At 66.5% G+C, this 54,288-nt stretch carries 57 protein-coding genes and 2 tRNA genes (2 of these 59 only partly in view); 37 read left to right on the forward strand and 22 right to left on the reverse strand.

Annotation, left to right across the window (positions count from 1 at the left end; translation table 11 throughout):
- Both AC07YZ_RS02580 and xseA read right to left on the reverse strand, forming a co-directional pair.
- On the reverse strand, window positions 1–227 hold the start of the coding sequence (locus AC07YZ_RS02580) for a superoxide dismutase (RefSeq protein WP_226492873.1). It extends 355 nt beyond the left edge of the window; only the first 227 of its 582 coding nucleotides appear in the window; it begins with the start codon at window positions 225–227; its stop codon lies off the left edge, out of view.
- Window positions 228–361: 134 nt separating this feature from the next.
- Window positions 362–1,654 carry an exodeoxyribonuclease VII large subunit gene (xseA, locus tag AC07YZ_RS02585; RefSeq protein ID WP_494793591.1) on the reverse strand — a complete coding sequence of 431 codons (1,293 nt, stop codon included), beginning with the start codon at window positions 1,652–1,654 and terminating at the stop codon, window positions 362–364.
- Window positions 1,655–2,022: 368 nt separating this feature from the next.
- Here xseA and AC07YZ_RS02590 point away from each other — a divergent pair, with 368 nt between their 5' ends.
- From AC07YZ_RS02590 to AC07YZ_RS02630, 9 genes are all read left to right on the forward strand, one after another.
- A complete protein-coding gene (locus tag AC07YZ_RS02590; protein ID WP_226492871.1) occupies window positions 2,023–2,664 on the forward strand; it encodes a MotA/TolQ/ExbB proton channel family protein in 642 nt (213 codons plus the stop codon).
- Entirely contained in the window at window positions 2,661–3,101 is a 441-nt protein-coding gene (locus tag AC07YZ_RS02595; protein WP_226492870.1) for an ExbD/TolR family protein, read from the forward strand. Before AC07YZ_RS02590 ends, AC07YZ_RS02595 begins: the two co-directional genes overlap by 4 nt.
- 12 nt (window positions 3,102–3,113) lie before the next feature.
- Window positions 3,114–4,190 (forward strand): tetraacyldisaccharide 4'-kinase, encoded by a 1,077-nt coding sequence (gene lpxK / locus AC07YZ_RS02600; RefSeq protein ID WP_494793592.1) that lies wholly within the window; start codon window positions 3,114–3,116, stop codon window positions 4,188–4,190.
- A 38-nt stretch (window positions 4,191–4,228) separates the two neighbouring features.
- Window positions 4,229–4,435 (forward strand): Trm112 family protein, encoded by a 207-nt coding sequence (locus AC07YZ_RS02605; RefSeq protein WP_494793593.1) that lies wholly within the window; start codon window positions 4,229–4,231, stop codon window positions 4,433–4,435.
- Window positions 4,432–5,226 (forward strand): 3-deoxy-manno-octulosonate cytidylyltransferase, encoded by a 795-nt coding sequence (kdsB, locus tag AC07YZ_RS02610; protein WP_494793594.1) that lies wholly within the window; start codon window positions 4,432–4,434, stop codon window positions 5,224–5,226. The genes AC07YZ_RS02605 and kdsB overlap by 4 nt, the downstream gene beginning before the upstream one ends.
- Before the next feature lie 145 nt (window positions 5,227–5,371).
- Entirely contained in the window at window positions 5,372–6,028 is a 657-nt protein-coding gene (gene adk / locus AC07YZ_RS02615) for an adenylate kinase (protein ID WP_494793595.1), read from the forward strand.
- A 215-nt stretch (window positions 6,029–6,243) separates the two neighbouring features.
- Window positions 6,244–6,930 carry a transcriptional repressor LexA gene (gene lexA, locus AC07YZ_RS02620; RefSeq protein WP_494793596.1) on the forward strand — a complete coding sequence of 229 codons (687 nt, stop codon included), beginning with the start codon at window positions 6,244–6,246 and terminating at the stop codon, window positions 6,928–6,930.
- A gap of 135 nt (window positions 6,931–7,065) precedes the next feature.
- Window positions 7,066–7,446: a hypothetical protein gene (locus AC07YZ_RS02625; RefSeq protein ID WP_494793597.1), complete on the forward strand. Its 381-nt coding sequence runs from the start codon at window positions 7,066–7,068 to the stop codon at window positions 7,444–7,446.
- A gap of 117 nt (window positions 7,447–7,563) precedes the next feature.
- Window positions 7,564–8,571, forward strand: a complete 1,008-nt coding sequence (locus tag AC07YZ_RS02630) for a D-2-hydroxyacid dehydrogenase family protein (protein WP_226492863.1) — start codon at window positions 7,564–7,566, stop codon at window positions 8,569–8,571.
- 75 nt (window positions 8,572–8,646) lie between these two features.
- On the opposite strand, the gene AC07YZ_RS02635 is transcribed toward AC07YZ_RS02630, so the two are convergent.
- Complete coding sequence (locus AC07YZ_RS02635; RefSeq protein ID WP_494793598.1) at window positions 8,647–10,683, reverse strand: type IV pilus assembly protein FimV; 2,037 nt, start codon at window positions 10,681–10,683, stop codon at window positions 8,647–8,649.
- Between the two features lie 76 nt (window positions 10,684–10,759).
- Between AC07YZ_RS02635 and AC07YZ_RS02640 the strand changes: the two genes are divergently transcribed.
- From AC07YZ_RS02640 to AC07YZ_RS02660, 5 genes are all read left to right on the forward strand, one after another.
- Window positions 10,760–12,280, forward strand: a complete 1,521-nt coding sequence (locus tag AC07YZ_RS02640) for a 3-hydroxyacyl-CoA dehydrogenase (protein WP_494793599.1) — start codon at window positions 10,760–10,762, stop codon at window positions 12,278–12,280.
- Window positions 12,281–12,410: 130 nt separating this feature from the next.
- On the forward strand, window positions 12,411–13,190 hold the full coding sequence (locus AC07YZ_RS02645) for an oxepin-CoA hydrolase, alternative type (protein ID WP_226492860.1): 780 nt from the start codon (window positions 12,411–12,413) through the stop codon (window positions 13,188–13,190).
- A 124-nt stretch (window positions 13,191–13,314) separates the two neighbouring features.
- Window positions 13,315–14,034, forward strand: a complete 720-nt coding sequence (locus AC07YZ_RS02650; RefSeq protein ID WP_226492859.1) for a Crp/Fnr family transcriptional regulator — start codon at window positions 13,315–13,317, stop codon at window positions 14,032–14,034.
- A 79-nt stretch (window positions 14,035–14,113) separates the two neighbouring features.
- The gene (locus AC07YZ_RS02655; RefSeq protein ID WP_494793600.1) at window positions 14,114–15,199 is read left to right on the forward strand and encodes a phosphotransferase family protein; all 1,086 of its coding nucleotides are present in this window, start codon (window positions 14,114–14,116) and stop codon (window positions 15,197–15,199) included.
- Window positions 15,200–15,253: 54 nt separating this feature from the next.
- Window positions 15,254–16,513, forward strand: coding sequence for an acyl-CoA dehydrogenase family protein (locus AC07YZ_RS02660; RefSeq protein WP_226492857.1), 1,260 nt, complete (start codon window positions 15,254–15,256; stop codon window positions 16,511–16,513).
- A 32-nt stretch (window positions 16,514–16,545) separates the two neighbouring features.
- Here the strand turns inward: AC07YZ_RS02660 and AC07YZ_RS02665 are convergent, their stop codons facing one another.
- Window positions 16,546–17,205 (reverse strand): hypothetical protein, encoded by a 660-nt coding sequence (locus tag AC07YZ_RS02665; RefSeq protein ID WP_494793601.1) that lies wholly within the window; start codon window positions 17,203–17,205, stop codon window positions 16,546–16,548.
- 73 nt (window positions 17,206–17,278) lie between these two features.
- Here AC07YZ_RS02665 and AC07YZ_RS02670 point away from each other — a divergent pair, with 73 nt between their 5' ends.
- The 8 genes from AC07YZ_RS02670 to AC07YZ_RS02705 all read left to right on the forward strand — a co-directional run bounded on the left by AC07YZ_RS02670 (window position 17,279) and on the right by AC07YZ_RS02705 (window position 23,232).
- Complete coding sequence (locus AC07YZ_RS02670) at window positions 17,279–17,983, forward strand: glutathione binding-like protein (protein WP_226492855.1); 705 nt, start codon at window positions 17,279–17,281, stop codon at window positions 17,981–17,983.
- A gap of 60 nt (window positions 17,984–18,043) precedes the next feature.
- Window positions 18,044–18,120, forward strand: a tRNA-Pro gene (locus AC07YZ_RS02675).
- Window positions 18,121–18,180: 60 nt separating this feature from the next.
- Window positions 18,181–18,257, forward strand: a tRNA-Arg gene (locus AC07YZ_RS02680).
- A 380-nt stretch (window positions 18,258–18,637) separates the two neighbouring features.
- Complete coding sequence (locus tag AC07YZ_RS02685; RefSeq protein ID WP_494793602.1) at window positions 18,638–19,825, forward strand: ABC transporter substrate-binding protein; 1,188 nt, start codon at window positions 18,638–18,640, stop codon at window positions 19,823–19,825.
- A 75-nt stretch (window positions 19,826–19,900) separates the two neighbouring features.
- Window positions 19,901–20,764 (forward strand): branched-chain amino acid ABC transporter permease, encoded by an 864-nt coding sequence (locus AC07YZ_RS02690; protein ID WP_226492853.1) that lies wholly within the window; start codon window positions 19,901–19,903, stop codon window positions 20,762–20,764.
- Window positions 20,761–21,762, forward strand: coding sequence for a branched-chain amino acid ABC transporter permease (locus AC07YZ_RS02695; RefSeq protein ID WP_494793603.1), 1,002 nt, complete (start codon window positions 20,761–20,763; stop codon window positions 21,760–21,762). Before AC07YZ_RS02690 ends, AC07YZ_RS02695 begins: the two co-directional genes overlap by 4 nt.
- Window positions 21,755–22,519, forward strand: coding sequence for an ABC transporter ATP-binding protein (locus AC07YZ_RS02700; RefSeq protein WP_494793604.1), 765 nt, complete (start codon window positions 21,755–21,757; stop codon window positions 22,517–22,519). The genes AC07YZ_RS02695 and AC07YZ_RS02700 overlap by 8 nt, the downstream gene beginning before the upstream one ends.
- Complete coding sequence (locus AC07YZ_RS02705; protein ID WP_494793605.1) at window positions 22,516–23,232, forward strand: ABC transporter ATP-binding protein; 717 nt, start codon at window positions 22,516–22,518, stop codon at window positions 23,230–23,232. Before AC07YZ_RS02700 ends, AC07YZ_RS02705 begins: the two co-directional genes overlap by 4 nt.
- Window positions 23,233–23,266: 34 nt before the next feature.
- Here AC07YZ_RS02705 and AC07YZ_RS02710 read toward each other — a convergent pair whose 3' ends face one another.
- Window positions 23,267–24,049: an IclR family transcriptional regulator domain-containing protein gene (locus AC07YZ_RS02710; protein WP_494793606.1), complete on the reverse strand. Its 783-nt coding sequence runs from the start codon at window positions 24,047–24,049 to the stop codon at window positions 23,267–23,269.
- Between the two features lie 232 nt (window positions 24,050–24,281).
- Between AC07YZ_RS02710 and pobA the strand changes: the two genes are divergently transcribed.
- Window positions 24,282–25,466, forward strand: a complete 1,185-nt coding sequence (pobA, locus tag AC07YZ_RS02715; protein ID WP_494793607.1) for a 4-hydroxybenzoate 3-monooxygenase — start codon at window positions 24,282–24,284, stop codon at window positions 25,464–25,466.
- Window positions 25,467–25,675: 209 nt separating this feature from the next.
- Window positions 25,676–26,596: a CoA transferase gene (locus AC07YZ_RS02720; protein ID WP_494793608.1), complete on the forward strand. Its 921-nt coding sequence runs from the start codon at window positions 25,676–25,678 to the stop codon at window positions 26,594–26,596.
- Window positions 26,597–26,605: 9 nt separating this feature from the next.
- Here AC07YZ_RS02720 and AC07YZ_RS02725 read toward each other — a convergent pair whose 3' ends face one another.
- On the reverse strand, window positions 26,606–27,475 hold the full coding sequence (locus AC07YZ_RS02725; RefSeq protein ID WP_494793609.1) for a class II glutamine amidotransferase: 870 nt from the start codon (window positions 27,473–27,475) through the stop codon (window positions 26,606–26,608).
- 23 nt (window positions 27,476–27,498) lie between these two features.
- Window positions 27,499–28,191, reverse strand: a complete 693-nt coding sequence (locus AC07YZ_RS02730; RefSeq protein ID WP_494793610.1) for an aspartate/glutamate racemase family protein — start codon at window positions 28,189–28,191, stop codon at window positions 27,499–27,501.
- Between the two features lie 126 nt (window positions 28,192–28,317).
- Between AC07YZ_RS02730 and AC07YZ_RS02735 the strand changes: the two genes are divergently transcribed.
- Complete coding sequence (locus tag AC07YZ_RS02735) at window positions 28,318–28,779, forward strand: Lrp/AsnC family transcriptional regulator (protein ID WP_494794025.1); 462 nt, start codon at window positions 28,318–28,320, stop codon at window positions 28,777–28,779.
- A gap of 24 nt (window positions 28,780–28,803) precedes the next feature.
- Here the strand turns inward: AC07YZ_RS02735 and AC07YZ_RS02740 are convergent, their stop codons facing one another.
- The 4 genes from AC07YZ_RS02740 to AC07YZ_RS02755 form a co-directional block, all read right to left on the reverse strand.
- A complete protein-coding gene (locus AC07YZ_RS02740) occupies window positions 28,804–29,421 on the reverse strand; it encodes an ATPase (RefSeq protein ID WP_494793611.1) in 618 nt (205 codons plus the stop codon).
- A 12-nt stretch (window positions 29,422–29,433) separates the two neighbouring features.
- Complete coding sequence (locus AC07YZ_RS02745; RefSeq protein WP_494793612.1) at window positions 29,434–29,775, reverse strand: TA system antitoxin ParD family protein; 342 nt, start codon at window positions 29,773–29,775, stop codon at window positions 29,434–29,436.
- Window positions 29,776–29,850: 75 nt separating this feature from the next.
- Window positions 29,851–30,360, reverse strand: coding sequence for a bacteriohemerythrin (locus tag AC07YZ_RS02750; RefSeq protein ID WP_494793613.1), 510 nt, complete (start codon window positions 30,358–30,360; stop codon window positions 29,851–29,853).
- Window positions 30,361–30,498: 138 nt separating this feature from the next.
- Window positions 30,499–31,323: a TraB/GumN family protein gene (locus AC07YZ_RS02755; protein ID WP_494793614.1), complete on the reverse strand. Its 825-nt coding sequence runs from the start codon at window positions 31,321–31,323 to the stop codon at window positions 30,499–30,501.
- Window positions 31,324–31,539: 216 nt separating this feature from the next.
- On the opposite strand from AC07YZ_RS02755, the gene AC07YZ_RS02760 reads away from it, so the two are divergent.
- Window positions 31,540–32,103, forward strand: a complete 564-nt coding sequence (locus tag AC07YZ_RS02760) for a hypothetical protein (protein ID WP_494793615.1) — start codon at window positions 31,540–31,542, stop codon at window positions 32,101–32,103.
- 194 nt (window positions 32,104–32,297) lie between these two features.
- Here AC07YZ_RS02760 and AC07YZ_RS02765 read toward each other — a convergent pair whose 3' ends face one another.
- A complete protein-coding gene (locus AC07YZ_RS02765; RefSeq protein WP_494793616.1) occupies window positions 32,298–33,287 on the reverse strand; it encodes a choline sulfate utilization transcriptional regulator in 990 nt (329 codons plus the stop codon).
- Window positions 33,288–33,409: 122 nt separating this feature from the next.
- Between AC07YZ_RS02765 and betC the strand changes: the two genes are divergently transcribed.
- Together betC and choX are read left to right on the forward strand one after the other, a co-directional pair.
- Complete coding sequence (betC, locus tag AC07YZ_RS02770) at window positions 33,410–34,954, forward strand: choline-sulfatase (protein ID WP_494793617.1); 1,545 nt, start codon at window positions 33,410–33,412, stop codon at window positions 34,952–34,954.
- Between the two features lie 10 nt (window positions 34,955–34,964).
- Window positions 34,965–35,915, forward strand: a complete 951-nt coding sequence (choX, locus tag AC07YZ_RS02775) for a choline ABC transporter substrate-binding protein (RefSeq protein WP_494793618.1) — start codon at window positions 34,965–34,967, stop codon at window positions 35,913–35,915.
- A 22-nt stretch (window positions 35,916–35,937) separates the two neighbouring features.
- On the opposite strand, the gene AC07YZ_RS02780 is transcribed toward choX, so the two are convergent.
- Window positions 35,938–38,322 carry a YgiQ family radical SAM protein gene (locus AC07YZ_RS02780; RefSeq protein WP_494793619.1) on the reverse strand — a complete coding sequence of 795 codons (2,385 nt, stop codon included), beginning with the start codon at window positions 38,320–38,322 and terminating at the stop codon, window positions 35,938–35,940.
- Between the two features lie 160 nt (window positions 38,323–38,482).
- On the opposite strand from AC07YZ_RS02780, the gene AC07YZ_RS02785 reads away from it, so the two are divergent.
- Window positions 38,483–38,953, forward strand: a complete 471-nt coding sequence (locus tag AC07YZ_RS02785) for a GyrI-like domain-containing protein (RefSeq protein ID WP_494793620.1) — start codon at window positions 38,483–38,485, stop codon at window positions 38,951–38,953.
- Complete coding sequence (locus tag AC07YZ_RS02790) at window positions 38,950–39,828, forward strand: AraC family transcriptional regulator (protein WP_494793621.1); 879 nt, start codon at window positions 38,950–38,952, stop codon at window positions 39,826–39,828. Before AC07YZ_RS02785 ends, AC07YZ_RS02790 begins: the two co-directional genes overlap by 4 nt.
- 27 nt (window positions 39,829–39,855) lie before the next feature.
- Here the strand turns inward: AC07YZ_RS02790 and AC07YZ_RS02795 are convergent, their stop codons facing one another.
- The 3 genes from AC07YZ_RS02795 to AC07YZ_RS02805 all read right to left on the reverse strand — a co-directional run bounded on the left by AC07YZ_RS02795 (window position 39,856) and on the right by AC07YZ_RS02805 (window position 42,682).
- Window positions 39,856–40,044: a DUF2783 domain-containing protein gene (locus AC07YZ_RS02795; RefSeq protein ID WP_494793622.1), complete on the reverse strand. Its 189-nt coding sequence runs from the start codon at window positions 40,042–40,044 to the stop codon at window positions 39,856–39,858.
- Between the two features lie 2 nt (window positions 40,045–40,046).
- Window positions 40,047–41,750 carry an FAD-dependent monooxygenase gene (locus AC07YZ_RS02800; protein WP_494793623.1) on the reverse strand — a complete coding sequence of 568 codons (1,704 nt, stop codon included), beginning with the start codon at window positions 41,748–41,750 and terminating at the stop codon, window positions 40,047–40,049.
- A gap of 98 nt (window positions 41,751–41,848) precedes the next feature.
- Window positions 41,849–42,682 carry a helix-turn-helix transcriptional regulator gene (locus AC07YZ_RS02805; protein ID WP_494793624.1) on the reverse strand — a complete coding sequence of 278 codons (834 nt, stop codon included), beginning with the start codon at window positions 42,680–42,682 and terminating at the stop codon, window positions 41,849–41,851.
- Window positions 42,683–42,776: 94 nt separating this feature from the next.
- On the opposite strand from AC07YZ_RS02805, the gene AC07YZ_RS02810 reads away from it, so the two are divergent.
- The 5 genes from AC07YZ_RS02810 to AC07YZ_RS02830 all read left to right on the forward strand — a co-directional run bounded on the left by AC07YZ_RS02810 (window position 42,777) and on the right by AC07YZ_RS02830 (window position 47,500).
- On the forward strand, window positions 42,777–43,679 hold the full coding sequence (locus tag AC07YZ_RS02810; RefSeq protein ID WP_226492830.1) for a crotonase/enoyl-CoA hydratase family protein: 903 nt from the start codon (window positions 42,777–42,779) through the stop codon (window positions 43,677–43,679).
- A gap of 131 nt (window positions 43,680–43,810) precedes the next feature.
- On the forward strand, window positions 43,811–44,422 hold the full coding sequence (locus AC07YZ_RS02815) for a bactofilin family protein (RefSeq protein ID WP_226492829.1): 612 nt from the start codon (window positions 43,811–43,813) through the stop codon (window positions 44,420–44,422).
- Between the two features lie 93 nt (window positions 44,423–44,515).
- Window positions 44,516–46,201 carry an ExeA family protein gene (locus AC07YZ_RS02820; RefSeq protein ID WP_494793625.1) on the forward strand — a complete coding sequence of 562 codons (1,686 nt, stop codon included), beginning with the start codon at window positions 44,516–44,518 and terminating at the stop codon, window positions 46,199–46,201.
- A gap of 13 nt (window positions 46,202–46,214) precedes the next feature.
- Window positions 46,215–46,850 carry a general secretion pathway protein GspB gene (locus AC07YZ_RS02825; RefSeq protein WP_494793626.1) on the forward strand — a complete coding sequence of 212 codons (636 nt, stop codon included), beginning with the start codon at window positions 46,215–46,217 and terminating at the stop codon, window positions 46,848–46,850.
- 11 nt (window positions 46,851–46,861) lie between these two features.
- The gene (locus AC07YZ_RS02830; RefSeq protein WP_494793627.1) at window positions 46,862–47,500 is read left to right on the forward strand and encodes an ABC transporter ATP-binding protein; all 639 of its coding nucleotides are present in this window, start codon (window positions 46,862–46,864) and stop codon (window positions 47,498–47,500) included.
- Window positions 47,501–47,514: 14 nt separating this feature from the next.
- Here the strand turns inward: AC07YZ_RS02830 and AC07YZ_RS02835 are convergent, their stop codons facing one another.
- The 3 genes from AC07YZ_RS02835 to AC07YZ_RS02845 all read right to left on the reverse strand — a co-directional run bounded on the left by AC07YZ_RS02835 (window position 47,515) and on the right by AC07YZ_RS02845 (window position 49,948).
- The gene (locus tag AC07YZ_RS02835; protein WP_494793628.1) at window positions 47,515–48,192 is read right to left on the reverse strand and encodes a class I SAM-dependent methyltransferase; all 678 of its coding nucleotides are present in this window, start codon (window positions 48,190–48,192) and stop codon (window positions 47,515–47,517) included.
- Window positions 48,193–48,338: 146 nt separating this feature from the next.
- A complete protein-coding gene (locus AC07YZ_RS02840) occupies window positions 48,339–49,310 on the reverse strand; it encodes a pyridoxamine 5'-phosphate oxidase family protein (RefSeq protein WP_494793629.1) in 972 nt (323 codons plus the stop codon).
- 5 nt (window positions 49,311–49,315) lie between these two features.
- Window positions 49,316–49,948, reverse strand: coding sequence for a glutathione S-transferase family protein (locus AC07YZ_RS02845; RefSeq protein WP_226492823.1), 633 nt, complete (start codon window positions 49,946–49,948; stop codon window positions 49,316–49,318).
- A 110-nt stretch (window positions 49,949–50,058) separates the two neighbouring features.
- Between AC07YZ_RS02845 and AC07YZ_RS02850 the strand changes: the two genes are divergently transcribed.
- Entirely contained in the window at window positions 50,059–50,949 is an 891-nt protein-coding gene (locus AC07YZ_RS02850; protein ID WP_494793630.1) for a LysR family transcriptional regulator, read from the forward strand.
- Here the strand turns inward: AC07YZ_RS02850 and AC07YZ_RS02855 are convergent.
- Window positions 50,946–51,389 (reverse strand): hypothetical protein, encoded by a 444-nt coding sequence (locus tag AC07YZ_RS02855; protein ID WP_226492821.1) that lies wholly within the window; start codon window positions 51,387–51,389, stop codon window positions 50,946–50,948. The genes AC07YZ_RS02850 and AC07YZ_RS02855 overlap by 4 nt on opposite strands.
- Window positions 51,390–51,631: 242 nt before the next feature.
- On the opposite strand from AC07YZ_RS02855, the gene AC07YZ_RS02860 reads away from it, so the two are divergent.
- Window positions 51,632–52,492, forward strand: a complete 861-nt coding sequence (locus tag AC07YZ_RS02860) for a PA4780 family RIO1-like protein kinase (protein ID WP_494793631.1) — start codon at window positions 51,632–51,634, stop codon at window positions 52,490–52,492.
- A gap of 19 nt (window positions 52,493–52,511) precedes the next feature.
- Here the strand turns inward: AC07YZ_RS02860 and AC07YZ_RS02865 are convergent, their stop codons facing one another.
- The gene (locus tag AC07YZ_RS02865) at window positions 52,512–53,378 is read right to left on the reverse strand and encodes an alpha/beta fold hydrolase (protein ID WP_494793632.1); all 867 of its coding nucleotides are present in this window, start codon (window positions 53,376–53,378) and stop codon (window positions 52,512–52,514) included.
- A 22-nt stretch (window positions 53,379–53,400) separates the two neighbouring features.
- Window positions 53,401–54,288, reverse strand: partial view of an FAD-dependent oxidoreductase gene (locus tag AC07YZ_RS02870; RefSeq protein WP_494793633.1) — the 3' portion only. Its footprint extends 672 nt past the window's final position; 888 of the gene's 1,560 nt are visible here — the last part of the coding sequence; its start codon lies beyond the right edge, outside the window — the gene reads right to left on this strand; the stop codon is at window positions 53,401–53,403.

Genomic DNA, 54,288 nt, shown 5'->3' on the forward strand with positions numbered 1-54,288 from the left:
AAGGTGTGGTTCCAGATCTGGGCGGCGTTGTTGTACACGCCGCCGCTGGACTTCTTGATGATGGACTCCAGGTCCATGGCCTCGAATTCGGTGCCCTTTTGCAGGTTGTTCAGGTTCACCACATAGGCGTTGTGGTGCTTGCCATGGTGGAACTCCAGCGTTTCGCGGCTGTAGTGGGGCGCCAGATCGTCCAGGCCATAGGGCAGTGCGGGCAAGGTGTGTTCCATGGAGGTTCCTCGTAGGTGGGTTTGTTGTGGGGAAAGAAAGCTGGGCCGGACGCGAAGCCCTCCAGCAAGACGATCGCGAATTGTAGGCACGCACAAAGGGACAGCAGATATCAGGGTTTCTTGGGTTCACACCCTCAGGAATCCACCGTCAGGCCCAGTTCGCCGTCGGCGAGCGTGGCCCGCAGCGCCTGCCCCGCCCGGGCCTGCGCCGCGCGGGTCAAGGCCTGGCCCTGCGCGTCGGTCAGGAACGCGTAGCCCCGCTCCAGCACCAGACGTGGATCGAGCAGACCGAGGGCGGCTTCCAGACGCTGCAGACGCCCGCTGTGCTGATCCTGCGCGCGCCGCAAGGCCTGCGGCAAGGCGGTTTGCAAGGACTGCAGCCGGCTCTGCTGACGCTGTGCGGCCAGCAACAGCCCGCTCTGCAGCCGGTGCTGCAGACCCATGAGCCGCTGACGGCTCTCGTGCAGCCGACCCGAAGGCCTGCCCAGGCGCTGGCCGAGCCGATCCAGTCGCTGCGCGCGCTGGTCGATGGCGCCGTAGGCGGCCTCGGCCAGACGTTCGCTCAGATAGACCAGTTCGCCCAGGCGCGCCTCGCGTGCGGGGGCACACAGCTCGGCCGCGGCCGTGGGTGTGGGCGCGCGCAGGTCGGCCACGAAGTCGGCCAGGGTGAAGTCGGTTTCGTGGCCCACCCCACACACCACGGGCATGGGGGCCCGTGCCACGGTGCGCACCAGCGTTTCGTCATTGAACGACCACAGGTCTTCCAGCGAACCGCCACCCCGCACCAGCAGCAGCACGGCGCTTTCACCCGTTTCCTCGTGGCGACGGTAGGCGGTCTGCAGCGCCGCACACAGTTCGGCCGGTGCCTGTGCGCCCTGCACCGCTGCGGGGTACACCACCACGGGCAGGTGCGGAACCCGCCGACGCAGCGCGGTGATGACGTCGCGCAACGCCGCCGCCCCCAGCGATGTGACCACGCCGATGCTGCGCGGCTGGGGTGGCAGCACCCGTTTCCTGGCCGCATCAAACAGCCCCTCGGCTTCAAGCCGCGCCTTGAGGCGCAGGAATTCCTCGAACAGCGCCCCCTGGCCGGCCGGTTTGAGACTGTCCACGATCAGTTGCAGGTCGCCGCGCGGACCGTACACGTCAAGTTTTCCCTGGGCCTCCACCACCTGCCCGTCGCGCGGGGCAAAGCTCAGTTGTTCGGCCGAGCGGCGAAACAGGGCGCAGCGCACCTGCCCGGTGTCGTCCTTGAGCGAGAAGTAACAATGCCCGCTGGCCGCACGCGAGAAGCCCGAAATCTCGCCACGCACCGCCACCGGATTGAAGCGCGCGGACAAAGTGTCAGCAATGGCACGCATGAGCGGCCCAACCGCCCAGACACGGCGCGCCGACACTGCATCGGAATCAAAAAATGGCTCAGACACAGGGCTCTCCAGACCAAATGTGTCCACAATCCGCGTGATTTCTTGGGGTGCACCCCAAAAGACCGCACGCCACCGGGTCCGAGCGCCAAGCCCTTGAAATCAAAGCAGTTTCTGTTGCCTGTTTTGTCATCGAATTGTCTGGAACGAGGCCTGGTGCGGCTTGAGGGGTGGGATGGACCGGGTTCTTCACAAAGTTATCCACAGAATCTGTGCATCGCGGCGGGCCCCTCGGCGGTGCGATGGTGGGGATGGCATCTGCTGGGCTACGGCGCGCTGGTCTGCGCTGGAGCCGACCGCTTTGGAGGCTGAGCCATAATCGCCGGACCGCCCTTCGGCCGCAACGCGTCGGCCTTTCCTGGAGCCCTGATTTGCTTTCCATCATACAAGCCGCCGGCTGGCCGATCTGGCCATTGATCCTCTGTTCCGTGCTGGGCATGGCCCTCGTCATCGAGCGCTTCATCAGCCTGAAAACCGCCAAAATCGCCCCCCCCAAACTGCTCGATGAAGCGATCATGGTGTCGCGAAACGGCATACCCGGCCCGGACGTGGTCAAGCAGCTGGAACAGAACTCGGTGCTGGGCCATGTGCTCGCCAGCGGGTTCCGCACCTTCAACAGCAACCCGGTAGCCACCGAAGACGATCTGCGCGCCAACCTCGAGATCGCGGGCCGCCAGGCCGCCGCCAAGCTCCAGCGCTACCTGGGTGCGCTCGCTACCATCGCTTCGGCCGCGCCTTTGCTGGGGTTGCTGGGCACGGTCATCGGCATGATCGAGATCTTCGGTTCGCAAGGCGGTGAAGGCGGCATGGGCACCGTGCCTGGTGGTGGCAACCCCGCCCAGCTCGCCCACGGCATATCGATCGCCCTCTACAACACCGCTTTCGGTCTGATGATCGCCATTCCCGCGCTGATCTTCTGGCGCTATTTCCGGGCCCGCGTGGACGAATACCTGTTGGCCATGGAACTGGCGGCCGAGCGCTTCGTGCGGCATTTGTTGAGCCTGCGCAAATGAACTTTCGACCCGGTTCCCGTGACGAGCCCGAGATCAACCTGATCCCGTTCATCGACGTTCTGCTGGTGGTGCTCATTTTCCTGATGCTCACCACCACCTACAGCAAGTTCACCGAGCTGCAGGTCAACCTGCCGGTGGCCGACGCGCAGGCGCCGCGTGAGAATCCCAAGGAAGTGATCGTCTCGGTCAGCAACGATGGGCGCTACTCGATCAACAAACAGCTGCTCGAAGGCAACGGGGTCGAGATGCTCACGCGCGCGCTGTCGCTGTCGGCCCAGGACAACCGCGAGGCGGTGGTGGTCATCAGCGCCGATGCGGCGGCCACCCATCAGTCCGTCATCAACGTGATGGACGCTGCACGGCGCGCAGGCCTGGTTCAGATCACCTTTGCCACCCAGCAGTCCTCCGGCGCCAAGGCTGCCCGCGGCAAGTCCTGAGCCTCTCTCCCCATGAACCCAGGGCCAGCCGACCGGCAAGCGCGCTGGCTGGCTGCGGCGCAGGAGCGCGGCCCCCGGGCCAGGCTGTTGTGGCCGCTCTCGTTGCTGTACCGCGTGCTCACGGGCCTGCGGCGCTGGCTGTACGCCGTCGGCGTGTTCAGGCCCGGACGTCTGCCCGTCCCAGTGATCGTGGTGGGCAACGTGGTCGTGGGCGGCGCGGGAAAAACCCCCACGGTCATCGCGCTGGTGCAGCACCTGCGTGCACTCGGTTGGCATCCTGGTGTGATCTCACGCGGCTACGGCCGCCACAGTGAGCGGGTGATCGACGTCGGGCCAGACACCCCCGCAGCGGATAGCGGCGACGAGCCCGCGCTGATCCGCCGCGCCACCGGAGTGCCGGTTTTCGTGGCCAGGCGCCGGGTTGACGCCGCGCAAGCGCTGCTCGCGGCGCACCCGCAAGTGAACGTGCTGCTTTGTGACGACGGGCTGCAGCATCTGGCGCTGGCGCGCGATCTGAGCATCGCCGTGTTTGACGAGCGTGGCACCGGCAACGGCTGGCTGTTGCCCGCCGGGCTGTTGCGCGAGCCCTGGCCCCCCGCCCCAGGCACACCGTTCAGCCCCGATCTGGTGCTGATTCAGCGCCGAGAAGACCATCCCGCCACCGGGGTTCCATCGGCTGCGGGGGTGCCCGTGTTCCATGCGGTGCGCCGCCTGGCGGACCACGCCGTGGGTGTTGGCGATCAGCGAATCTCCCTTGAGGCGCTTCAAGGCCAGGCCCTGACCGCCGTGGCTGGCATTGCCCGCCCCGCGGTGTTTTTTGACATGCTGCGCGCGCGCGGACTCACGCTGGCCCGTGAGGTGGCGCTGCCCGACCATGCGGATCAGTCGGTCTACGAAGCCCTGCTGGCGCTCCCGGCCACCACGGTGGTTTGCACCGAAAAGGATGCGGTCAAGCTGTTTGCCCTGCGTCCCGACGGCGCAACTCAGGTCCTTGCCAATGTCTGGGCAATACCGCTGGAACTCGCGCCCGAACCGGCATTTTTCGCCGCCATCGGTGCGCATCTGGCTCGCCTGAAAACCCGGCATTGAGACGCATGGCCCGTGCTGGCCGCGACTATCATCTCGGCATGGACACCAAACTGCTTGAACTGCTGGTCTGCCCGGTCACCAAAGGCCCCCTGATCTACGACCGCGAGAAACAGGAACTGCTCTCACGCAGCGCGCGTCTGGCCTATCCGGTGCGCGATGGCATCCCGATCCTGCTCGAACACGTGGCCCGCACCCTGACCGAGGAAGAAGCGGCCCGCCCACCGGTTCCCACACCGCTTCCATGAGCCGCCCCGCCGAGAACACGGGCTTCACCGTCCTGATTCCGGCCCGGCTGTCGTCGAGCCGCCTGCCCGACAAGCCCCTGGCCGACATCGCGGGCTTGCCCATGGTGGTTCGCGTGGCCCAGCGCGCGCGGCTGAGCCACGCCACCCGCTGCGTGGTGGCCGCGGACGATGCCCGCATCGTGCAGGCCTGCGAGGCCCATGGCATCCCGGTCCTGCTGACCCGCACCGACCACCCTTCGGGCAGCGACCGCTTGGCCGAAGCCTGCGCCCTGCTCGGTCTGGCCGACGATGAAGCGGTGGTCAACGTGCAGGGCGACGAACCACTGATCGAGCCCGCGTTGATCAACGCGGTGGCGGCCGAGCTCCAGCGCCGCCCCGACTGTGTCATGAGCACCGCCGCGCACCCAGTGGACTCCATGGCCGACTTCCTCAATCCCAATGTGGTCAAAGTGGTGCTGGACCGGACCCAGACCGCACTGTATTTCAGCCGGGCACCCATCGCCTGGTGGCGCGACGGCATGGCGGCGCTCGATGGGGCGGCGCTGAACAACACCCTCCCCTCGCCGGCGCCGTTGCGCCACATCGGCATCTACGGTTACCGCGCCGGCTTTCTGCGCCGATTCCCCGGGCTGGAACCCGCACCACTGGAAATCACTGAGTCGCTGGAACAGCTGCGCGTGCTCTGGCATGGCGAGCGCATTGCGGTGCATCTGAGCCCGGTAGCACCCGGGCCCGGCGTGGACACCGAACAAGACCTGGAACGGGTCCGCGCCCTGCTCGGCGCACGCTGATTTCACGCTCAAAACCGGCCCGCTGGCTGTAAGCCGGGGCCCGGGATGCCCGTGCTATCCTCGACCGGTCGCCCCCGGCTCCCGGCCCAGGGGGCCGCCACGAGAGACACGTGGCCTCCGCATTGAAACTCTGAAAAGGAACGTGATGAGACTGATTCTGTTGGGCGCTCCGGGTGCCGGCAAAGGAACGCAAGCCACTTTCATCTGCCAGAAATACGGCATTCCCCAAATCTCCACGGGCGACATGCTGCGCGCCGCCGTCAAGGCTGGCACGCCGCTGGGCCAACAGGCCAAGGCCGTCATGGAATCGGGCGCTCTGGTGAGCGACGATCTCATCATCAATCTGGTCAAGGAACGCATCGCCCAGCCCGACTGCGCCAATGGGTTCCTGTTCGACGGGTTTCCCCGCACCATCCCGCAAGCCGACGCCATGAAGGCTGCCGGCGTGAAACTGGACTACGTGCTCGAAATCGACGTGCCGTTCGACGCCATCATCGAGCGCATGAGCGGCCGCCGTTCGCACCCCGCCTCGGGCCGTACCTACCACGTCAAATTCAATCCGCCCAAAGTGGCCGGCCTTGATGACGTGACCGGTGAGCCGCTGATCCAGCGCGAGGACGACAAGGAAGAAACCGTCCGCAAGCGCCTGGAGGTCTACAGCGCGCAAACCCGCCCGCTGGTGGACTATTACAGCAACTGGGCCAAAGCCGATGCCGCTGCCGCGCCCAAATACCGCGCCATCAGCGGCATGGGTTCGGTGGACGACATCACCACCCGCGCCTTTGCGGCCTTGTCGGCGTAAGTCCGACACCACCCCGCCTCAAGCCCGGCCCGACGCCGGGCTTTTTGTTGTCCGCTCTCTTTTCAATCCTCGCTTGCAAAGACTTTGAAACTGGTTAAAAATACAGCTACTGGATAAGAAGACAGCCCCATCCGGCACCATTCGCGCTGGAGCTGCTTTCCGCCCCTTTTGCTACACATTCCTGCCTGCGCCCGACGCCCTACAAGAGGTTTTCCATGATCGAGTCTGCGTTCTATCCGCCCAAGCTCACGGCCCGCCAGCAACAGATTCTGGAACTCATCCAGAGCGCCATTGCGCGCACCGGTGCGCCACCCACCCGGGCCGAGATCGCCACCGAACTGGGGTTCAAGTCGGCCAATGCGGCCGAAGAGCACCTGCAGGCGCTGGCGCGCAAAGGCGTGATCGAGCTGGTCAGCGGCACCTCGCGCGGCATCCGGCTGCGCAGCGAAGACCTCCAGTCCATCAACGAATCGCGTGGGCGCCAGATGACGCTGCCCCTACCCAGTCTGTCGCAGTTGATGCTGCCCCTGGTTGGCCGTGTTGCGGCGGGCTCGCCCATCCTGGCCCAGGAACATGTTGATCAAACCTACCATGTCGAACGCAGTCTGTTCCAGCACACGCCCGACTACCTGCTCAAGGTACGCGGCATGTCCATGCGAGACGTGGGCATCATCGACGGTGACCTGCTCGCCGTGCAAGCCACCAAAGAGGCCAAGAATGGCCAGATCGTGGTGGCCAGATTGGGCGACGATGTGACCGTCAAGCGCTTCATGCGACGCCAGCATTTGATCGAGCTGCACGCCGAAAACCCGGACTACAAGACCATCGTGGTCGAGCCGGGCGAACCCTTTGAAATCGAAGGCCTGGCTGTCGGCCTGATCCGCAACAGTTTCCAGATCTGACCCACCGGGTCCATGTCGCCTCAGCAGGTGGCGGGCGTTTGGCCGGACTCGTGAAATTTACGGGCCCGGCACATCCCTGCGCTGGCGGCCCCACTCGCAATCCTGCCTGTGTTCAACCCCTTTTTGGAGTTTCGCATGGGAATCCGCTTCACCACCAACACCTGGCGCGCACCGTTGCAGTTGATCGACTGCTGGTTGCCGGCCGCCCCACAACGCCCGTCCACACCGCGCACCATGTCGCAGGTGGTGCGGCATTTCACCCGCGCAGGCTGGCTGGGCCGTGCCATGGATGTTTCGGCCCCCGCCGCCAACAACCGCATGGCCACAGGCAACAGAGCCATTCAGCCGCCAGTTGTCCACCGGGCCTGTCACGTGAGAGTGCTCCGTTCGGACGGCGCATCCGCCAGCGACCGCAACAGTCCGCGCCTGGTGATTTCGGGCCGCATCAGCGATGTGTGCGCCGAACTCGACCGACTGGCCGCGCTGGAGCATCAAGCCGAGGCCCGCCCCACCTGAGCCGAGATCGGTTCCGCCGCCCCCGATCTTTGCCGCATCCTCGCTGTGTTGATCGGGGCCAGATCGCAGGGCATGTTCCGGTGCGGTAAGGCATGACCATGCGGGCACAATAGCCCCATGAATATTGTGATCCTCGATGACTACCAGGACGTGGTCCGCAAGCTGCGTTGCGCCGAAAAGCTCGAGGCCTATCCGGCCAAGGTCTTCACCAACACCGTCAAAGGCGTGGGGCAGCTATCCATCCGCTTGCGCGACGCCGACGTGCTGGTGTTGATCCGGGAGAGAACCCAGATCACCCGCCAACTGGTCGAAAAGCTACCAAAGCTCAAGCTCATCGCGCAGACCGGTCGGGTCGGTGGGCACATCGATGTCAATGCCTGCACCGAACGGGGCATTGCCGTTGCCGAGGGCGTGGGCGCGCCCTTTGCCACAGCCGAGTTGACCTGGGCCCTGATCATGGCCTCCATGCGGCGCATTCCCCAATACGTGGCCAACCTGAAGCATGGTGCCTGGCAACAGGCCGGCCTGAAGTCGTCGTCCATGCCTGTCAACTTTGGGGTGGGCATGGTGCTCAGAGGCAAAACCCTGGGGGTCTGGAGCTACGGCCGCATTGGCCAGCTGGTGGCCGGGTACGGCCGGGCCTTTGGCATGCGGGTGATCGTGTGGGGCAGCGAGGCCTCAAGGCAGCGGGCCTCGGCCGATGGCTACGAAACCGCGAAAGACAAGATCGATCTCTTCGAGTCTTCCGACGTGCTGACGCTGCATCTGCGGCTGGGCGAAACCAACGCCTGCAGCGTCACGCTGGAGGACCTGTCCCGCATGAAGCCAACCTCGTTGCTGGTGAACACCTCCCGCGCCGAGCTTCTTGAACCCGAAGCCCTGCTGGCGGCCCTGAACCGTGGCCGTCCTGGCATGGCCGCCGTGGACGTGTTCGAGTCCGAACCGATCCTGCAGGGCCACGCACTGCTGCGTCTGGAGAACTGCATCTGCACGCCACACATTGGTTATGTCGAGCAGGAGAGCTATGAAACCTATTTCGCGTCCGCGTTTGACAACGTGGTCAGCTACATCAAAGGCACGCCGACCAACATCGTCAACCCGGGTGCGCTGCAGGTGCGCCGCTGAAGCATCGACGAACGCCGGGGATTCCCCCGGACATAAAAAACGCCGAACTGACCCGGCGTTTTCTTTTTTCCGACGTCACTTCTTCTGGTCGGCCGGTTTGTTCTGCGACTCGCCGTCGGGGGGCATGAAGTCCAGAACCTCAAAATCGATCAGATTGCCCTCGGCGGCCTTGAACAAGGGATCACCGGGCGCAGGCACCGGTTGAGCGGACGGCTCCACCGGCGCTGCGATCTCGGGCAGTGAAGCCTCAAAGGCAGACACCTCGGCCAGTTCGTCCAGATCCACATCCAGCCCCAGGCGCGGTGAGATCGGTGGCGCCAGATCCAGTGGCTCGGTCTGGCGGTCAAACACAGACGCGGCCAGCGCCTTGCTGCCCGCTGCTTTGAGCGGTTGCATGGCCGTGTGATGAAAATCGTTGACGGGTTGAGGCGCATCCGGCTCGTGCTGGTTTATCTCCTTGGCAATCGCATGCAGCAACAGCAGCTCACGATAAGCCTCCAGATCGAAAACCTCGGCTTCCGTGTCGTTGTGCTCTTTGAAAATCGACTGTTCGATCACTTCCAGCACCTTGGGACCTGGCCACAGCGCCTGGATACGGCTGAACGCGGCCTCATACGCCTCCAGGCCACGGCTTTCATCGGTGTACTGATCAAACGGTGGTGCACCGGCGTTGAAAATGCGGTTGAACTCTTCGCGCAGCCCTTCGTAGTCCTTGCGACGGTTGAGCTTGTGGTACAGCTTGAACAGGTCCAGATAAGCCAGCGCGCTGGGCTCCTGGCTCTCAGTCAGGTGGTGGCGCAGCACCTGGATGGCCTGATCGTCCTCGCCCAGAGAGATGAAAAAATCGGCCTGCTGCTGCACATCGAACAGCTCTTCGGTCGCCACCGAACGGGAAACACCGATCAGACTCGGGGCGAACTCGCGTTTGTCCTTGGGCCTCAGTCCCGGCACGCTTTCAACACCCACCTCGGACAACGGGCTGTACTCATCGAACGAGGATTCCCGGTCAAGATTCAGATCGATGTCCAGGGACTCGTTCCTGGGAACGCCCGCGCGCACCACCGGACGCCTTTCGGCCTTGCTGGCGGCGCTGGGCGCCCACCAGGCTCTGGAAGCCTCGGAATCCGTGACCTGCCGGCCTTTGCGCCGCCACAGCATCAGCAACGCCAGCAGGGCCAGCAACAACAAGGCCCCGAGCAGGTACACCAGCCCGTTCAGATAACGCTGTGAACGGGCCTGTTCCAGGCGGGCATTGAGCTCGCTGATGACCGCTTTGCTCCGGGTTTCCTCCTCTCGCAGGCCCTTGGCCTCGGCCTCCAGCACCGCCATCTTCCGGGCATCGCGCAGGATCTCCTCCGGCGACGCATTGATGGCTTTCCACAGCAAGCCGGCCGCGGCGCGCTCTTCCTCAGAAGCGGTCGGCTCGCTGAGCAGGGAGGGTGAAAGTCGGAGCACCGGATCGCGCTCGATGTTCAGGCTCAGGTCCAAGGGATCGAGTTGCAGGCGCGGGCCGGTAGATTGCGCGGGTTCCACCGGTCGACGCACCACGCTGGGGAGGCGGGGTCGGGCCGGTCGTGCGCCAGATGCGCCAGGACCGGTCGCCCTCGCGGCGGCATCCGACCGCCTCGCAGGCGCCGCCGGTGCCGCTGCCCCCACGGGGACTCCGGCGACGGAAGAAGCCGACGGCAAGGCCATGGCGCCGGTCTCTGCCGCCGAGGGACTCGGTGCAGCCGATCTGGCCGGTTCGCTGAGCAGGTCGGCCAGCAAGACGTAGCGACGTGTGAATGGCGTACCGCAACCCGCCCGCACCTGGATCGTGACAATGGGTTCGGTGACCGGCTCGCTCGACTGGATACGCACCGAAGCTTCGGCGTCGGGAGCGGATCTCTGGGGCGTGCTGCGCACCGATCCCGCAGAAACCCGGGCGTCGCCGTACAGCACTTCGGCCTGTATGCACAGCGCGGCGATATCCTCCCCCGGGCTCAACAGGGCTTGTACTCGCACGTCCAGTGGACGCCCGATCACGGCCGCCCCACTGTGCCTTCCCAACGTTACCGCCGAACTGCTCAAAGCAGTTGATAGCAAAATACAGGCTGTCCAGATCTGGCGCACGTCAGAGACCCTTCATTTCTTTGTCGGAACATTCTGTCATAGCTTGCCGCGATTTCGACCCAAATAATACTTTCATATGCAATCTGTTTTCAGAACCGTCGGCGTCGTGGGCACCGGTGCCATGGGTCGTGGCATCGCTCAAATGAGTGCCCAGGCGGGCAGCGAGGTGCTGCTGTTTGATACCCAAGCCGGTGCCGCCGACGCCGCGTTGAACGCGTTGCGGGACACTTGGCAAAAGCTGCTGACCAAGGGAAAACTGGACCAGGCCGAGCACGATGCCTGCATTTCCCGCGTTCGCCTGGCCGATGCCTGGGAAGCCTTGGCCCCTTGCGATCTGGTGGTCGAGGCCATCGTTGAAAAGCTCGACATCAAGCGGCGCCTGTTCGCCGATCTGGAGAATCTGGTCGGGCCCAAAACGGTGCTTGCAAGCAACACCTCGTCGCTGTCGATCACGGCGATTGGCGCAGGGCTCAAGAGGCCCGGCCAACTGGCGGGTTTTCACTTTTTCAATCCTGTTCCCCTGATGCGGGTGGTGGAAGTCATTGCCGGCCTGAAGACGGACGCTGTCGTGTGCCAGCAACTCATGGATTACGCACGCCAGTTCGGACATACCCCTGTATCGGCACAAGACACCCCCGGCTTTATCGTGAACCACGCGGGTCGGGGCTATGGCACCGAGGCACTGCGTGTGGTTGGGGAAAAGGTGGCCGACTTCGCCACCATCGACCGCATCCTGAAAGACCAGGTGGGTTTCCGTCTCGGCCCGTTTGAGCTGATGGACCTGACCGCGCTGGACGTGTCGCACCCGGTGATGGAATCCATCTACCACCAGTACTTTGAAGAACCCCGCTACCGCCCCAGCGTGATCACGGCCCAGCGGCTGGCCGGTGGGGTGGTCGGGAAAAAAGTGGGTGAGGGCTTTTACAACTACGACAACGGTGCAGCGCAGATGCCTGCCGAGCCACCCGCGCCCGTGGTGTCGGCGCTGCCGCCGGTCTGGGTTTCACCCAAGGCGGCTCGGCGCGCCGAGCTCTACCAGTTGCTGAAAAATCTGGGTGCCAGCATCGAAACCGCAGCGACGCCCTCCGCCAGCGCGCTGATTCTGGTGGCCCCGCTGGGGCTGGACGTGACCACGCTGGCTGCGGTGGAGCGGCTGGACGCCACCCGCACGATCGGCATCGACATGATGCTGGACGATGCTTCCACGCGACGGCGGGTGCTGGCCACCAACCCGGCCACCCGCCCCGACATGCGCGATGCCGCCCACGCCCTGTTTGCCCGCGATGGCAAAGCGGTGAGCGTGATCCGTGACAGCGGTGGCTTCGTGACGCAGCGCGTGGTGGCCACCATCGTCAACATCGCCACCGACATGTGCCAACAGGGCATCTGCTCGCCGACCGACCTGGACGTGGCGGTCACACTGGGTCTGGGCTACCCCATGGGACCGCTGGCCTTGGGGGACCGCATCGGCCCCACCAACGTGCTGGAGATCCTGTTCAACCTGCAGACGGTGTATGGCGATCCCCGCTACCGCCCGTCTCCCTGGCTGCGCCGACGCGGCGCGCTGGGCCTGAGCCTGACGCACGAGGAGGTGTAACCCCACCCTGCGCCGCTTCGCGTCTTCCCGCCAGGGGAGCACACCGACGGCCTGGCAAAGCCCGCTCCGTGGTGTGCGCTGGATGCCGTCACGCAACATCCCAACGATTCCTGAAAACGCCATACGCCTCATGACCGCCAGCCTCAAAAGCCACAGCCATGGCCAGACCATGGTGCTGACCATCAGCAACCCCGAGCACCGCAACGCCCTGGGGCCGGACCTGTACGCCGCTGGCGTGGAGGCACTCAACGTGGCCGAGAACAACCCGGAGCTGCGCAGCGTCGTCATCACCGGCGAGGGCAACCACTTCTGCGCCGGAGGCAACCTGCAGCGGCTGATGGACAACCGCCAGCAGCCGCCCGAGGTCCAGGCGCAAAGCATCGAAGGTCTGCACAACTGGATCGAAACCATCCGCGCCTTTCCCAAGCCGGTGGTGGCGGCCGTCGAAGGCTCGTGCGCGGGCGCCGGTTTTTCGCTGGCGCTGGCCTGCGACCTCGTGGTCGCGGCGCACAACAGCGTGTTCGTGATGGCCTACAGCAACGTGGGCCTCTCGCCCGACGGCGGAGCCACCTGGAGCCTGATGCGCGCCCTGCCCCGCGCCACGGCGCTGCAGCTGCTGATGGGCGGCGAGCGCATCAGCGCCGAGCGGCTGCAGCAGCTCGGTGTGATCAACCAGGTGAGCGCCCTGGGTGAATCGCTGAGCGACGCGCTGGCGCTGTGCGAACGGCTCAATGCACGCGCGCCCAACGCGTTGGCCAGCATCAAGGAGCTCGCCAACGAGGCGATGACCGGTTCGCTGCACGCCCAGCTCGGCGCCGAGCGTGACCACTTCGTGCGCAACCTGCACCACGCGAACGCGGGTGAAGGCATCGCGGCCTTCCTCGACAAGCGCCGCGCCAACTACCTCTGAGCGAGGCACCGCCGTCCGGCGACCGCAAGGACACTTGCGGGACACGGCTCATGCAAACCCTGATGCCCACGCAGGTCGCAGTGGCGACAATCGGGCACACCCCCAGTCACTCATAAGACAGCCGATGGACGAACCGATTCTGACAATGGAAGAACGCGAGGCGATCAACAGTGGTCGCTGGTTCAGCAGCCTTTCACCTTCCCTGCGTCACGACATACTCCGATGCGCCTACGTCAAGCGATTCAAGGATGGCGACCTCATCGTCGCCCGCGGCGACCCGCCCACCGAATGGACGGCGGTCGCCAAGGGTGCGGTGCGCGTGAGTTCGACCTCGCTCTCGGGCAAGCAGATCACGCTGACCTACGTGGAGCCGGGCGTGTGGTTCGGCGACGTGGCCATGTTCGACGGCGACCAGCGCACGCACGATGCCTACGCGCATGGCGCGACCACCCTGCTCTGCGTGGCCCGCAACGACTTCCAGAAAATTCTCAGCATGCACGTGGAGCTGTACGAGGCCCTGATGCGGCTGCAGGCGCGGCGCATCCGCACGCTGTTCGGTCTGGTGGAGGACCTCAACACCCTGCCCCTGCGCGCGCGGCTGGCCAAGCAGTTGCTGCATCTGGTGCGCAGCTACGGTGTGCCCTGCCTGTCGGACGGCAACGAGATGCGCATCGGCTTGCAGCTGGCGCAGGAAGAGCTGGCGCAGTTGCTGGGCGCTTCGCGCCAACGCGTCAACCAGGAACTCAAGTCGATGGAGCGCGAGGGCGCCATCCGGATCGAACAGGGTGGCCTGGTGGTGCGCAACCGCGACATGCTGATGCGCATTGCCGAAGCCGAGTCCTGAACCACCGGGCCCGGCCAACGGCCGAGTCCCTCGTTTCCGCGCAGGGTTGCGCGTGCCCGAACCCCACCGAGACCCGCGCATGAGCGATACCCAGAGCTTCACCGGCACACGCGCCGTGTCCGGACAACACGCATTTGATGTCGCGGCGCTGCAGCACTGGCTCACGGCCCATCTGAACGGCTTTGCCGGGCCGCTGACGGTGGAGATGTTCAAGGGCGGGCAGTCCAATCCGACCTACAAGCTCATCACGCCGCAACGCGCCTACGTGATGCGCGCCAAGCCCGGCCCGGTGGCCAAGCTGCTGCCCTCGGCCCACGCGATCGAGCGCGAGTTCCGCGTCATGAGTGCGCTGCATGGCACGGGTGTGCCGGTGGCGCAGATGCACGTGCTGTGCGAAGACGAATCGGTGATCGGCCGCGCCTTCTATGTCATGGAGTGCGTGGACGGCCGCGTGATGTGGGAGCAGTCCCTGCCGGGCATGGGCCGCGAGCAGCGCGGTGCCATCTACAACGAGATGAACCGGGTCCTGGCCGCGCTGCACACGGTGGACCCGATGGCCATCGGTCTGGAAGGCTACGGCAAACCCGGCAACTACTTCGAGCGCCAGATCGGTCGCTGGAGCAAACAGTACGTGGCCTCGATCACCCAGCCGATCCTCGAGATGGACAAGCTCATGGAGTGGCTGCCGCAGAACGTGCCGGCCATGGCGCGCGACGAGTCCCTGGTATCGGTGGTGCACGGCGACTACCGGCTCGATAACCTGATGTTCCACCCGACCGAGCCGCGCGTGCTCGCGGTGCTGGACTGGGAGCTCTCCACCCTGGGCCATCCGCTGGCCGACTTCAGCTACCACTGCATGTCGTGGCACATCCCGCCCGGGGCGTTCCGCGGCATCGGCGGCCTGGACGTGCAGGCCCTGGGCATTCCCACCGAAGACGACTACATCGCGCTCTACTGCGAGCGCACGGGCTTTGCCACGCCGGAGCAGCTCAAGGCCGACTGGAACTTCTACCTCGCCTACAACCTGTTCCGCCTGGCCGCCATCCTGCAGGGCATCGCCAAGCGGGTCGAGATGGGCACCGCCTCCAGCGCGCAGGCCGTCTCATCTGCTGCGGGCGCGCGGCCCCTGGCCGAAATGGCCTGGCGATTTGCGCAACGCGCCTGAGCCGAGCCCGCGTCCATTCATTGCACCGAACAGATCACCCCACCAAGGAACCTCATGAACTTCGATTACACCGACAAGGTCAAGGACATGCGCGAACGCCTGCTGGCGTTCATGGACGAACACATCTACCCCAACGAGGGGCGCTTCTTTGCCGAGATCGCGGCCAATCGGGCGAACGGCAACGCATGGATTCCCACCACGATCATTGAAGAGCTCAAACCCAAGGCACGCGCCGCGGGTCTGTGGAACCTGTTTCTGCCGCGCAGCCCGCGCGCGCCCGAAGGCCTGTCCAACCTGGAATACGCGCCGCTGTGCGAGATCATGGGCCGCGTGCCGTTTGCCGCCGAGGTGTTCAACTGCTCCGCGCCCGACACCGGCAACATGGAAACGCTGGAGCGTTACGCCAGCGAGGACATCAAGGACGAGTGGCTGGAGCCACTGCTCAAGGGCGAGTTCCGCTCGGCCTTTCTCATGACCGAGCCCGAGGTGGCTTCGTCGGACGCGACCAACATCCAGTGCCGCATCGAGCGCGATGGCGACGACTACGTGATCAACGGCCGCAAGTGGTGGTCGTCGGGCGCGGGCGACCCGCGCTGCGCCGTCTACATCGTGATGGGCAAGACCAACCCCGACGCACCGCGGCATTCGCAGCAGTCCATGATCGTGGTGCCCTCCAACACCCCAGGCATCGAGGTGGTGCGACCGCTGTCGGTGTTCGGCTACGACGATGCGCCGCACGGCCACATGGAAGTGGTGCTGAAAAACGTGCGCGTGCCGGCGCGCAACTTGCTGCTGGGCGAGGGGCGCGGCTTCGAGATCGCCCAGGGCCGCCTGGGCCCGGGCCGCATCCACCACTGCATGCGCTCCATCGGCGCGGCCGAACGCGCGCTTGAACTCATGTGCAAGCGGCTCAACAGCCGCGTCGCCTTTGGCAAACCGATCTCGACCCAGTCGGTCTGGCACGAACGCATCGCCGACGCGCGCTGCCGCATCGAGATGGCGCGCCTGCTCACGCTCAAGGCGGCCTATATGATGGACACCGTGGGCAACAAGGTGGCCAAGGCCGAGATCGCGATGATCAAGGTGGTGGCACCCAACATGGCCTGCGACGTCATCGACATGGCCATCCAGGCGCATGGCGGCGGCGGCGTGAGCGACGATTTCCCGCTCGCCTACAGCTACGCCAGCCAGCGCACCCTGCGCCTGGCCGACGGCCCGGACGAGGTGCACCGCCAGTCGATCGCCAAGCTGGAGCTGGCCAAACACATCCTGATCAAGGCCGGGGTGGACATGCCGGTCACGCGCGGCTGCTGAACCCACCTCGCACCGTCCCAGCACCCGCGGTCCTACGGCAGCTCCATCGCGCGGGCGCTCGCGTGCTCGAACAGGTCGAGCGCGTACAGCACACTGGCGGTGGGGTTCTTGCTCGTCACCTGCATGCGCAGATAGGTCTTGCCGCGCATGAGCATCAGCAACACCGGCGTCTGCGCATCAACGCCGGCATCCGGCCACGCCATCAACCGGGCCACCATCGCATCATCGACCCAGTGTCTTGCGGTGTCGGCCGCGTCGGCCAGCACCGCGTAGCGTGCCCAGAACGCGGGGTCCGGGCCTTCCCAGCCCAGGTCCCGGTACATGGACACCCAGCGCATCTCCTCGGGCAGCGGCTCGGTCACGGTCTGCAGTTCGTCCGTGACCTGCTCGTACAAACGGTGTGCCTGCTCGGTCAACTGCTGCTTGAGATGGCGGTTCATCAGCACCACCGTGGCCGCCGTGTCCAGCGCCAGTTCGGCCCGCGCCGAAAGCTCGCGCCCACGGATGAACAGGCGCGCAGGCGCACCGCATTCAACCCGCAGCGGCCGGCCGTGCAGCAGGCCGCTGAGGACAAAGCCGCTCTCGGGCATGTGCGTGAAGTGCAGCGAACGCGCCTCGGACCAGCTGTGCACGGCATCGGTCGAAAGCCCATCGCTGCCTGCGCGCAGCAGATTCTGAAACCGCTCAAACATCGCCAATGGTTTTCCCGTAAAGTCGTTCGGGCGGAAAGACAACCACCCATCAAAAGAAAGAGGCACGCGACCCATGATCGACGTCTACTCCTGGCCCACGCCCAACGGGCACAAGGTCCACATCATGCTGGAAGAATGCGGCTTGCGCCTGGGGCGAGACTGGCGTGTCCATCCCGTCAACATCGGCCAGGGCGACCAGTTCAAGCCCGAGTTTCTCAAAATCAGTCCCAACAACAAGATCCCCGCGCTGGTCGACACGAATGGGCCCGATGGCAAGCCCATCAGCCTGTTTGAATCGGGCGCCATCCTGCTCTACCTGGCCGCCAAAACCGGCAAGTTCCTGCCCAAGTCGGACCGGGCCAAATTCAAGGTGCTGGAGTGGCTGATGTTCCAGATGGGCGGCGTCGGCCCCATGCTCGGCCAGGCGCACCACTTCCGCATCTACGCCCCGGAAAAGATCGACTACGCCATCAACCGCTACACCAACGAGGCCCGGCGCCTGTACGGCGTGATGGACAAGCAACTGGCCGAACACAAGTTCATCGCGGGCAACCAGTATTCCGTGGCCGACATCGCCATCTTCCCGTGGCTGCGGAGCTGGCGGAACCAGGGCATTGACTGGGCCGACCACCCCCGGCTGAAAGACTGGTTCGACCGCATCGCGGCCCGGCCGGCCGTGGTGCGTGGAGTGGCCGTCCTGGCCGATGCGCGCCAGCCACTCACCGACGACAAGGCGCGCGACGTGCTGTTCGGACAGACGCAGTACCAGAAACACTGAACAAAAATCCATCGCCCGCCCGGAAGCGGGTCTGCCAGCGGGTACAATTCGCCGCTTAGTCGGAGCGTAGCGCAGCCTGGTAGCGCATCTGCTTTGGGAGCAGAGGGTCGCGAGTTCGAATCCCGCCGCTCCGACCATTCATCGAAGAACAAAAAGGCCCACGACGTGGGCCTTTTTTGTATCGGCAGACCCATCGTCTACCCGTAGCTCAACTGGATAGAGCAGCTGCCTTCTAAGCAGCAGGTCGGGGGTTCGAGTCCCTCCGGGTAGGCCACCCCTGCGCGAGCAGCGTCCAAGCGAACGCTCCCGCCCCCTCTTCCCCAATTTCGCCATCCCCTTGCTGGAACGCCGCGTCGGCGGACTGGTCGCGTGCGCTCGTGCATGCTCCATCCCCGGGAACAGGCCAAGGGTTTTCACGGAGCATCAGACTTCATATCATGCAATATAGTGCATCAACCAACGCGCTTAGGGCGCCCCGAATGGGGCCAATTGAATGCAATATAAATCACCAAGCAGCGTGGCTCGCCAGCACGAAACCGGTGACATTCATGCATCAATAGTTTAGACATCAAGTACGGGTAATTCACTATCCCAAAGACCACGCCGCCCGCATACAGTGATCCGACCCTTGAAACCACCCACCAGGAGAACCCCATGACCACCCGCCGTCTCGTCCTTACCCGCAGTGCCGCCGTGATCGGCGCCGCTTCCAGCGGCTTGCTGCTGCCGCAGATTGTCCGGGCCCAGTCCGACAAGGTCCGTGTGGGCTTCATGCTGCCCTACACCGGCACGTTTGCGCAGCTCGGCGTGGCGATCGAAAACGGTTTCCGCATGGCGCTCAACGAACAGGGCGGCAAGCTCGGCGGCCGCGAGGTGGAGTTTTTCAAGGTGGACGATGAGTCCAACCCCGCGAAGGGCATCGAAAACGCCAACCGCCTGGTGCAGCGCGACAAGGTCGACGTGCTGGTGGGCACGGTGCACTCGGGCGTGCAGATGGGCATCCACAAGGTGGCGCGCGACAGTGGCGTGCTCAACCTGATCCCCAACGCCGGTGTGCACGTGGCCACCCGTGCCCAGTGCGCGCCCAACGTGTTCCGCACCTCGTTCAGCAACTCGCAACCCACGCTGGCGCTGGGCAAGGCCATGGTGGAACGCGGCCACAAGAAGGCGGTCTGGATCACCTGGAACTACGCCGCCGGCGAAGAAGCCTTTGAAGGCTTCGAGCAGAGCTACACCGCCGCGGGCGGCACCATCGTCAAGAAGCTCGGCCTGCCCTTCCCGAACGTGGAATTCCAGGCGCTGCTGACCGAAATCGCCTCGCTCAAGCCCGACGCCGTGGCCTGCTTCTTCGCGGGTGGCGGCGCCGCCAAGTTCCTGCGCGACTACGCCGCCGCCGGCCTGAACAAGAACATCCAGCTCTACGGCTCGGGCTTCCTGACCGAGGGTGTGCTCGAAGCCGCCGGCCCGGCCGCCGACGGCGTGTTGACCACCATGCACTACAGCGACTCGCTGGACACGCCGCGCAACAAGAAATTCCGCCTCGACTACGCCAAGACCTTCAAGGCCCAGCCCGACGTGTACGCCGTGCAGGGTTACGACACGGGTCTGCTGCTGGTCAAGGGCGCCAACGCGGTCAAGGGCGACCTGTCGAACAAGAAGGCGCTGTACGCGGCCATGGAAGGCGCGACCATTGACAGCCCGCGTGGCCAGTGGACCATGAGCAAGGCCCACAACCCGATCCAGGACATGTACCTGCGCAAGGTGGAAAACAAGGAAAACAAGGTCATCGGCATCGCGCAGAAGGCCGTGGCCGACCCGGCCACCGGTTGTCGCATGGGCTGAGCCCGGTTCTGAAACCTTGCCCGAGGTCTGCGCCTTTCGAGGTGCAGGCCCTGTCTGCGCCCAATCACCGATCCGATGGACTTCGCCAACTTCCTGATCCAGTTGCTCAACAGCCTGCAATACGGCCTGTTGCTGTTCATGCTGGCCGCTGGCCTCACCCTGATCTTCGGCATCATGGGTGTGGTCAACCTGGCCCATGGCAGCTTCTACATGCTGGGGGCCTACCTCGCCTGGTTTCTGGCTTCGCAGTTCGACAGCCTGGTGCTGGCCATCGTGGTGGGCACGCTGCTCGCCGTGGCGCTGGGCTGGGCGCTGGAATGGCTGCTGTTCCGCCACTTCTACCACCGCGACCACCTCGATCAGGTGCTGCTCACCTTCGGCTTGATCTACATCTTTGAAGAAGTTCGTTCCATCCTCTGGGGCGACGACGTGCACTCGGTCCCGGTGCCCGAACTGGTGAACTGGTCCATCCCGCTCACGGACAACCTGTCTTACCCGGTCTACCGGCTGGTGATCTCGGCGGTGTGCGTGGCACTGGCGCTGGGCCTGTATTTGCTGATTTCCAAAACCCGCCTCGGCATGAAGATCCGCGCCGGCGCCTTCAACCGCGAAATGACCGAGGCCCTGGGCATCAACATCCGCCTGATCCACGGCGTGGTGTTCGCGCTGGGCGTGGCGCTGGCCGCCATCGCCGGCATGATCGCCTCGCCGATCTCCAGCGTGTACCCCGGCATGGGCAGCTCGGTGCTGATCATGTGTTTCGTGGTGGTGGTCATCGGTGGCATCGGCTCGGTGCGCGGCGCGCTGGTGGCCGCGCTCATGGTCGGCCTGGTGGACACCTTCGGCAAAGTGCTGCTGCCGCAGATCGCCGGCATGGCCGTCTACATGCTGATGGCCGGCGTGCTGCTCTACAAACCTGAAGGCCTGTTCAAACAATGAGTTCGCCCAAAGCCCAACTCGAAAAACTGCCGCGCAGCGTGCAGGTGCTGCTGGCGCTGGGTGCGGTCGCGCTCGCGGCGTTTCCGCTGGTGCCCTCCGACAGCGCCGACTTCTACCTGCAGATGCTCTCGCAGATGATGATCCTGGCGATCTTCGCCATGAGCCTGGACCTGCTGCAGGGCGTGAGCGGTTTGGTGTCGCTCGGCCACGCCGCCTACTTCGGCCTGGCCGGCTACGCGCTGGCGTTCCTGACCCCGGCCGACACGCCCATCAGCCTGTGGTGGGCGCTGCCGGTGTCGGCTCTCGGTGCCGGGCTGGCGGCGCTGGTGATCGGCTTCTTCGTGGTGCGCACGCACGGCATCTACTTCATCATGGTCACCATGGCCTTCGCGCAGATGGTGTTCTTCCTGTTCTTCGACAACAAGGAGCTCGGGGGATCGGACGGCCTGTACGTCAACTTCCGGCCCGACGCGACCCTGTTCGGCTGGGCCGGCATCGACCTGGAAAACAAGACCACCTTCTATTACTTCACGCTGGCGATGCTGGTGGCTGTCTATGCCTTCCTGCGCCGCCTGCTGTTCTCGCCGTTTGGCCGCGTGCTCGCGGGCATCCGCGTCAACGAACACCGCATGCGCGCCGTGGGCTACGGCACCTTCGGCTACAAGCTCGCCGCCTTCACGCTGGCCGGCACCCTGGCCGGCGTGGCCGGGTTCCTGTGGGCCGCGCAGACCGGTTTCGTGAACCCCGATCTCATGGGTTTTCACATGAGCGCGCACGCCATCATGATGGTGATCCTGGGCGGCATGGGCAATTTCGCCGGGGCCATTGTGGGCGCCTTCGCGTTCGAATACGTGATGCACTTTTTCAAAGACCTCACCAAACACTGGCAACTGCTCATGGGCGGCTTCATCGTGCTGGTGGTGGTGTTCGCGCCGCGTGGCCTGCTCGGCCTGAGCGAAAAGTTCCAGCGCCGCCGCGGGGTGAACAGCGATGAGTGATCTCCTGCTGAGCGCCCGCAGCCTGACCAAGCGTTTCGGTGGCCTGGCCGCCGTGAACGACGTGTCGGTGGATCTGTTCCGCGACCACATCCATGCCGTGATCGGCCCCAACGGGGCGGGCAAGTCCACCCTGACCAACCTGCTCTCGGGCGACCTGCCACCCACCTCGGGGAGCATCACGCTCAACGGCACGGAAACCGCCGGCCATTCGCCCGAATCGATCTCTCGCCTGGGTCTGGGCCGCAGCTACCAGAAGACCAACATCTTCCTGCCCTTCACGGTGTGGGACAACGTGCGGCTGGCCGCGCAATCGCGCGAGCGCCACTGGCCCTGGAACCCGCTGCGCTGGATCGGTTCGGCCCAGGCCATGGCCGGTGTCAACCAGCGCTGCGAGCGCGCCATCGAACTCGCTGGCCTGACGCACCGCAGCCAGACCGTGGCCGGCACCACCAGCCACGGTGAGCAGCGCCAGCTCGAAATCGCCATGACCCTGGCCACCGAGCCCACCGTGCTGCTGCTCGACGAGCCCCTGGCCGGCATGGGACAGGCCGAGGCCGAAAGCATGATCGCCCTGCTGCAGAAGCTGAAGAAGAACCACGCCATGATGCTGGTGGAGCACGACATGGACGCCGTGTTCTCGCTGGCCGATCAACTCACCGTGATGGTCAATGGCCAGGTGATCGCCAGCGGCACGCCGGCCGAGGTGCGCAGCGACCCTCTGGTGCAAGCGGCGTATCTCGGAGAGGACCACGCATGAAAGCCACGCCGCTGATCCAGGCCTCCGGCCTGCACACCCACTACGGCGCCAGCCACATCCTGCGCGGTGTGGACTTCACGGTCGGCCAGGGCCAGACCATCGGTCTGATGGGCCGCAACGGCATGGGCAAGACGACCCTGCTCAAGTCGCTCATGGGCATCGTCAAGCCCAGCGGCGGCGGCGTGCTCATCAAGGGTCGGCCCATGACGGGCGCCTCCACCTACGAGATCGCGCGCGAAGGCATCGCCTACGTGCCCGAAGGCCGGGGTATCTTCGGCAACCTGAGCGTGAAGGAAAACCTGGTCATGTCGGCCCGCGCGGGCTGCAAGGGCCAGCGCGACTGGACCTACGAGCGCGTGCTGGAGACCTTTCCCCGCCTGGCCGAGCGCCTGAACCACGGCGGCCAGCAACTCAGTGGCGGCGAGCAGCAGATGCTGACCATCGGCCGCGCGCTCATGACCAACCCCGACGTGCTGATCCTCGACGAAGCCACCGAAGGCCTGGCGCCACTGATCGCGCGCGAGATCTGGCGCATCTGCGGCCTGATCCGCGAGAGCGGCATCAGCAGCGTGATCGTGGACAAGAACTGGAAACACGTGACCCAGATCACCGACCGCAACGTCATCCTCGTCAAGGGCGAGGTGGCGTTCGAAGGCAGTTCGGACGAACTGCTGTCGAAGCCGGAACTGCTGGAGCAGTACCTCGGGGTTTGAGCGGGCCCTCCCCGCGCCGCAGAGGGCGCCGTTTTCATAACAACGGTCTGAGCTCTCTTGCCGCGTCCAGCAGCAGCGGCAGCAGGTCCTGGCGCATCACATCGGGTGCGAGCCGGTCGGGCGAGGCCACCACGTTGAGCGCCGCCACCGTTTTTCCCTGCATGTTGCGCAGCGGCACGGCCAGCGCGTGCACGCCGAGCTCGTGTTCCTCGCTGGCCACGGCGTGGTCGTCGGCCTTCACCCGTGCCACGGCCGCGCGAAACGCCTTGTGGTCGATGGTGGTCTTCGGCGTCAGCCGCGCCAGTTCGCGGCCCTTGAGCCAGGCGTTGAATTCGGCGCGCGGCAAAGCCGCCAGCAGCACGCGTCCGGTGGACGTGGCGTGCACCGGCAGGCGCGCACCCAGGTGCAGGCCATAGGCCATGAGGCGCTGACCGCCAATGGACACGCTGCGCGCCACGATCACCACCTCGTCGCCGTCGAGCACCACGGCGGAAAACGACTCGCGCGTCTGCGCCGCCAGCCGGTTCAGCGTGGGCTGCAGCAAGCGCGGCAGGCGGGCCGAAGACAAATAGCTGCCCGAGAAACGCAGCACCTTGGCCGAGAGCCAGTAGTGTGTGCCGTCGGTGTCCAGATAGCCCAGGTAGGCCAGCGTGAGCAGATGGCGCCGGGCGGCCGCGCGGGTCAGGCCGGCACGCTCGGCGGCCTGCGTGGCATTGAGCCGCTGGCGTTCGGTGTCGAAACTCTCCAGCACGGCCATGCCCTTGGCCATGCCTTCGATGAAGTCGGCCTTGGCAATCAGTTTCGCTTCATTGTTCATGCTGCGCGATGATCGCACATAACCACTGATGATCGCGCAGGCAGCGACTTCATCTATTGAAAACCCGATGGCTTCTACCTATTCTGCAGATTCCTTCAACCACATTCTTTGCCCACCCGCCACGCCTGAGGCAGCCAATGCCAGGGAACCGCCGAACCGGCTTTGCCGGGCGGCAGGTTCCGCCCCCTTGAGGGGGTGACGCCGAAGGCGGCGCGGGGGTGAACCCACTCACATGCGTACCCAGGTTGCCATCATCGGTGCAGGCCCCTCCGGCCTGCTGCTCGGCCAGTTGCTGCACAAGGCCGGCATCGACGCCATCATTCTGGAGCGCCAGACGCCCGACTACGTGCTCGGCCGCATCCGCGCCGGCGTGCTGGAACAGGTGGCAGCCGACCTGATGGACGAAGCGGGCGTGGGCCAGCGCATGCATGCCGAAGGCCTGGTGCACAGCGGGTTCGACATGCTGTTCAACGGCGTGCGCCACCGCATCGACCTGGAAAAGCTCACCGGCGGCAAGAAGGTCATGGTCTACGGCCAGACCGAGGTCACCCGCGACCTGATGGACGCGCGCGCGGCCGCCGGCCTGCCCACGGTCTATGAAGCGGCCAACGTGCAGGTGCACGATTTCGACACCACCCAGCCGCGCGTCACCTACGAGAAAGACGGCCAGACCCACACCATTGACTGCGACTTCATCGCCGGCTGCGACGGCTTCCACGGCGTGTGCCGCGCCAGCGCGCCGCGCTCGGCCATCAAGGAGTTCGAGAAGGTCTACCCCTTCGGCTGGCTCGGCCTGCTCTCCGACACGCCGCCGGTGCACCACGAACTGATCTACGTGAACCACCCGCGGGGTTTTGCGCTGTGCTCGCAGCGCAGCCACACGCGCAGCCGCTACTACCTGCAGGTGCCGCTGACCGACAAGATCGAGCGGTGGAGCGACGACGCCTTCTGGGCCGAACTCAAGCTGCGCCTGGACCCCGAAGCCGCCGACCAGCTGGTCACCGGCCCGAGCCTGGAAAAGAGCATCGCGCCGCTGCGCAGCTTCGTCACCGAGCCGCTGCGCTTTGGCCGCATGTTCCTGGCGGGCGACGCGGGCCACATCGTGCCGCCCACCGGCGCCAAGGGCCTGAACCTGGCCGCCACCGACGTGAAGTACCTCTCGAACGCCCTCATCGAGTTCTACCAGGACAAGACCGAGGCCGGCATCGACAGCTACTCCGAGCGCTGCCTCAAACGCATCTGGCGCGCCGAGCGCTTCTCGTGGTGGTTCACGTCGATCATGCACAACTTCGATGGCGAAGGCGCCATCAACGGCAAGCTGCAGCAGGCCGAGTTGGACTACCTGATGCACTCGGAAGCGGGTCTGAAAACCATCGCCGAGAACTACGTCGGCCTGCCGCTGAATTTCGGGGAGTAGATGGCCCACCCCCGCGCCGCCTGCGGCGTCACCCCCTCAAAGGGGCGATGCGAGTGGCCCGGCAAAGCCGGTTCCACCGCATCCTGGGTGAAGTCACATCGGGCCGGAGGCGGCGTTTGCATCGGGATTTTGTCGCAAGGTTGTCGCACTCGCGCTTCGAAACCACCTGCCATGGCGATACATTGACGTGAACGTCAATCTGTAACGCCATGCCGCCCAACACCGCCTCCAACCCGATCAAACCCCTCAAGCCGCTGCGCGGCGTGCGCGTGCTCAGCCTGGCGCTCAACCTGCCCGGGCCGGCCGCGCTCATGCGCCTCAAGGCCATGGGCGCGACCTGCCTCAAGGCCGAACCGCCCGGACCCAAGGGCGCGCCCGCGGGCACCAGCGGCGATCCGATGGGCCAGTACAACCCGACCGCCTACGCCACGCTGCACGCGGGCATCCGGGTCCTGAGCATCGACCTGAAGACGGACAAGGGCCAGGCCCGGCTGCACAAAGAGCTGGCCCGCACCGACCTGCTGCTGACCTCGTTCCGCCCTTCGGCGCTGGCCAAGCTGGGCCTCTCCTGGAAGGCGCTGCACAAGGCCTACTCGGCGCTGTCTGTGGTGGCCATCGTGGGTGCGCCGGGCGCGCGCGCCGAAGAGCCGGGGCACGACCTGACGTATCTGGCCCACGCCGGCCTTGTGACCGGGCTGGACCTGCCGGCCACGCTGTTTGCCGACATGGGCGGCGCGCTCATGGCCAGCGAGGCGGCCCTGAAGGCCGTTCTGGCGCAAAAGACCCGTGGCCAGGGGTCGTTCCAGGAGGTCGCGCTGTCCGACGCCGCCGCCTGGCTCGCCCTGCCCCGCGACTGGGGCCTGACCCTGCCCAGCGGCTCGGTGGGCGGCGCCCATGCGGGCTACCGCGTCTATCCCTGCCAGGACGGCCGCGTGGCCCTGGCCGCGCTGGAGCCGCACTTCGCCGCGTCCCTCTGCGCTGCCACGGGCGTGGCAATGGCCGATGTGCGCACGATGTTCCGGCCCGAGGTGCACACCGCCATCGCCCGCTTCCTGGCCGGCCAGACGCGCCAGCAACTCGACCAGCTCGCCGCTGCCCGCGACATACCCCTGCACACCTTGCCGGCCTGAACGCGGATCTCAGGCAGGTGCCACGAGCCCGGCCTGCGGCAGCGGCCAGGCCCGGCCGGCAGTGCTGGTGGGCAGCGGAAAGCGGATGGTTTCGGGCTCGTGGTGCGACCAGACTTCCCGCCCCATCACAAACACCTTGCTCTCACCCGTGCGCAGCGCGCGCCAGGGCTCGTCCAGCGTCAGCGGTTCGGTGGCGACGATGACCATGCGGTCCGCCTCGCCATTGAGCGCGCTCAGGTCCATGCGGATGTCGCAGTCCACCAGCCGGGCCATGGGGAAGGGATGCGCGCGCTCCAGGCAGGCCAGCTGGCTGGAGCAGTGGGCATACAGCGCATCGCCGTTGGTCAGCAGGTAGTTGAAGTTGCCGTAGCGCGCCACCTCGCGGTTGAGCCGGGCCAGCACCGGCGCCAGCTCGGCCCACTCCGGCGGGCGCAGCCGGTCGGCAAAGGTCTGCCGCAGGCATTGCATCAGGTAGCAAAAGGCCTTCTCGCTGTCGGTGTTGCCCACCGGCAGAAAGCCGCCGTCGAGCGCCGGGTGGAAATTGCGCAGATCGCCGTTGTGGGCGAAGAACCAGTTCTGCCCCAGCCACTCGCGGGTGAACGGATGGGTGTTGGCCAGGCTCACCGTGCCCTGCGTGGCCTTGCGGATGTGCGAGATCACCGTGCGCGACTGGATCGGGTAGCTGCGCACGAATTCCGCCAGCCTCGACTCGCTCGCCGGCCGGTCGTCGAGAAACATGCGCGAGCCGGTGGGTTCGTAGAACGCGATGCCCCAGCCGTCCACGTGGTCGGCGGTGCAGCCCCCGCGCTGCGCAAAGCCGGTGAACGAAAACCGGATGGACGCGGTGGTGTTGCAGCTCATGCCCAGCAGTTGACACATGTCGGTGCGCTCCTCGAAGCCGCTCAGTCGGCCAGGGCGAAGTTCACGGCCGCCATGGCGTGCAGCGCGGTGGTGTCGAACGTGGGCAGGCAGCTGTCTTCCGGCCCCACGATCAGCGGCAGCTCGGTGCAACCCAGCACCACGCCCTGGGCCCCACGTGCCTTGAGCGACTCGATGCAGGCCGAGAGCCAGGCGCGCGATGCGGGCGGCAGCTGGCCCTGACACAGCTCTTCGAAAATGATGCGGTGGATCTCGATGCGCTCGGCCTCGTCGGGGATGACGCAGCGGATGCCGCGCGAGGCCAGCCGCTCCACGTAGAAGTCCTGTTCCATGGTGAAGCGCGTGCCCATGAGGCCCACCGCGTCCAGCCCCTGCGCCAGGATGGCGTCGGCGGTCACGTCGGCGATGTGCAGCAAGGGCACGTCGGACGCCGCCTGGACCTCTGGCGCCAGCTTGTGCATGGTGTTGGTGCCGATCAGCAGGCACTGGGCGCCGGTCTCCTGCAGACGCCGCGCCGCCTGGCGCAGGATGTCCGCCATGCCCGGCCAGTCGCCGGCGCGCTGCCGTTGGGCGATGTCCTGGAAGTCCAGGCTCACCAGGTTGAGGCGGGCACTGCTGAGGCCACCCAGGCGCCGGGCCACCTCGCGGTTGATCAACTGGTAATAGAGAGTGGTGGACTCCCAGCTCATGCCGCCGATCAGGCCAATGGTTTTCATGCGTGCTCCAAAGCGTGTTGCGAATGCAGGGAGTGTGCGTGGGCGGGCGCAGAACCGGCTTGCCTTTTCAGCTCAAAAAATGGCCTAATGTAGAAATCATTTCCATGAGTTGACATGAAAAAGAAACTGGATGCGATTGATCGGCAGCTTCTTGCGATCCTGCAACGCGATGCGGAAACACCGCTGGCCGATCTGGCGCAGGCGGTGAACCTCTCGTCCACGCCCTGCTGGCGGCGCATTCAGCGGCTGCGCGAGCACGGTTTCATCACCCGCCACGTGGCCCTGGTCGACCCGTGCAAGATCAACCTGGGCGTGACGGTGTTCGTGGGGGTGCGCACCAACCAGCACAGCCAGGCCTGGTTCGAGGGTTTTCGCGACACCGTGCGCGATATCCCCGAGATCGTCGAGTTCTACCGCATGAGCGGCGACGTGGACTACCTGCTGCGCGTGGTGGTGCCCGACATCGCGGCCTACGACGCGGTCTACAAGCGCTTGATCCGTTCCATCGAACTCTCGGACGTGAGCAGCAGTTTCGCCATGGAGGAACTGAAGTTCACCACCGCCCTGCCGCTGGACTACGCGGACTGACCCGCGAGCAGAAGCCTCGGCCGCTCATCGCATGGGCTCGGGCGACACCACGTGGCGGGCCCAGGCCGGCAACGGGTCGGCCTGCCACACCAGCTCGCCGCCGCGCAACCGCGCCACCAGCCGCGGCGGTTGAAACACCTGGTCGGGCGGTTGCGATGTGTCGTAGAGCAGCGCCAGATCGGCCCGCCGCACCGCCACGCTCAGGTGCCGCACGGTGCGCGGGTAACGCGCCAGGATGCGCTCGGGTGGCACCGGGTGGCCGCCCTCTTCCACGCGCTGGTTCACCCGGGCGAGCAGCTGCTGCGGGTCGTCCACACACACCACCAGCAGCACCACGCTGAACCCGGCGCGGCGGGCCGCCGCCATCAGATCGAGCTTGGAGGTGTGGGAAAACACGGTTTCGCTGGCGAACGAGCGGCCTTCGGCCAGACACTGCACCCGCCGCGCATCGGCCCACTGGCGCGCCTGGCGCGAGCGCTCGGCGGCGTCGGCCACATGTTGCAGATGGCCCACCTCGTGCAGGTCGGCGTTGACGAATTCGGCGTTGGCGGGAATCAGGCCCTGGACCACCGCGCTGCGGTACAGCGTGGACTTGCCCGCACCGTTGGGACCGGCCAGCAGGTAAAAGACCGGAGCGGCCAAGGGGCAGCGGCGTCAGGCGGCGCGGCGGGTGGGCGCGGTTTTCTGGCGGTTGGCCAGCACGGTGTCGCGCACCGCCTGGGCCAGGCGACCGGTGGATTCGGCGGCCACGAAGCGCGCCTCGATGGCGTCAAGGGACTCGTCTGCTGGGGCGCGGTGGCGGGCGTCGTAGAGCGCAATCGCCTCGCGTGCCTCCTGCACGGTGAGGCCGGTTTCGTCGGCAATGCGTCCCAGGGTGGCCCAGTATTCGATCTGACCCGCAATCGAGCGGCGCTGCGGCTGGGCAGCCTCTCGGGCCTGCTGCACCAGGGCAGTGGGCAGTTTCACGGACGCAAACGGGCTGGGGGTGGAGGACATGGCGAAAATTCCTGTTTGGCGCATTTTGCGCCATTTCAGGCCAGTTGACCACTCTGCGGCAGCCCGGTTCAGCGTTCAGTCCTGGCCGAACAGCCGCGCGAAGAAACCGCGCTTCTTTTTCAGCTGCAGCTCACGGATCAGCTCTTCCTTGATCTGGGCCTTCATATCGGACTCGCCGTGGCTGACGTTCTTCAGGTAGACCTTCACCGCGTCGGCGTAGCTGCGGTCGTCGTTGCGGATGTGGTTGAACAGCCAGCGCGAGAGCATGGCGTGCAGATCGGACGCCACGTCTTCACCCGCCTCGAAGCGCATGCGGTATTCGCCCACCCGGCGCGTGAACAGCTCGTGCACCTTCTTGTGCGGGCCGGCGAACATGTAGCCGGCGTCCGCCATCAGGGATTCTTCGAATGCGAAGTGCGACAGCGTGTAGTCCACCATTTCGTCGATCACAGCACCCACGGCCTCGCGGTCGTCGTGGTCACGGGCGTCGTAGAGCTGGTTGATGTAGTCGACGATGCGCTTGTGCTGCCCGTCGATTTCGCGGATGCCCGTTTCAAGATCGGGCGTCCAGTTCAGATGTGCCATGGAAAGTGTCCCCAAATGGACGACAGGTGTCGCCCGGAAGTAACGAATTGTGTTGGAAAGCCCGCTGCGCCGTGGGGAGAATCAGCACAGTTCATGACATATCTCAAGCCTTCGCTTCCTACCCGCAAGCCGTCCATCTCAGAACACGCGACGGACCTTGAATCCTCTGGCTTCCAAGAGGGCCGGCAGCCCCTGCGGCCCCACCATGTGCAACGAACCCACGGCCGCGAACACGCTCACCTCGGCGTGCAGCCGCTCGATCGCCTCGGCCATGCCGGGGTTGCGCCCGTCCACCAGGCGGGCAAACACCTCCCGGTCGGTCGGCGTGTTCAGGCAGTCGCACCAGTCGGCATAGGCCTCCAGGTCCTTCAGGTCACGGCTCGCCCAGGCCCGCGCCAGCCGCTCCAGGCCACGCACGGCCTCGGGGCGCCGCAGTTCGGCCAGCATCTCGCGAACCATGGCGGCGGCCTCTTCGTCGTCGCGTGCCAGCAGCGCCGAGAGCTGCGTCTGCACCGACTCCAGCCCCACCACCGGGCGCTGGACGCGCAGGCTGTGCATCAGCAGCACCGACTCCGCGCCATACAGCGGAAACAGCCCCTGGCGCTGCGCCTGCGCCACGGCCAGCAGGGTGGCGTGGTACTCAGCCGCCCCCTGCTCGAGGGCCGCCGCCGGCAGGCATTCGGCCGCCCAGGCCGAACGCAGCGACTGCATCAGCTCGGCCGACAGTGACCGCACCGGCCCCTGCATCACGCCACGCAGCGCCTCCGCCACCGCCGGATCGGTCACGTTGATCTCCAGCGCCAACGCGCCCGTGCGAGACAACGAGGCCTCGGCCTTCGGCCCCAGCGCAAACCACTCCGGCCGCCCGGCGTGGATCGTTCCATACAGAAAAGAATCGCGCCCGTCGCGGCTGATGCGCCAGAGAAACCCCCGGTCGGTGGCCTGCTGCTGGGCTTTCTGCATCAGCTCGCGGCTGGGGGGTGAGGGTTGGGGTGGACAGAAGGCGGCATCGGCAGGCGCCGCCATGGCCGGGATCGCTGAGCACAAGGCGGCGAATGCCGCGGTGGCAGTGAAGCGGCGCCAGAAAATGGATCGATAGAACATCGTCGGATTGTCGGTGTAGCGCCGCGATTTACAATTTGCAACAGTCTCGGTTAACTCACTTCATCAAGGTCTTTCGTGAATCGTTTGTTCAAATTTTTCCTGGCGTCGGTGGGTGTTTCTGCCCTGGTGGCTTGCGGCGGCGGCTCTGACGACCCCGCTGACATGTATGTCGGAGCCTGGAAGTCAGCCTGTTTCTCCTACAAAGCGATCGACGGCAAAACCTACTTTCAAACCCGCACCTTCAACTTGGCAAAAGCGTCGGCCACCTCGCTGAATGGCAGTGATTCCAATACGCTGGCCCACTCCGACCCAGCCTGCAAAAACCTCTTGGGCGCCATCCCCGATGCCCCCAATGTGACGATCCAACTGGGGCCCAAAGCCAATGTTCTGGGCGGAGAAGTCGACACGATGAGCATGACCTATCCAGACGGAGCGTATCCAGGCTATATCACCGCCAATGCAACGCAGCTTTTTCTGGTCATTACCAACAACCCCAATGAAATCCCCACGGGATGGGGAAGCGCATCTCCGTATACCAAAATCCAAGCCAAGCAGGCGGTAGCGCCCCAGTTGCCGAAAGACGCCGGCAGCAACGACCACCTGGCTCCCGCCAACCCTCTGGCCGCCGATTTCAGGTAACGGGTCATAAGCCAAGGGGCGTTGTGGGGTCCGCTCCGTCGGAGCGACCACTTAGCGGACGACGGCCCCTTCACTCCAGCCCGTGGCGGCAAGCCCGTGTGCTGGGTCAGGATGCGACCCTTGGTCGGCGCCTTGCCGGTTGCGGTCGCACCCTTCGGCGCGGCCCATGGTCTTGACAACGGACCCGCAGCGATTCAAGGTGCTGCACGGGCCAAGTCGGGATCTGACTGTGAATTTTCGGTTGCAGGTACCGCGGCACTGAAGGGGCTGTCTGCCAGCGCTTGCGCGCATTCCTGCACCATCCAACGGCGGAAGCGGTGCAATGCCTCGCTGTTGCGGCGGGTGTTGGGCTCCACCAGAAAGTAGCCACGCGCCGTGCGCTGCGGGCTGTCCACTGCCGGCACCAGTTGCCCGCTTCGCACCAGTTCATCGACCAAAGGGGCCCAGCCCAGCGCCACGCCCTGCCCGGCCATGGCGGCCTGGATCACCAGCGGGTAGTTGTTGAGCGTGAGGTCGTGCCCAGTGCCTGCGCTGCGCAGGCCGTGGCTTGCAAACCAGCCGTCCCACTGCAGCCAGCGCTGGGGCTCGGCGCTCTCCAGGTGCAGCAGCGGCAGCGTGCGCATGTCGGCGGCCAGCCCGCTCAGGTGCTGCCGCGCAAAGAAGGCGGGGCTGCAAACCGGCACCACGATTTCGGGGATCAAGGGGGCCGCGCTGCAGCCGGGCCAATGCCCGTCGCCAAAGGCAATGGCCATGTCCACCGGCTCGCCGCGGATGTCAAATTGGTTCTGGCTGGTGACGATGCGCACATCCAGCTCCGGCACCAGCTCGCGCAGCGTGGCCAGGCGCGGCATCAGCCAGTAGGTGGCAAAGCCGAAGTCGGTGGCCACCGTCAACACCTGGCGCTCGCGCCGCGCCCGGATTTTGGCCGCCACCTCGCCGATGCAGCTCAGGCTCTCGCGCACCGCCGTGACCAGTTGCAGCCCTTCCGGGGTGAGCGAGACGCCACGGTGCTCCCGCTTGAACAAGGGCGCGCCCAGGTCGTCCTCCAGCAAGCTGATGCGCTGGCTGACCGCCGGCTGGCTGGTGCCCAGCTCCCGGGCGGCCGCCGTAAAGCTCAGGTGCCGCACCGCGGCTTCAAAGAACACCAGGCTTTGCAAAGGGGGGAGTCGGCGCATGTCTTTCATAAGCACTATTTATACCTGCATAAGAAATGACGGCCTTCACTACGTCAAACAGCCTGCATAAACTGAACTCATCGCATAAATGAACTTTATGTTGCTGTTGTGTCTACACCGGTAGTTTGAACGTGAGCCCACCCAATATCCTCATCCTCATGGCCGACCAGCTGACGCCCTCAGCACTGGCGGCATATGGCAACACGGTGTGCAAGACGCCCACCATCGACGCGCTGGCCGCTGCCGGTGTGGTGTTCGAGTCGGCGTACACCAACAGCCCTTTGTGTGCGCCTTCGCGCTACGTCTTTTTGTCCGGCAAGCTGCCGTCGGTCATCGGGGCATATGACAACGCGGCCGAGATGCCGTCCGAAGTGCTCACCTTTGCCCACCACCTGCGTCACGCGGGCTACCGCACCGTGCTCTCGGGCAAGATGCATTTTTGTGGTGCTGACCAGACCCACGGCTTTGAAGAGCGGCTGACCACCGACATCTACCCCGCCGACTTCGGCTGGACCCCCGACTGGGAGCACCCGGAAGTGCGCCCCAGCTGGTACCACAACATGGGCTCCGTGCTGGATGCGGGCCTGTGCGTGCGCACCAACCAGCTGGACTTCGATGACGAGGTGGCCTTCCTCGCGCAGCAAAAGCTGTTTGACATGGCACGTGACGAAGATCAGCGCCCATTCTGCATGGTGGTCTCCATGACCCACCCGCACGACCCCTACGCCATTCCCCGCGAATACTGGGACCGCTACCGGCATGAAGACATCGACATGCCTCGGGTGCGCGACGACATGGTTCCCCGCGACCCTCACACCCTGCGACTGCGCCATGTGAGCGACATGGACCGCACCCCGCTGAGCGACGACCAGGTGCGCAATGCCCGCCACGCCTACTACGGCGCGGTGTCGTATGTGGACGACCAGATGGGCCGCATCCTGAAAACGCTGGAGCAAGCCGGCCAAGCCGACAACACCATCGTCGTCGTGCTGTCCGACCATGGTGACATGCTGGGCGAACGCGGGCTTTGGTACAAGATGAACTACTTCGAGAATGCCTGCCGGATCCCGCTGATCGTGCATGCACCCCAGCGCTTCAAGGCAGCGCGGGTGACGGCGAATGTGTCTTCGATGGACCTGTTGCCGACGCTGATGGACCTGGCGTTCCATGGCGCCGCGCCCGCCCTGCCGGAGCCGCTGGACGGCCGCAGCCTCTGGCCACACCTCACGGGCACAGGCGGGCATGACGAGGTGATCGGCGAGTACCTGGGCGAAGGCGCCGTGGCCCCGCTGGTGATGCTGCGCCGCGGCAAGTTCAAGTTTGTGCACACCCCGGTGGACCCCGACCAACTGTACGACCTGGCGGCCGACCCGCTGGAGCTGTGCAACCTGGCGGCCGACCCTGCCCACGCGGCCACGGCGCAGGCCTTCCGCGGCGAGGTGGCGCAGCGCTGGGACATGCCTGCGCTCACGGCCCAGGTGATCGCCAGCCAAAAGCGCCGCCGCTTTCATTTCGCGGCCCAAAACCAGGGTGCGGCCCAGCCTTGGGACCACCAGCCATTCCAGCCCGCCAGCCAACGCTACATGCGCAACCACATCGACCTCGACACGCTGGAGGCCCGTGCCCGTTTTCCGATTGTCCGTTCCGCCCAAACCACTGTTTCATCTCACCTTTGAGGAGTTCACCATGGGAAGTCGTCGCCTCGTTGTTGCGTCCCTTGCTGGGTCACTGGGCATGCTCGCCGGCCACGCCCAGGCGGCCGAGCCAGCGTCCTGCCGTCAGGTCCGCATGGCCGACCCGGGCTGGACCGACATCACCGCCACCAACGCCTTTGCCGGCGTGGTGCTGAACGCCCTGGGTTATGAGCAGAAGGTGGCCTCGCTGAGCGTGCCCATCACCTACGTGGGGGTGAAAAAAGAGCAGATCGACGTGTTTCTGGGCAACTGGATGCCCGCACAAAAAGCGCTGGTGGAACCGTTGGTGAAAGAAGGCTCACTCGAAGTGGTGCGCGCCAACCTGCCCGGCGCCAAGTTCACGCTGGCCGTGCCCACCTATGTGGCGGACGCCGGGGTGAAAACCTTCGCCGACCTGGCCAGGTTCGCCGACAGGTTTGACAAGAAGATCTACGGCATCGAATCCGGTTCTCCCGCCAACCAGAACATCAAGAAAATGATCGACGCCAAGAGCTATGGCCTCGAAGGCTGGTCGCTGGTGGAGTCCAGCGAGCAAAGCATGCTGAGCCAGGTGGCACGCAAAGAAAAAGGCAAGGACTGGATCGTTTTCCTGGCGTGGGAACCCCACCAGATGAACACCAAGTTCCGCATCAGCTACCTGGATGGTGACAAGGACTACTTCGGCCCCAACTACGGTAGCGCCACTGTGAACACCGTGTCCCGCAAGGGCTACGCCACCCAGTGCCCCAACGTGGGCCGCCTGTTCGCACAAATGGAATTCAGCGTGGACCTGGAGAACAAGGCCATCACCGAGGTGCTGGACGCCAGAGTGGACGCCAAAGCCGCCGCCATCAAACAGCTCAAGGCCAACCCCAAGGTGTTGGACAGCTGGCTGGCAGGGGTCAAAACATACGGTGGCGACGATGGGCTGGTCGCGGTGAAGAAAGCGCTGGCACTGAACTAGCGTGGCGGTTGGGTGCCCAAACCTACCGTCCCTTGGCCTTCACCCCCGCACGCGGCGGCAAGCCCGTGTGCTGGGTGAGGATGCGCCCCTTGACCGGCGCCTTGCCACTGGAGCTTGACACCACCTTCCCCGTCCCGCCGCCCGTCTTGGCCCCCGCGTTGCCCGCGATGGCCCCACCCGGCGTCGAGTTCTTCTTCCGCGCGCTCTGGTACCCGCCGTCGGTCATGGGCTGGAAAGTCGGGATCAGGTGGTGTTTGCCGTTGCCGATGAGGTCGGCGCGGCCCATGGTCTTGAGCGCTTCGCGCAGCAGCGGCCAGTTGTTCGGGTCGTGGTAGCGCAGGAAGGCCTTGTGCAGGCGGCGGCGCTTGTCGCCGCGCACGATATCCACCTTTTCGGCCCGGTCGTCGCGGTGCACGCCTTTGAGCGGGTTCAGGCTGGTGTGGTACATCGCCGTGGCGGTGGCCATGGGGCTGGGGTAGAAGGTCTGCACCTGGTCGGCGCGGAAGCCGTTTTTCTTCAGCCAGATCGCGAGGTTCATCATGTCCTCGTCGCTGGTGCCCGGATGGGCCGCAATGAAATACGGGATGAGGAACTGCTTCTTGCCGGCCTCTTCGCTGTACTTCTCGAACATGGCCTTGAAGCGGTCGTAGCTGCCGATGCCGGGCTTCATCATCTTGGACAGCGGCCCCCCTTCGGTGTGCTCGGGCGCGATCTTGAGGTAGCCGCCCACGTGGTGCTGCACCAGTTCCTTCACATACTCGGGGCTTTTCACGGCCAGGTCGTAGCGCAGGCCGGAGCCAATCAGAATCTTCTTGATGCCCTTGAGCGCGCGCGCCCGGCGGTAGATCTTGATGAGCGGGTCGTGGTTGGTGTGCAGGTTCTGACAGATGCCGGGGTAGACGCAGCTGGGCTTGCGGCAAGCGGCTTCGATGGCCGGGCTTTTGCAGCCCAGGCGGTACATGTTGGCGGTGGGGCCGCCCAGGTCGGAGATGACGCCGGTGAAACCCTCCACTTTGTCGCGGATGTCTTCGACCTCTTTGATGATCGAGTCTTCCGAGCGGCTCTGGATGATGCGGCCTTCGTGCTCGGTGATGGAACAGAAGGTGCAGCCGCCGAAGCAGCCGCGCATGATGTTGATCGAGAAGCGGATCATTTCCCAGGCCGGGATCTTGGTCGCGCCGTCGTGTTTGCCGTGTTCGTCGGCGTAGGCCGGGTGCGGGCTGCGGGCGTACGGCAGATCGAAGGCATAGTCCATCTCGGCCGTGGTCAGCGGAATCGGCGGTGGGTTGATCCACACGTCGCGCGCGGTCGCGCCTTCGCCGTGCGCCTGTACCAGCGCGCGGGCGTTTCCGGGGTTGGTTTCCAGATGCAGCACGCGGTTGGCGTGGGCGTAGAGCACGGCGTCGCTCCTGACCTGCTCGTAGCTGGGCAGGCGGATGACGGTACGTTCGCGCGGCAGCTTGGCCACGCCGCCGGTGCCTTGGGGGCGGTGGATAGTGATGGGTTTGTAGGCTGAAGCGCCCTCACCCCGGCCCTCGCCCGCAGGCGGGAGAGGGGGTTGGGAGCCATCTTCCTTGGAACAGCTCTGGCCCTGGGCCTGCGCTTGTTCACTGGTGGTCAGGTAGGGGTTGATGTGGTCTTCCACATGGCCCGGCTGGTCCACCTCGCTGGAATCCAGCTCGATCCAGCCCTCGGCCGTCGGGTCGTGGGGGCGGCGGATGAAGGCGGTACCGCGCACGTCGGTGATGTGTTCGACGGGTTCGCGCGCGGCGATGCGGTGCGCCACCTCGACCAGCGCGCGCTCGGCGTTGCCATACAGCAGCAGGTCGCATTTGCTGTCCACCACGATGCTGCGGCGCACCTTGTCGCTCCAGTAGTCGTAGTGGGCGATGCGGCGCAGGCTGCCTTCGATGCCGCCGAGCACGATGGGCACGTCTTTGTAGGCCTCGCGGCAGCGCTGGCTGTAGACGATGGCGGCGCGGTCGGGGCGTTTGCCGCCCACGTCACCGGGGGTGTAGGCGTCGTCGCTGCGGATCTTCCGATCGGCCGTGTACCGGTTGATCATGGAATCCATGTTCCCCGCGGTCACGCCCCAGAACAGGTTGGGCTTGCCCAGCGCCTTGAAGGGCTCGGCGCTCTGCCAGTCGGGCTGGGCGATGATGCCGACGCGAAAGCCTTGCGCCTCCAGCACGCGCCCGATCACCGCCATGCCGAAGCTGGGGTGGTCCACGTAGGCGTCGCCCGTCACCAGAACGATGTCGCACGAGTCCCAACCCAGCTGCTCCATCTCGGCGCGGCTCATGGGCAGGAACGGCGCCACGCCGAACCGCTTGGCCCAGTAGGGGCGGTAGCTGGTCAGCGGCTTGGCGGCGCGCGCGAAAAAGGAGACGTCGACGGGGGCGTTCATAGGGGCAATCGGGGGATAACCCACAAGTGTAGGGGCTGGCCATCAACCTTGCTGATGGGCGGGGCGCAGATAACGCCGTGGCGAAAGACGCAAGGACCGCAAGAATTGTCCGTATCCCGTCTCCAGAATGGCCCGACCACCCCCAACCCGGAGCACCACCATGCAAATCATCCAGCAACCCCAGGCCCTTCACGTCGTCGGCATCGCCCTGCGCACCCACAACGGCGAAGCCTTCGAGACCATCCCGCCCCACTGGGCCGCCTTCGGCCAGGCGCCACTCGCCGAGCGGTTGCCCCACCGTCTGTCGGACGACGTGTACGCGGTCTATACGAATTTCGAAAACGCCGGCACCGACAACAGCGGCCGCTACACGCTGGTCATCGGCCACGCCGTGCCCGGCCACACGCCCGAGCTGCCGCCCGAGGGGCTGACCCATGTGGTCGCGCCGGCCTCAACACGCGCGGTGTTCCCGGTGGAAAGGGGCCGTATCGACCTGGTGGGCGCCGCGTGGGAAGCCATCTGGCAGCGCACCGACCTGAAAAAGACCACTCTGGCAGACTACGAGCGCTACCAGCCGGACGGCAGCATTCACATTCACATCGGCCTCGCGCCAACCCCCGGGACGCCATGACCAACCCCCAGCCGCAATGGACCGACTATCGGGCGCAGCTCACCCGGGTTACCGCCCACATCCACGACCGGCTGGCCGACCCGCTGGACCTCAACGAGCTGGCCTTGGTCGCGGACCTGTCCCCCTGCCACTGGCACCGCATCTACCATGCGCTGATCGGTGAAACGGTGGCGGCCACGGTGCGGCGCGTGCGGCTGCACCGGGCATCGGGTTACCTGGCGCAGACCACGCTGACCGTGACCGAGATCGCACGGCGCTGCGGTTACCCGAATCCGCAATCGTTCACCCGCGCGTTCCGCCAGACCTTCGGCCAGAGCCCGCAGAGCTGGCGCGAAACGCGGACCGACGCACTGCCCTGGCACAGCACCGCTGCTCAAGCCGCCAGCGGCTGGCCGGTCGAGATCAGGCGGGTACCAGCCGTCGAGTTGGCCGGCATGACCCACCGGGGCAGCTACATGCGGGTCGGCAAGGCCTTCGAGACCGCGCAGATCCACCTCGCGGCGCAGGGCCTGATACGGCCCGACACGCGCTGGCTGGCGCAGTACCTGGACGACCCGTTCGCCTACCCGGAGGCCCAGCTCAACTCGCGCGCCGGGCTGTCGATTGCCTCCGGCACCGAGATCGCGCCGCCGCTGCAGCGCTTCACCGTGGGCGGAACGCCCTGCGCCGTGCTGCGCTACCAAGGCCCCTACCCCAACATGCGCGACGCCTACCACTGGCTCTACGGCACCTGGCTGGTGGCCACCGGCCACGCGCTGGCCGACCAACCGGTGTTCGAGGAATACCTCAACAGCCCGCGCGACACAGCGCCGGCCGATCTGCTGACCGACATCTTCCTGCCGTTGGCGGCTTCCACGGCCGTTGGGCCTGGCTGAGTCCATGCAGTTTTTCTTTCAACCGCATCACAGGTCTTTCAGCGCGGCATCGATGTGCGCCTGAAACACCGCCGGGTCGGCCAGCGCCTGGGCGTTCAGCAGCGCGAGCTTGACCAGGAACAGCTCGGACTTCTCCGCGCCAGCCGCGTCAATGGCGGTGGCCAGCGCGTCGTAGACCTGCTCCAGGCCGGGGGTGCTCAATGTGTTCGGGCCCATGTTCAGACCTCCTTGTTCAGACCGGCGGCGTTGATGAGGGCGGCGCGCAGGCGCATCGCATCCAGACCCATCCAGCGGGCGCACACGTGCTGGTCGGGCCGCAGCAGGTAGGCCGCGCCGCTGGCCAGCACGCCGTAGCGCACGCGCAGGTGGCCGTCGGTGTCGGCCAGGGTTTCATCGGCGCCCGTGACCGGCTGGGCGCTGCCCACGGCGATCACGCGCAATGGCAGACCTTTGGCGCGGAGTTCGTTCACCACCTCGGTCAGCGCATCGGGCACGGCGGCGTCTTCGGTGAAGTACAGCAGCGCAAAGCAGTGGTCCAGGTGGTCCAGCAGGTGGTCGTCGGCACCGAGGCGCACGTTCTGCGGCGGCGCGCCGTGGCCCGGCCCGGCCTGGAACAGCGCGTTGTCGTCGCCCGCGCTGTTGGCGGGTGAATCGCGGTACTCGTGGGGCCGCGAGGTGCGCCAGTGGTAGAGCGGGCCCACGAAGGGTTCGCTGAGCGAGAGCGAGAGCACGGCGTCGCGCAGCAGGCGGAAGCCGCGCGTGGGCGGCGTCATGAAGCGCGTGCTTTTGCCGGCCTCGTCGATGATCTCGCGCGCCGCGCCCACACGCTCGCTGCTGTAGCCCGCCAGCAGCGGTGCGGCGGCCAGCCCTTTGACCACGAAGGCCAGCCGCCAGGCCAGCGCCTGCGCGTCCTGGAAACCGGTGTTGGCACCGCGCACGCCGAAGATGGGCAGCAGGTGCGCCGCGTCGCCGGTGAACAGCACGCGGCCGTGCACGTAATCCGGCAACGTGAGCGCGCGCGCCGAATACACCGAGCACCAGTCCATGGCCCAGGGCACGCCAGCGTGGCCGATCAAGGCCAGTTGGGCGTCGATGCGGGCCTTGAGCGACTCGGGTTTCAGGGCCGCTTCGGCGTCTTCGCCGGGCGGCAGCTGGTAGTCCACGCGCCAGATGCCGTGCGGCTCACGGTGCATGAGGATGGTGTTGCCCGGGTTCCAGTCGGGGTCGAAAAACGCCAGGCGCTCGGTGGGCAGCGGCAGGTCGATGCGGATGTCGGCGATGACGAAGCGGCCTTCGTAGGACGCGCCTTCGAGCTTCAGGTCCAGCATCGAGCGGATGCCGGAGCGCGCGCCATCGGCGGCCACCAGCCAGTCGGTCTGCAGCGTGTACGGGCCCTCGGGCGTGTCCACATCCAGCGTGGCGCCCTGCCCGTCCTGCGTCACGGCGTTCACGCGGTTGCCCCAGCGCAACTCGATCAGCGGGTTGGCCCGCACGGCATCGACCAGGTATTCCTCCAGATACGGCTGCTGCAGGTTGATCATGGGGAAAAAGCGGTCGTCCGGATCGTGTGGCGCTTCCATGCGGAACACGCGCTGACCGCGGTAGACCGAGTTGCCGAAACGCCAGGGCAGGCCGTTCTGGGTGACGCGGTGCGCCACGCCCACCTGCTGCAGGATCTCCATGGAGCGGCGCGTGAACACGATGGCGCGGCTGCCTTCAGAGACCTGGCGCTCCGATTCGAGCAGCACACACTTCACGCCGTGGCGGGCCAGCTCCAGCGCGGCCACCAGCCCGATCGGCCCGGCGCCGGCGATCACCACGGCGTGGCGCTGCGGCCCGGGGTGCATCGAGGGCAACCAGGCGTCGAACACCTGGTACCGGTAGTAGATGGAGCGCCGGGGTTCGGCGTGCGGCTGGTGCATGGCTTTGTCTCCTGGGGATCGGCGCAGTGTAGGCACGACACGCCGCCACCATGTCCCCATATGGGAACACCCCCCCGCACACCCGCCAAAGGCTTCGATCAGGCGCCGCTGTCGAGCAGCAGCGCCAGCAGTTCGCGCTGCCCGGCCACGCCGAGCTTGCGGTACACGCGCTTCTGGTAGGTCCGGGCGCTGGCCAGCGTCAGACCCAGGCGCGCGGCCAGGGCCTCGGTGGACAGCCCATCCATCAGCGCGGCCACCACGTCGTCGTCGCGCTGCGTGAGCGCCGGAAAACGCCGCACCAGCCGCGCCAGCAGCAGGCCCGACACGTCCTGATGCACCGCCTGCCCGGTGTGGTGCAGGCGCACGGCGTGCACGATCAGCGGCGCAAACGCCTCCACCACGGCAATGGCCGCATCGTCGAACGGGCCGTGCTCGGTGCCGCGGTACAGGTTCACCGAAAGCCAGCGCCGGCCCTCGTAAAGCGCCAGCACCGCCAGCCGCTCGGCCACCTGCGGCAGCTCGTAGCAGATGCGCCGGTATTCGGGGTGGGCGATGTCTTCGCCGCGCTGGCGGTGCAGCACGATGCGCGGTTCTGCCATGCCGGCCTTCTGCGCCGCGGCCAGTTCGGCGCGCATCACGGCGGCGCTGCCGTCGAGCTGGTGGAAGCGACTCACATAGGCCTCGGCGATGTTCGGCAGCTCCTGCGTGCGCGAGCGGTCGCCCACCGCCACGATGGCCGGGCGCCGCCCTGCGTCGAACGCAAAGATGGTGCACTGCGCCAGCGGCAGCTGCGCCCCCACCAGGCGCAACAGGTCCTCGGCCACGGCGTGGCGCTCCGCCTGCCCCAGGCGCGCCAGCAGCGCGCTCACCTGCGCCAGCGGCAAGGCAATGGACGACGCCGGGCGGCTGCCCAGCACCCAGTGATCGGTCATGGTGCGGGCACTGTAGCGCAGGCGCCGTCACCCAGGCGTCTGCCCCGCCCCGGGCGGCGGACTAGCATCGCCCCTCCATTCCAGGAGACACCCCATGCCCGACTTCAGCACCCTCAGCATCGCCCCCGATGAACAGCACCCGCGCGTGGCGCGCCTGCGCCTGAACCGGCCCGAGCGCTACAACGCCGTCAACGACGAGATGCCGCGCGAGATCCGCGCCGCGGTGGACTGGGCCAATGCCGAGCCGGAGGTCCACGTCATCGTGGTCGAAGGCGCGGGCAAGGGCTTCTGCGGCGGCTACGACCTGGCCGACACCGCGCAGCAGCACATCGAACACCCCTGCCAGCAGGAGAGCACGCCCTGGGACCCGATGGTTGACTACGCCCGCATGAAGCGCAACACCGAAGACTTCATGAGCCTGTGGCGCAGCCCCAAGCCAACCATCGCCAAGGTGCACGGCGCGGCGGTGGCCGGTGGCAGCGACATCGCGCTGTGCTGCGATCTGCTGGTGATGGCGGAGGACGCGCGCATCGGCTACATGCCCACGCGCGTCTGGGGCTGCCCCACCACCGCCATGTGGACCTACCGCCTCGGCCCCACGCGCGCCAAGCAGATGATGTTCACCGGCGACGTGATCGACGGCCGCACCGCCGCCGCCTGGGGCCTGGCCAACGAAGCGGTGCCGTTGGAGCAGCTCGACGCCGCCGCCATGCAACTGGCCACCCGCATCGCGGGCGTGCCGCGCGGCCACCTCGCCATGCACAAGATGGTGGTCAACCAGGTGATGCTGACCATGGGGCTGGAGCAGTCGCAGCAGATGGCCACGGTCTTCGACGGCATCACGCGCCACAACCCCGAGGGCCTGTGGTTCCGCCGCCATGCGCAGGAACAGGGCTTCAAGGCCGCGGTGGAATGGCGCGACAGCGGCCGTCCGATCCCCGAAGGCGACGAAGCGCGCGCGCTGATCCAGGCCATGGAAGCGCGCCGCCAGCCCTGAGCCGTTACAAGAAAGAATGCAAGACCCGCAACCAGACGTACGGTTCATCCCGTTACCACTCTTACGGTCGCAGCGGGAATGTAAGCCGCATGGCCCTTAGCATGAACGCTTCACTTTTTGAAGGAGCTGGCATGGCATTGCATTTTGGAAAACGCGAAAACGAACTCCCCAAACCCCTGACCCAGGGCCAGACCCCGCAGCGCTATGGCGCGGTCGGCAACAGCGTTTCAAACCAGCCGCAAACCCCGGCCCAGCCCCAGACTCCCGCCGCGCCGGCCCCGGTGGCCAGCAGCGCATCGATGGCGTCGAGCACCGTGGTGCCCGAAGGCGGCAGCAAGCTGACCGTGGGCCCGAACATCAAGCTCAAGGGCGTTGAAATCACCGACTGCGACACCCTGGTGGTGGAGGGTCTGGTGGAGGCCACGATGGACTCGCGCGTGATCCAGATCGCCGAACAAGGCGCCTTCAAGGGCTCGGCCGAGATCGACATCGCCGAGATCCGCGGCGTGTTCGATGGCAACCTCACGGTGCGCCAGAAGCTGGTGATCTACGCCACCGGCAAAGTCACCGGCAAGATCCGCTACGGCAAGGTCGTGATCGAAGAAGGCGGCCAGCTCTCGGGTGACATCGAATGCTCGGTGGCCTCGGCCGCCAAGGCAGCGGGTGGCACCAGCGGCGCCAGCAACACGACCACCACCAGCCCCTCCGCCAGCAAGCCCGCTTCCATGCAGCTCGCGGCCTGAGCGAAGCCCGCTCTGCCGCCGCACCCCGCTCGCCCGGCCCACCCGCGGCCGGGCGCCGTTGTCCGGCCCTGAGGGGCCCGGTATGCTCAGGACATGTATGCCGAATTCTTTGGCCTGAAGCAGGACCCTTTTTCCATCGCGCCAGACCCGCGCTACCTCTTCATGAGCGAGCGCCACCGCGAAGCGCTGGCCCATCTGCTGTATGGCGTGCAGGGCGGTGGCGGTTTCGTGCTGCTCACCGGCGAGATCGGCACCGGCAAGACCACGGTCTGCCGCTGCTTTCTGGAGCAAACCCCGGCGCAATGCCAGGTCGCCTACATCTTCAATCCCAAGCTCACCGTCATCGAGCTGCTGCGCAGCATCTGCGACGAATTCGGCGTCGAGGTGCCACACACCGGCCCCGGGGAAGCCACCGTCAAGGACCACCTGGACCCGCTCAACGCGTTTCTGCTTGCATCGCATGCAACCGGACGCAACGCGGTGCTCATCATCGATGAGGCCCAGAACCTCTCGGCCGACGTGCTGGAGCAACTGCGCCTCTTGACCAACCTCGAAACCAGCGAGCGCAAGCTGCTGCAGATCGTGCTGATCGGCCAGCCCGAGCTGCGCCGCCTGCTGGCCCGCCCCGAACTCGAACAGCTCGCGCAGCGCGTGATCGCGCGCTACCACCTCGACGCGCTCAACGGGGCCGAAACGCGCCAGTACATCCAGCACCGCATGGAGGTGGCCGGCCTGCACGGACCGCTGCCCTTCGCCGCCAACGCCCTGCACCGCATCCACACCCTGTCGCGCGGCGTGCCCCGGCGCATCAACCTGCTGTGCGACCGCGCCCTGCTCGGCGCGTACGCCGGTGGCCGGCACACCGTGGACAAGGCGGTGGTGGACAAGGCCGCGCGCGAGGTGTTCGACGACGGCCACGCCACCCCCACACCGGCCCGCCCCCGCCGGCCCCTGGGCCAGTTGGCGTGGCTGGGCGCGGGCGCCGCGGTGGGCGTGTTGTTGACGCTGGCACTGCTGCAGCGGCCGGGCCCGACGGCTCGGGCGGCCAATGAGGCCGATCCCCGGCCCGCGGCCGGTGCGCTGCCAGCCGCCACCGAGACCACAGCCCGGCCCTTGGCTGCGGCCGTTTTCCCCGCAGAGGCCGAAGCCACCCCGTCGCCCTCGCCGCTCCCAACGCCGCCGCTGACCACGCTGCCCACCGCGTCCGACCTGCTGCGCCCTCAAACGCTGGCCTGGCGCGCCCTGGGCCTGATGTGGAGCCCCCATCTCGGGGAAGGCGAACCCTGTGCCGCTGCACCGGCCCAACAACTGCAGTGCTACCGCACCGGCCGCATGACGCTGCACGGCCTGCGCCAGCTCAACCGCCCGGGGCTGCTGACGCTGCGCCTGCCGGGCCAGCCCCCGGGCTGGGCCCTGATCACCGGCATCACGGCCGAAACCGCCACCCTGCAGGCCGGGCAACAACGCTGGCAGATTCCCCTGACCGCGCTGGCCGACATCTGGCGCGGCGAGTTCGCCACCCTCTGGCGCTTGCCCCCGGGCCAGACCACCCGCCTCGCGGACGGCACCCGTGGCAGCGCCGGCCAATGGCTCGATCAACGGTTGAGCGGCCTGCAGGCCACCGGCCAACTGCCGCCCGAGGCCCAGGACCTGGACGCCCGCGTGCAAGCCTTCCAGCGCGCCCACGGCATCGACGCCGACGGCCGGGCCGGCCCCGTCACCTACATGCAGGTCAACCGCGCCAGCGGCGTTGACGAGCCCCGCCTGAACCCCGCCTGAACCCGACCCGAACATGTCCTTCATCCTCGATGCACTCCAACGGGCCGACGCCGAACGCGAGCGTGGCCACGTGCCGGGCCTGCGCAGCCACGGCATGGCCCCCCAGACCCGGACCGGCCCCCTGGCCATGGGCCGTCGCCCGCTCATGATCGGCACCACGGTGCTCGCGGTGGCCGCGGCGCTGCTCTGGTGGTGGAGCGGCCGCGCGCCAGCCCCCGCCCCGCAAGCGGCCACGGCCGCCACCCTGGCCGCCGCCCAGATGGTCCAGTCAATGCCAACGCCCCCAGCGCCGCCGACCCCCGCGCTGCCCATCCTGGCACCCGAGCCCCCGCCCGCTGCGCCCCCAGTCATGGCGCCTGCCCCACCACGGGCGCCTGTGGCCACACCGGCCGAAACCCCACCCGTGGCGGCGGCGCCAACCCCGGCGCGCCCCGCAGACGCACTGCCCGCTTACGTCGGCGGCGCGGGTCCCGACGTGAAGATCAGCGGCTCCACCTACTCCGAAAACCCGGCGCACCGCATGCTCATCGCCAATGGCAAGGTGGTGCACGAAGGCCAGGACATCGCGCCCGATCTCAAGCTCGAAGTGATCGGCCCGCGCGGCGCCGTGCTCAACCACCGGGGCACCCGCTACAACATCCACTACTGAGGCACACCACCATGGACACGCCCCCCGTGCTGCTGGCCGACCGGTTGAGCTTTGGCTGGCCCGGCCGGGCCCTGTTCCAGGAACTGAGCTTCAACATCCCGCCGGGCGTCAGCCTGATCCGCGGCGACGATGGTTGCGGCAAGAGCACGCTGCTGGGCCTGATGGCGGGCGACCTGCAGGCCCAGGGCGGCACGATCAGCGTCCACGGTGTGCGGCTGGACCAGCAGCACGATGCCTACCGCCAGCAGGTGTTCTGGATCGACCCGCAGACCGAAGCACACGACGCCATCAGCGCCGCCGGCTACCTGGACAGTCTGAGCCACCACTACCCCGCCTTCAGCCGCGCCGCGCTGACCGAGCTGGTGGCGGGCTTCACGCTGCAACCCCACCTGGACAAGCCGCTGTACATGCTCTCGGCCGGCAGCAAGCGCAAGGTCTGGCTGAGCGCCGCGTTTGCCGCCGGCACCGCGCTCACGCTGATCGACCAGCCCTTCGCCGCGCTGGACGCGCCCTCCATCCGCTTCTTGCTGGAGCTGCTGCAGGAAGCGGCCAATCACCCCAGCCGGGCCTGGGTGCTGGCGGATTACCAGCCCCCAGAAGGTGTGCCGCTGGCCCGGGTGCTCACCCTGGGCGAAACGCCGGGCGGCTGAGGCCGGGGTTCACTTCAAGTGCCCCGGTGTTCGGCGCCCCGCCACGTTCCCGTGGCCATGTACACGCCACCCATCATCGCGCCGTCGTCCACCTCGAATGCGTCCAGTTGCTTGGCCAGCCCGCTCCAGGGTTCCCCCAGGCCGTCCATGGCGGTGACCGAATACAGCGCCGCCCCCAGCACGAACAGGTTCACCGGCCAGGCCCACAGCGGCGCCCAATGCAGCCCGGTGGCGACCACGCGCGCGCCGGGCTTGAGGTGGCGCAGCACGTTGGCGATGGCCTCGGGGCATTGCAGCACGTCGTGCGTGAAGTGAAACAGGGCCGCATCGGCCAGCTCGTCCAGATGCGCCGTTTCGGCGGGCGCCTGGACCAGGCTCACATGTTTCCAGCCCTGCGCGGCAATCCGCTCGCGGGCCTTGTCCATCATCTCGGGGCACTGTTCGATGCCCACGATGCGGCCCTGGTGGCCCACCGCGTCGTCCAGCAAGGCAAAGCTCAGGCCGGTGCCGCAGCCCACGTCCAGCACGGTGTCGCCGCGGCCCAGGTTCAGCCGCGCGACAGCCTCTCGGCGCAGGGGTTCGAACAGCGCCAGCTCGCTGTCGTAGCCGCTGGCGCGTGAGCGGTATTGCGCCAGGGCCGCGCGGCGGTCGGGCGGCCGGTTGCGCGGCGTGGAAACAGGGGGTTTGGGCATGAAACTCCAACAAGACTGTGGGTTTCAGGATAGGCCCGCCATGGCCCCACGGCAATGGGTGCGCGAACGCCATTGTTACCAGCTGTCGGATCGACTTGAGCAACGCGCGGCAAAGGTCAGCCGAAGGCGTGGCCGTGTCCCAACGATCACCGCCCCATCCCGGCCGTGCCGGTGGGCCGGTCGCGGCCGGGGAGATGGGGCGACAAGACCGACGCACCCCAGCGCAAGGGCATGGCGCGCGGCCAGTGCTGCACCGTGGACACCCGCAGGCGCAACAGCCGCTCCGCACCCGCGAAGGCCACCGGGTCGAAGCCATCCCACACCACCTCGGCGCTCGCCGCCACCTGCAGCATGTCGCCCTGCTCGAAGTCGATGAACAGCAGGCCGGCGCGGGCGTCTAGGGCCAGATTGCCCAATGTGTTGAAGTAGCCGTTGCCGCTGAAATCCGGCAGCGTGAGCGTGTCGTCGGCGTCGATCCGCACAAAGCCCGGCCGGCCGCCGCGGTGCGAGACGTCCACGCCCTCGGCGGCGCTGGCCGGCGTGCGGGCCGCCGGATGGGCGCTGGCGATGAAGAGGGTGTCGGCGTTCTGGATCAGGCGGCGCGCCGCGGCGTCGAGCCGATCACCGCGCGCCAAGGGTTGGGGAGCCGCACCACCCTGCTCGACGAACCGCGCCTCCCGCGCCTGGATGTACTTCGGGCAATTGCCGAAGCTCTGTGACACCTGCAGCTCGAAACCCGCCGCGTCCATGGCGCCCACCTGCCCATTGGCGCGGTTGCGGCGCCGCGTGTGGGGCTCGATGCCGAGCAGCCCCAGCGGCGCGCCGGGCCGCAGATGCTGCGCCAGCGGGTCCTGCGGCCAGGGGTGTGCGGCGATGCGCAGGCGCTCGGCGCTCGAGGCCTGCACGAAGCCGGGCCGACCGGCCAGCACCGACGCCCAGGGCTGGCCGTCGGCGTCCACGCTGCCGACCACGACGAACGGCAACTGCGCGAAAAAGGTCTGGTGCTGCTCGGGCAGGGCGGCACGGACCACCCTGGGCCCGATCTCGGCCAGACGCTCGAGATTGCCGGCGCGCTGCTGCAGCGCCTGTTCACCGGCATGGAAAGGGGCGGCGGCCATGGCCTTCAGGCGAGCAGGCCGGCGGCGGTCCGGGGCATCGCCACAAAACCCGGCAGGGCCTCGATGCGGGCGAGCCAGGCGCGCACGTTGGGGTAGTCGGCCAGCGACACATTGCCTTCGGGCGCGTGGGCGATGTAGCTGTAGTTGGCCACATCGGCAATGGTGGGCCGCTCGCCGACCAGGAAGGGCGAGCGCTGCAGCTCCTTGTCCATCACCGCCAGCAGGCCATGCGCCCGGGCGATGACCTCTTTGGCGTTGAAGTCCATCTTGAACACCGTGATCAGCCGGGCCGCGCAGGGGCCGTACGCCACCAGGCCGGCGGCCACCGTGAGCCAGCGCTGCACCCGCGCCGCGCCGACCGGGTCGGTGGGCAGCCAGCGCCCGTTGCCGTAGCGGCTCGCCAGGTAGACCAGGATGGCGTTGGAATCGGGCACGGTCACGTCGCCGTCCTGGATCACCGGCACCTGGCCGAAGGCGTTCATCGCCAGGAAGGCGGACGACTTCTGCTCGCCGCCGAGCAGGTCCACGTCGTGGGGTTCGACCGGCAGGCCGAGCAGGCTCAGGAACAGCTCGGCGCGGTGGCTGTGGCCCGAGGTGCTGAAGCGGTAGAACTTGATGGGCTGGGCGGGGGCGTTCATGGGTTTCTCCGAAGGGTTTTGAAAGGGACGGTCCCAGTTTGTTTTAATCCGATTGCCGGATCAATGGCATAAATCGGATTTGACTGCTGCAATAACCGGATCAATACCGCATGGACAAACTCAAAGCCATGGCCACCTTCGTGCGCATCGCCGACGAAGGCAGCCTGACCCGCGCGGCCCAGGGGCTGGCCAGCTCCCTGCCGGCCGTGGTGCGCTCCCTGGCCGCCCTGGAGGCGCATCTGGGCGTGCGGCTGTTCCACCGCACGACGCGGCGCATTTCGCTGACGGAGGAAGGCCGGCGCTACCTGGTCGGCGCGCGCGAGGTGCTGGCCGCGGCAGACGCCGCCGACCTCGCGCTCTCGGCCGCAGCGGTCGACCCGTCAGGCTTGCTCACCGTGGCAGCGCCGGTGCTGTTCGGCCACATGTACGTGGCGCCGGCGATCGTGCGTTTCATGCGCCACCACGACCGGGTGCGCTGCACCGTGTTGCTGAACGACCGCATGGTGAACCTGCTGGAAGAAGGCATCGACGTCGGCATCCGCATCGGTGCGCTGGAAGATTCTTCGCTGGTGGCGCAAGCGCTGGGCTCGGTGCGGCGCGTGGTGGTGGCCAGCCCCGACTTCCTGCTGGCGCAGGGCCTACCGCGCCACCCGCGCGACCTGAACGGCGCCTGGTGCGTGCACGGCCGTGTCGACGCGCCGGCGCACTGGGAATTTCATGAAAGCGGCAAGCCGCTGAGCGTGCCGGTGCAAAGCCGCCTGGCCTTCAACCACATCGCGCCGGCCATTGAATCCTGCGCCGCCGGCATGGGCTACGGCATGTTCCTGTCCTACCAGGTGATGCCGCTGGTGGCGCAGGGGCGCTTGCGCACCGTGCTGGAGGCCTACGAGCCGCCGCCGAACCCGGTGAACGTGGTGTACCCGAACGCGCGGCTGCTGCCGGCCCGAACGCGCTGCTTCGTCGACTGGATGAAGAGCGAGTTCAGCGGCATGCGGCTCTAGAAACTGTTGGACGCCAACTTGAGACCGGCCGTATCGCAGGTCAGCAATTCCAGCGCATTGATTCGATTGAAATAGCCCTTGGACAGGGTTTTGTATTGCTGCAGTTCTTCGCGCGACACATAGGAAAGAATCAATTCTTCCTTCTCTTTGTGTGAAACCGGCTTGTTCAGCAACCGGTTGGCACGGCTGTCGAAACAGGCCTCGGCGCTCAGGTGCTTGTAGGCCAGGTCTTCCTGGTACTTCCGCTGGGAAACGCTTTTTTCGATGGTCTTCTTGTACAAGGCCACATAGGCGCTCGCGGCCTCATTCACGTCGGAATGTGAGAACCGGGTGATGCTGGCGTCGAATCCATCGGCAACGGCCGGATTCGTCACGGGTGTAGAGCAAGCGGCCAGACCCATCAAGGCCACCAGTGACAAACCCCATTTGGCGTGTTTCATGCTATTACCCTTTCAATTTGATCAATGTGCCAATCCCAAGCGCTTCTTCTTATCTTCAACACAAACAAACTATCGGCACGACCCGTGACAAATTGAGTGAATGGGCAAACTTTTTTCAGCTAATCCAATGGTATTCATCGGAGTCCCGCAACCCACCCCGAATTCATTAAAAACAAGGGGGTCGAATAAACAAAAGGCCCGGACCGTTCAGGGCCCACCGGCCCCGGGCGCAAAATGCGTGGATGAAAGCACCCCCCAGACTCCAGTCGCTGATCGAAGAAGGCCTGATCGACACCGTGGTGCGTCAGCTCATGAGCGGCAAGGAGGCCATGGTGTACGTGGTGCGCTGCGGTGACGAGACGCGCTGCGCCAAGATCTACAAGGAAGCCACGCAGCGCAGCTTTCGCCAGGCGGTGGACTACACCGAGAACCGCCGCGTCAAGAACTCACGCCAGGCCCGCGCCATGGCCAAGGGCACGAAGTTCGGCCGCCAGGCGCAGGAAGCCGCCTGGCAAAGCGCCGAGGTGGACGCGCTGTACCGCCTGGCCGCTGCCGGCGTGCGGGTGCCGCAGCCCCACAACTTTCACGACGGCGTGCTGCTGATGGAGCTGGTGACCGACGCCCAGGGCGACGCCGCCCCGCGCTTGAACGACCTGAGCTTCACGCCCGAGGCCGCGCGCACCCACCACGCCGCGCTGCTGGTGGAGGTGGTGCGCATGCTGGGCGCGGGCGTCGTGCACGGCGACCTGTCGGAGTTCAACATCCTGCTGGGCCACGTGGACGGTGCGGATTGCCCGGTGATCATCGATCTGCCGCAGGCGGTGGACGCCGCGGGCAACAACCACGCCCAGCGCATGCTGCTGCGCGACGTGGCCAACCTGCGCGACTTCTTCGGCCAGTTCGCGCCCGAGCTGCTGGCCACCGCCCACGGCCCGGAGATCTGGGACCTGTACCAGCGCGGCATGCTCGGCACCGACGTGGCACTGACGGGCCACTTTGCACGCCCACAAGGCGCGGTGGACCTGGGCGGCGTGCCGCGTGAGATTGGCGACGCACAGGCCGAGGAGCAGGCGCGCCGGTTGCGCATGCAGTCCGCGGCGTAGCCGGCGGGCCACCGGCACGTCAACCCGGATGGTTCTGCTGCGCGCCCGCGCCGGCCAGGAAGTCCAGCGCGATCCGGCTGAAATCCGCCGGCCGCTCCACCATGGGCGCATGCCCGCAGGGCGCCAGCACCACCGGCTTCGCGTGGGGCAGCAGCCGCATCACCGTGTCGAGGTGGCTCACGGGCAGAAACCGGTCCTGCCGGCCCCAGACCACACAGGTGGGCGCCTGGATGCGCCGTGCCTTGGCGTGTGAGTCGTCGATGACCGATGGGCGAAAGCCGCCCAGGTGGATCAAGCCCCGCAAGGTTTTCAGGAACGCCTCTTGGGCACCCGGTTGCCGGGCCAGCGCCACTTTCTCCCGCACCATCTCTGGCGTGATGCACGCCGGGTCGGCCACCGCCGTTCGCCACAGCCGGGCGGTGCCCCACGCGGTGGGCCGGGTGAGCAGCTCACCCAGCCCCGGCAGCGAGGCCAGCCGGAAATCGAACAGGGTCGGGTTGGCCATGGTTGCGGGAGCCGAGAGCACCAGCGATGGCACCCGCTCTGGGGCCATCGCAGCACACTCCATGGCCACCCGAGCGCCGAGCGAGTTGCCCACCAGCGAAGCCCGATCCAGCCCCATGGCGTCCATGAACCCCAGCGTGAACCGGGCCAGGGTCGCCACGTCGTAGGTCCCATCGCCCGGCTTGGCCGTGAGCCCGCAGCCCAGCAGGTCCAGCGCGTACACCCGGTGCCGCGTCGCCAGGGCATGGATGCTGTGCTCCCACTCCAGCACCGAGCAGCCGATGCCGTGGATGCACACCACTGCATGCCCTTCCTGCCCCACCTGCCAGTACCGGACTTGGTGACCCGCTACGGTGGTGAACTGGTCATCGGGCCGGTTCACTGCCCTGCCCTCCGTGCGGCGCTCATGCTCTGGCCTTGAGCATCTGGTCGCACACGTAGTGCGCCAGCGCGTACACGGTTTCCGACGGGTTGTAGCCGATGGAGGTGGGCAGCAGGCTGGCGTCGACCACGTAGAGGTTTTTTACGTCGTGCGTCTCGCCATGGGGATTGACGACGGTCTTCTTCGGGTCGCGGCCCATGCGGCAGGTGCCCTGCGGGTGGAACGAGGTGTACTTGTAGCGGGCGGGCTCGTTCTTCAGGCCGCCGATCACCTTGTCCACGTCTTCCACGCGGTCGATGCTGGAGATGTGGGTGGTGGGCAGGTACAGCCGCTTAGCGCCCGAGGCGAACAGGATCTTGGCCGTGGCGATCAGCCCCTTCTTCATGGCCTCGAAGTCCTGATCGTCCACGAAGTAGCTGATGTCTTTCTGGCCATCCTTCCAGCTCACCTGGCCCACGTTCTGGTCGTGAATGAGGCTGATCAACCGGATGGTGTTCTTGTAGCCCGACATGTAGGCCACATAAGGCTTGCCCGTGCCCGGCTCGGCCTGGAAGCTGGCTTCCACCGGCTCCTGGATGGCGTTGAGCAGGATGTAGCCGCCCTTGTCGGGCAGGGTGTTCTGGTCCATGTAGAGCGAGTGGGTGGCGCCGTGGAAATCGCGCACCTCGTGCGGAAATTCGGCGGTGACCGACATGGACGGGTGGCAGGCGAAGTTCTTGCCCACCTGCCCGCTGCTGTTGGCCAGACCGCTCTTGAGCAGCAGCAAGGGCGTCTGGATCGGGCCGGCGGCCATCACCACGATGGGCGCATCCACCTGGATGTCCGCCTTCTTGCGGCCGGTGGCCGGGTCGATGATCTCGCCCTTGACGCCCACCGCCTTGCCCGCTTTCGACAGCACCTCGGTGACGCG

Source organism: Hydrogenophaga sp. GW101-3F08 (genome assembly GCF_059424585.1).

Excerpts from the sequence above, each read along its gene's own strand:
- AC07YZ_RS02810 (WP_226492830.1), top strand. The coding sequence starts at position 42,777 with ATGCCCGACTTCAGCACCCTCAGCATCGCCCCCGATGAACAGCACCCG.
- AC07YZ_RS02820 (WP_494793625.1), top strand. The coding sequence starts at position 44,516 with ATGTATGCCGAATTCTTTGGCCTGAAGCAGGACCCTTTTTCCATCGCG.
- AC07YZ_RS02780 (WP_494793619.1), bottom strand. The coding sequence starts at position 38,322 with ATGAACGCCCCCGTCGACGTCTCCTTTTTCGCGCGCGCCGCCAAGCCG.
- AC07YZ_RS02695 (WP_494793603.1), top strand. The coding sequence starts at position 20,761 with ATGAGTTCGCCCAAAGCCCAACTCGAAAAACTGCCGCGCAGCGTGCAG.
- AC07YZ_RS02815 (WP_226492829.1), top strand. The coding sequence starts at position 43,811 with ATGGCATTGCATTTTGGAAAACGCGAAAACGAACTCCCCAAACCCCTG.
- AC07YZ_RS02790 (WP_494793621.1), top strand. The coding sequence starts at position 38,950 with ATGACCAACCCCCAGCCGCAATGGACCGACTATCGGGCGCAGCTCACC.
- AC07YZ_RS02765 (WP_494793616.1), bottom strand. The coding sequence starts at position 33,287 with ATGAAAGACATGCGCCGACTCCCCCCTTTGCAAAGCCTGGTGTTCTTT.
- choX (WP_494793618.1), top strand. The coding sequence starts at position 34,965 with ATGGGAAGTCGTCGCCTCGTTGTTGCGTCCCTTGCTGGGTCACTGGGC.
- AC07YZ_RS02665 (WP_494793601.1), bottom strand. The coding sequence starts at position 17,205 with ATGTTTGAGCGGTTTCAGAATCTGCTGCGCGCAGGCAGCGATGGGCTT.
- AC07YZ_RS02825 (WP_494793626.1), top strand. The coding sequence starts at position 46,215 with ATGTCCTTCATCCTCGATGCACTCCAACGGGCCGACGCCGAACGCGAG.
- AC07YZ_RS02720 (WP_494793608.1), top strand. The coding sequence starts at position 25,676 with ATGCCGCCCAACACCGCCTCCAACCCGATCAAACCCCTCAAGCCGCTG.
- AC07YZ_RS02685 (WP_494793602.1), top strand. The coding sequence starts at position 18,638 with ATGACCACCCGCCGTCTCGTCCTTACCCGCAGTGCCGCCGTGATCGGC.
- AC07YZ_RS02705 (WP_494793605.1), top strand. The coding sequence starts at position 22,516 with ATGAAAGCCACGCCGCTGATCCAGGCCTCCGGCCTGCACACCCACTAC.
- AC07YZ_RS02795 (WP_494793622.1), bottom strand. The coding sequence starts at position 40,044 with ATGGGCCCGAACACATTGAGCACCCCCGGCCTGGAGCAGGTCTACGAC.
- AC07YZ_RS02660 (WP_226492857.1), top strand. The coding sequence starts at position 15,254 with ATGAACTTCGATTACACCGACAAGGTCAAGGACATGCGCGAACGCCTG.
- adk (WP_494793595.1), top strand. The coding sequence starts at position 5,372 with ATGAGACTGATTCTGTTGGGCGCTCCGGGTGCCGGCAAAGGAACGCAA.
- AC07YZ_RS02835 (WP_494793628.1), bottom strand. The coding sequence starts at position 48,192 with ATGCCCAAACCCCCTGTTTCCACGCCGCGCAACCGGCCGCCCGACCGC.
- AC07YZ_RS02645 (WP_226492860.1), top strand. The coding sequence starts at position 12,411 with ATGACCGCCAGCCTCAAAAGCCACAGCCATGGCCAGACCATGGTGCTG.
- AC07YZ_RS02755 (WP_494793614.1), bottom strand. The coding sequence starts at position 31,323 with ATGCAGAAAGCCCAGCAGCAGGCCACCGACCGGGGGTTTCTCTGGCGC.
- kdsB (WP_494793594.1), top strand. The coding sequence starts at position 4,432 with ATGAGCCGCCCCGCCGAGAACACGGGCTTCACCGTCCTGATTCCGGCC.
- lexA (WP_494793596.1), top strand. The coding sequence starts at position 6,244 with ATGATCGAGTCTGCGTTCTATCCGCCCAAGCTCACGGCCCGCCAGCAA.
- AC07YZ_RS02710 (WP_494793606.1), bottom strand. The coding sequence starts at position 24,049 with ATGAACAATGAAGCGAAACTGATTGCCAAGGCCGACTTCATCGAAGGC.
- AC07YZ_RS02605 (WP_494793593.1), top strand. The coding sequence starts at position 4,229 with ATGGACACCAAACTGCTTGAACTGCTGGTCTGCCCGGTCACCAAAGGC.
- AC07YZ_RS02730 (WP_494793610.1), bottom strand. The coding sequence starts at position 28,191 with ATGAAAACCATTGGCCTGATCGGCGGCATGAGCTGGGAGTCCACCACT.
- AC07YZ_RS02630 (WP_226492863.1), top strand. The coding sequence starts at position 7,564 with ATGAATATTGTGATCCTCGATGACTACCAGGACGTGGTCCGCAAGCTG.
- lpxK (WP_494793592.1), top strand. The coding sequence starts at position 3,114 with ATGAACCCAGGGCCAGCCGACCGGCAAGCGCGCTGGCTGGCTGCGGCG.
- AC07YZ_RS02700 (WP_494793604.1), top strand. The coding sequence starts at position 21,755 with ATGAGTGATCTCCTGCTGAGCGCCCGCAGCCTGACCAAGCGTTTCGGT.
- AC07YZ_RS02850 (WP_494793630.1), top strand. The coding sequence starts at position 50,059 with ATGGACAAACTCAAAGCCATGGCCACCTTCGTGCGCATCGCCGACGAA.
- AC07YZ_RS02800 (WP_494793623.1), bottom strand. The coding sequence starts at position 41,750 with ATGCACCAGCCGCACGCCGAACCCCGGCGCTCCATCTACTACCGGTAC.
- AC07YZ_RS02830 (WP_494793627.1), top strand. The coding sequence starts at position 46,862 with ATGGACACGCCCCCCGTGCTGCTGGCCGACCGGTTGAGCTTTGGCTGG.
- AC07YZ_RS02845 (WP_226492823.1), bottom strand. The coding sequence starts at position 49,948 with ATGAACGCCCCCGCCCAGCCCATCAAGTTCTACCGCTTCAGCACCTCG.
- AC07YZ_RS02785 (WP_494793620.1), top strand. The coding sequence starts at position 38,483 with ATGCAAATCATCCAGCAACCCCAGGCCCTTCACGTCGTCGGCATCGCC.
- AC07YZ_RS02650 (WP_226492859.1), top strand. The coding sequence starts at position 13,315 with ATGGACGAACCGATTCTGACAATGGAAGAACGCGAGGCGATCAACAGT.
- AC07YZ_RS02595 (WP_226492870.1), top strand. The coding sequence starts at position 2,661 with ATGAACTTTCGACCCGGTTCCCGTGACGAGCCCGAGATCAACCTGATC.
- AC07YZ_RS02855 (WP_226492821.1), bottom strand. The coding sequence starts at position 51,389 with ATGAAACACGCCAAATGGGGTTTGTCACTGGTGGCCTTGATGGGTCTG.
- AC07YZ_RS02690 (WP_226492853.1), top strand. The coding sequence starts at position 19,901 with ATGGACTTCGCCAACTTCCTGATCCAGTTGCTCAACAGCCTGCAATAC.
- AC07YZ_RS02670 (WP_226492855.1), top strand. The coding sequence starts at position 17,279 with ATGATCGACGTCTACTCCTGGCCCACGCCCAACGGGCACAAGGTCCAC.
- AC07YZ_RS02860 (WP_494793631.1), top strand. The coding sequence starts at position 51,632 with ATGAAAGCACCCCCCAGACTCCAGTCGCTGATCGAAGAAGGCCTGATC.
- pobA (WP_494793607.1), top strand. The coding sequence starts at position 24,282 with ATGCGTACCCAGGTTGCCATCATCGGTGCAGGCCCCTCCGGCCTGCTG.
- AC07YZ_RS02805 (WP_494793624.1), bottom strand. The coding sequence starts at position 42,682 with ATGACCGATCACTGGGTGCTGGGCAGCCGCCCGGCGTCGTCCATTGCC.
- AC07YZ_RS02840 (WP_494793629.1), bottom strand. The coding sequence starts at position 49,310 with ATGGCCGCCGCCCCTTTCCATGCCGGTGAACAGGCGCTGCAGCAGCGC.
- AC07YZ_RS02640 (WP_494793599.1), top strand. The coding sequence starts at position 10,760 with ATGCAATCTGTTTTCAGAACCGTCGGCGTCGTGGGCACCGGTGCCATG.
- AC07YZ_RS02655 (WP_494793600.1), top strand. The coding sequence starts at position 14,114 with ATGAGCGATACCCAGAGCTTCACCGGCACACGCGCCGTGTCCGGACAA.
- AC07YZ_RS02625 (WP_494793597.1), top strand. The coding sequence starts at position 7,066 with ATGGGAATCCGCTTCACCACCAACACCTGGCGCGCACCGTTGCAGTTG.
- AC07YZ_RS02750 (WP_494793613.1), bottom strand. The coding sequence starts at position 30,360 with ATGGCACATCTGAACTGGACGCCCGATCTTGAAACGGGCATCCGCGAA.
- AC07YZ_RS02725 (WP_494793609.1), bottom strand. The coding sequence starts at position 27,475 with ATGTGTCAACTGCTGGGCATGAGCTGCAACACCACCGCGTCCATCCGG.
- AC07YZ_RS02745 (WP_494793612.1), bottom strand. The coding sequence starts at position 29,775 with ATGTCCTCCACCCCCAGCCCGTTTGCGTCCGTGAAACTGCCCACTGCC.